This is a genomic window from Streptomyces sp. NBC_00344 (genome assembly GCF_036088315.1).
GTDB lineage: Bacteria > Actinomycetota > Actinomycetes > Streptomycetales > Streptomycetaceae > Streptomyces.
Genome location: NZ_CP107996.1, coordinates 2,545,857 through 2,599,994, shown reverse-complemented (window position 1 = coordinate 2,599,994; position 54,138 = coordinate 2,545,857). Strand labels below are relative to the sequence as shown.

Sequence of the window (54,138 nt, the reverse complement as noted above, 5' to 3'; positions counted from 1 at the left end):
TCGCCGCGTTCGGTGGCCGCTGCGTCAACACCCACCCGGCCCTGCTGCCCGCTTTCCCCGGAGCCCACGGCGTACGCGACGCGCTCGCGTACGGCGCGCGGGTCACCGGCTGCACCGTCCACTTCGTCGACGACGGCGTCGACACCGGACCGATCATCGCGCAGGGCGTGGTCGAGATCCGTGAGCAGGACGACGAAAACGCTCTTCACGAGCGCATCAAGGAAGTCGAGCGAAAGCTGCTCGTCGATGTCGTGGGGCGTCTGTCCCGTGACGGCTACCGCATTGAGGGACGAAAGGTTCAGGTCGGTGCACACCGAGAATACGGACACCGTTAAGCCCATCCGCCGCGCGCTCGTCAGCGTCTACGACAAGTCCGGTCTGGAGGAGCTGGCCCTCGGACTGCACGAGGCGGGCGTCACGCTCGTCTCCACCGGATCCACCGCCGCCAAGATCGCGGCGGCCGGGGTGCCGGTCACCAAGGTCGAGGAGCTCACCGGCTTCCCCGAGTGCCTGGACGGCCGGGTCAAGACGCTGCACCCGCGGGTGCACGCCGGGATCCTCGCCGATCTGCGGCTGGAGGACCACCGTCGGCAGCTCGACGAGCTCGGCGTGGAGCCGTTCGACCTGGTCGTGGTGAACCTGTACCCGTTCACTCAGACCGTCGCATCCGGCGCCACCGACGACGAGTGCGTCGAGCAGATCGACATCGGCGGCCCCTCGATGGTCAGGGCCGCCGCGAAGAACCACCCGTCCGTCGCGGTCGTCACCCACCCGCAGCGGTACGCGGACGTCCTGGAGGCCGTACGGAACGGCGGATTCGACCTGACCGCCCGTAAGCGGCTGGCCGCTGAGGCATTCCGGCACACCGCCGCCTACGACGTGGCGGTGGCCAGCTGGTTCGCGGTCGAGTACGCGGCATCCGACGACAGCGGCTTCCCCGAGTTCCTGGGCGCCACCTATGAGCGCGGGAACGTGCTGCGCTACGGCGAGAACCCGCACCAGGGCGCGGCCCTGTACCTGTCCGGCACCGGCGGTCTCGCGCAGGCCGAGCAGCTGCACGGCAAGGAGATGTCCTACAACAACTACACGGACACCGACGCCGCCCGCCGGGCCGCGTACGACCACGCGGAGCCCTGCGTGGCGATCATCAAGCACGCCAACCCGTGCGGCATCGCGATCGGCGAGGACCTGGCCGAGACGCACCGCAGGGCGCACGCCTGCGACCCGGTCTCCGCCTACGGCGGCGTGATCGCCGTCAACCGCCCGGTCACCGTCGCACTCGCCGAGCAGATCGCGGAGATCTTCACCGAGGTCCTGGTCGCTCCGGACTACGAGGACGGTGCGCTCGAGGCGCTGGCCCGCAAGAAGAACCTGCGGGTGCTGCGCTGCCCCGGTGCCCCTTCGGCGGCGTACGAGGTCAAGCAGATCGACGGCGGTGCCCTGCTCCAGGCCACCGACCAGCTCCAGGCCGGGGGCGACGACCCGGCGAGCTGGACCCTGGCATCGGGCGACGCGCTGGCCGCCGGCGAACTCGCGGAGCTGGCCTTCGCGTGGAAGGCGTGCCGCGCTGTGAAGTCCAACGCGATCCTGCTGGCCAAGGACGGCGCGTCCGTCGGCGTCGGGATGGGCCAGGTCAACCGCGTCGACTCGGCGAAGCTCGCGGTGGAGCGTGCGGGCGAGGAGCGGGCGCGGGGCGCGTACGCCGCGTCCGACGCCTTCTTCCCGTTCCCCGACGGCTTCGAGATCCTGGCGAACGCCGGGGTCAAGGCCGTGGTGCAGCCGGGCGGTTCGATCCGTGACGAGCAGGTCGTGGAGGCCGCGGGCAAGGCAGGCGTGACGATGTACTTCACCGGCACCCGCCACTTCTTCCACTGAGCGTCCCGTACGACCGAGGGCCGTAACTCCGCGCGAACAGCGCGGAGTTACGGCCCTCGGGTGCAACCGGGCGCGGGTCAGCCGACCTTGACGACCACGGTGGAGCAGATCTTGTCCGCGAACGTCTGCTTCTTGGCGTCCCAGGCCGGCCACAGCCAGCCCAGGTAGCAGGCGATGCTGTCCACGAAGTGGGCGAGGTAGCGGACGAACGCCATGCCGAAGCCCAGGGTCTGGCCGTCGGCCTCGCGCAGCAGGCTGATACCGAGGGCCTTCTTGCCGATGAACTGGCCGGTGGTGCCCTCCTTGTAGAGCTTGAAGAGCCCCAGCCCGATGCCGAAGAGGATGCCGACTATGGCGATGGCAGAACCGGCGCCGCCGCCCACGGAGCCGCCGATGCCGACGATGATGCTGTAGGGGACGCCAATGATCAGACCGTCGAGGAGCAGGGCGCCGAACCTCCTCCACCAGCCGGCGAACTCCGGCATGCCGCCGTAGCCGGGCTGCTGCGGGTAGCCGCCGCCGTAGGGCTGGACCGGCGGTGCCTGCGGGTAGCCGTAGCCGGGCTGCGGCGGCATGCCCTGCTGCGGCGGGACGCCCTGTGGCGCCTGCTGCGGGTAGCCGTAGCCGGGCTGCGGCGGCTGCTGGGGCTGACCCTGCGGCTGGCCGTAGGGGTTGTTCGGGTCGCCGAAGCTCATGGCGGTATTTCCTCCGTAGATCGTGCGGGACGACGCGGTACGAGCGGAGGATTGGTGCGAAATGCTGATGTTGCGGTCCTGCCCCCCTGCACTGCCCGCGGCACTGCGGGATCATCGTTCTAAACCGCGCATAAGTTTGTCCAGTCGCCTTCCGTATGCGTTGTGCAAGTGCAACTTGGGCGATCAGGGCACGCCCTGGAAGAATGGGGTGCATGACAGCCCAGATTCTCGATGGCAAGGCCACCGCGGCCGCGATCAAGTCCGATCTGACCGCCCGCGTGGCGGCCCTCAAGGAGAAGGGGATCATCCCCGGTCTCGGCACCCTGCTGGTCGGTGACGACCCGGGCAGCCGGTGGTACGTCAACGGCAAGCACCGCGACTGTGCCGAGGTCGGCATGGGATCCATCCAGCGCGAACTCCCCGGCACTGCCACCCAGGAGGAGATCGAGGCGGTCGTCAGGGAGCTCAACGACGACCCGGAGTGCACCGGATACATCGTCCAGCTGCCGCTGCCCAAGGGCATCGACACCAACCGTGTCCTGGAACTCATGGACCCGGCCAAGGACGCCGACGGCCTGCACCCGACCAGCCTCGGCAAGCTGGTGCTCAACGAGACGGCCCCGCTGCCCTGCACCCCGCAGGGCATCATCCAGCTGCTCCGCCACCACGGTGTGGAGATCAACGGGGCGCATGTCGTGGTCGTGGGCCGCGGCATCACCGTCGGCCGTTCGATCCCGCTGCTGCTGACGCGCAAGTCCGAGAACGCGACGGTCACCCAATGCCACACCGGAACCCGTGACCTGTCCGCGCAGCTCAAGCAGGCGGACATCGTCGTGGCGGCCGCCGGTGTGCCGCACATCATCAAGCCGGAGGACGTCAAGCCGGGGGCGGCTGTTCTGGATGTCGGCGTCAGCAGGGACGAGAACGGCAAGATCGTCGGCGACGTGCACCCCGGAGTCGCCGACGTGGCGGCGTGGATCTCCCCGAACCCCGGCGGAGTGGGCCCGATGACCCGCGCTCAGCTGCTGGTGAACGTGGTGGAGGCGGCTGAGCGCAGTGCCGGCTGACCCCGCCGGGACCGGTCCCGGCGAGTCCGGCGAACCCGGGGCGAAGGGTGTCGTCAGCGCGCCGGGCCCCGAGGGCGAGCCGGTACGCACCAGCCGTCGTTTCCCCAGGGTCACCCGCGACACCGCCCGCCCCGAGGGCGGTGGCCGCGCCGCCGCGGGGGACGCCCCGGCGCCCGCCCGGCAGTGGCCCCTGCTGACGGTGCTGGTCCTGACCGGTGTGGGACTGCTGCTGGTCGCCCTGGACGTCACCCGGGTGGGCCTGCTGGTCATCGGCGCGGCCCTGATGGCAGGCGCGGTGATGCGCTGGTGGGTGCGCTCGGTGGGGATGCTGGCGGTGCGCTCCCGCTTCACCGACATGCTGACCTACGGGGTGCTCGGCGTGGTGATCACCCTGCTCGCGCTGATGGTGCAGCCGAACCCCTGGCTCGAGATCCCGTTCCTGGAGGATCTGGTGCACTTCACCGTGCGGTGACGTCCCGGCGGCCCCCCCGCCGGGCCAGATCGGTTACGTGCGCGGGGACTTGGCGGCCGCGGTGCGGCAAGCATCCGGAAATCACCTGTCGGGCAGACGTGTTGACCCGCCGCGCGTCCCGGACGGCGGGTGCCGGCACCACCCTGCCCGGACGGCGTGGATCGGCGCTCCGAAAAAATAATTGAAAGTCGGGGGAGTGCTCGGCGCATGACGGGGCAGGCGCTCTGCATCCCCCCACGGGTGCTTGCACCCGACGGTGGCCGTCAGCGCCTCACCCCCCCATTGGCGCGGCGGCCACCGTCGTATGCGGGGCGCGCACCGAGTCGCCGGAGCCGCTTGTGTGCGGCGTGCCACACGGGGGCGGGAGCCGGTCGTGCACGGGGTCCGATAGCCTGACGTCGGAAGTCTCTTCACATCAAGATTCAGTTCCGGATGTGAGGTACCGGGATTTCCGCACCAGGGGCAGGGACCCCCACCGCCAGCTGTCTTACGGAGAACGCCATGACCCGCACTCCTGTGAATGTCACCGTCACCGGCGCGGCCGGCCAGATCGGCTACGCGCTGCTCTTCCGCATCGCCTCGGGCCACCTGCTCGGCTCGGACGTGCCGGTCAAACTGCGTCTCCTGGAGATCCCGCAGGGCCTGAAGGCCGCTGAGGGCACCGCGATGGAGCTCGACGACTGCGCCTTCCCGCTGCTGCGGGGCATCGAGATCACCGACGACCCAAACGTCGCCTTCTCCGGCGCCAATGTGGCGCTCCTGGTCGGTGCCCGCCCGCGTACCAAGGGCATGGAGCGCGGTGACCTGCTCGCCGCCAACGGCGGCATCTTCGGCCCGCAGGGCAAGGCCATCAACGACAACGCCGCGGACGACATCAAGGTCCTCGTCGTCGGCAACCCGGCCAACACCAACGCGCTCATCGCGCAGGCATCGGCCCCGGACGTACCGGCCGATCGCTTCACGGCGATGACCCGCCTGGACCACAACCGCGCGATCTCGCAGCTCTCGCAGAAGACCGGCGTCGCGGTCTCCGAGATCCGCCGCCTCACCATCTGGGGCAACCACTCCGCCACGCAGTACCCGGACATCTTCCACGCCGAGGTCGCGGGCAAGAACGCCGCCGAGACCGTCAACGACGAGAAGTGGCTGGCCGACACCTTCATCCCGACCGTCGCCAAGCGCGGTGCGGCGATCATCGAGGCGCGCGGCGCGTCGTCGGCCGCCTCGGCAGCCAACGCGGCCATCGACCACGTGCACACCTGGGTCAACGGCACCGCGGACGGCGACTGGACCTCGATGGGTATCCCGTCGGACGGCTCCTACGGTGTCCCCGAGGGCCTCATCTCCTCCTTCCCGGTCACCACGAAGGACGGCGCGTACGAGATCGTCCAGGGCCTGGAGATCAACGACTTCTCGCGTGCCCGCATCGACGCCTCGGTGCAGGAGCTCAGCGAGGAGCGCGACGCGGTGCGTGAGCTCGGCCTGATCTGAGCCTGCGGTAGCGGCGCACCGACACGACACCGGCCCCCGGCAACCGTCAGGTTGCCGGGGGCATCTGTGCAGGCAGACATGCTGAGCGGCATGGCCACGCAGGGTTCCTGCACCGCATCGCTACGGGGGTAGCCCATGTTCTATGCCGTACCCGCATTCATCGCCATGGTCGCGTTGCTCATCGCCTGCCGCACCGTGATCGCCACACTGCGCCTGCGCGCGGCCTGGCGCAGTGGGCTCACCGCCGAGGCCCGGTGCCTGCGGACGTACACCACGACCAGCCGCGACTCCGACTCGGGCCACCGCACGACGACTCTGCACCACGTGTACGAATTCACCCCGGCGGGCGGGCAGCCCGTCCGGTTCGAGGAGTCCGGCGGCCCCGGTACCCGGCTGGAAGGCGACTTCGTCACCGTCCACTACCCCGCTGACCGGCCGGAACGCGCCACCGCGCTTCCGCCGTCCACAGCGGCCCGCAGCATGCTCGGCGCGCTGTTCGTCATCGTCTTCTGCGCGGTGATGGTGGTGTTCTGCGTGGTGTTCGTGACGACCTACATCAAGGTGTTCGCGTCCTGACGCAGCCGCTCCATCGCCTGTCTCTGCAGGCCCGGGCCGAACGTGACGCGGGTGGCGCCGAGTTCGCCGAGTGTGCGCGGCGAAGGGCCGGACGGCTTCACGATCGCGTTGAGCGGTGCTCCGATCGCGGCCGCAAGTCCGGGGAGCTGCTCCGGCGGGGCCGCGATCGGGTACACGCAGTCGGCCCCCGCGGCGAGATACCGGCGGGCCCGGCCGACGGCCTGCGCCGGATCGCGGACACCGCGGATGTACGTGTCCACCCGGGCGTTGATGAAGAGCCCGCCGCCGGCCGCCACGCGGACCTCCGCAAGCCATGCCGCGTGCCGCTCGGGGTCCTTGAGGGCGCCCGCCGACGAGTCCTCCAGATTGCACCCGACGGCCCCGGTGTCCAGCAACCGGGCCACCAGCTCCTTCGGCGGAAGACCGTAACCGTCCTCGATGTCCGCGGACACGGGGACGTCCACGGCCCGGACGATACGGGCGACCGCGGCGAACATCTCGTCCGGCGGGGTGGAACCGTCCTCGTAGCCCAGGGACGCCGCCACCCCGGCGCTCGGCGTGGCCAGGGCAGGGAAGCCGGCATCGGCGAACACCCGGGCGCTCGCGGCGTCCCAGGGGCCGGGGAGGACCAGCGGGTCGCCGGCGGCGCGGCCGAGGTGCAGACGGCGGAAGTCGGTCATCGCGGTCGCTCAGCTCCGGTGGGCGAAGGCGCCCGGCGTGTAGTGGCCCGGGGCCATCCGGGTGGAGACGGCGAAGCGGTTCCACGCATTGATCACGGTGATCGCGGCGATCAGATGGGCGAGCTCGGTCTCATCGAAGTGCTGGGCCGCCTGCGCGTACACCTCGTCGGGAACGAATCCGTCGGTGATCACCGTGATCGCCTCGGCCAGCGCGATCGCCGCAAGCTCCTTCTCGGTGTAGAAGTGCCTGGACTCCTCCCAGCCGCTGAGCTGCACGATCCGCTCGAACGACTCGCCCGCCGCGAGCGCGTCCTTGGTGTGCATGTCCAGGCAGAACGCACAGTGGTTGAGCTGCGACGCGCGGATCTTCACCAGCTCGAGGGTGGTCGGATCCACGCCCTGGCGGGCCGCGGCGTCCAGCTTCACCATGGCCTTGTAGACCTCGGGGGCCAGCGTGGCCATCTGGAGCCGGGGAGCGTGCTCGGGGGCGTAGTTCGTGTCCTGCTTGGTCTCTGTCGTCATGGCTACGACCCTACGGCCGGTGTGGCGCAGGCGTATGGTCCATTTACATGACGGATTCATGGGCCAATTTCGGCGTAGACCTGCACCTCGATCTGACCGGGCCCGGGCTCCGGGTGGGTCTCACCGACGCGCTTCGCAAGGCGGTGCGCACCGGACGGCTGTCTCCCGGCACCAGGCTGCCGTCCTCCAGGACCCTCGCGGCCGATCTGGGAATGGCCCGCAACACGGTCGCCGACGCGTACGCCGAACTGGTGGCCGAGGGGTGGCTGACCGCGCGGCAGGGTTCGGGCACCCAGGTGGCCCGGAGGGCCGCCCCGCGTGCCGCGAAGAGAGCCGTCACCCCCCGGCGGCCGGTGCGCCTCGGACCCGTCCACAACCTCAATCCGGGAACGCCCGACCTGGCGTCCTTCCCGCGTACGGAGTGGCTCAAGGCGGCCAGAAAGGCGCTGAGCGCCGCACCCCACGAGGCGTTCGGCTACGGCGACCCCCGCGGCAGGATCGAACTGCGGACCGTACTCGCCGAGTACCTGGCCCGGGCCCGGGGCGTGTACGCCGACCCGGACCGGATCGTCGTCTGTTCGGGCTTCGTGCACGGGCTGATGCTGATGGGGAAGGTGCTGCGGTCGAGGCGGGTGCGGGAGGTGGCGGTCGAGTCCTACGGCCTCGATGTGCACTGGGACCTGCTCACCGACGCGGGGCTGCACACCCCCGCACTGCCCTTCGACGAACTGGGCTCGCAGACCGGGGCGCTGGGGCGGGAGGGTGCGGTGCTGATGACACCCGCGCACCAGTTCCCGATCGGTGTACCGCTCAGCCCCGACCGGCGGGCTGCCGCCGTCGACTGGGCGCGCGGTTCGGGAGGGCTGATCCTGGAGGACGACTACGACGGGGAGTTCCGCTACGACCGCCAGCCGGTGGGTGCCCTCCAGGGCCTCGACCCCGAACGGGTCGTGTACTTCGGCACGGCGAGCAAATCCCTGGCCCCCGGCCTGCGGCTGGCCTGGATGGTGGTCCCGCAGGATGCGGTGGGCGAGGTGCTGGACGCGAAGGGGCCGCATGACCTGTCGAGTTCGCCGGACCAGCTGACGCTCGCCGAGTTCATCGCTTCCGGCGCGTACGACCGTCATATCCGCGCGAACAGGCTGCGCTACCGCCGCAGACGCGACCAGCTGGTGGCCGCGCTCGCCGAACGGGCCCCCGACGTCCGGGTGCACGGGATCGCAGCGGGACTGCATGCCGTCCTGGAACTTCCGCCGGGTACCGAGCAGTCTGTGGTGCAGGCGGCCGCATGGCAGGGGCTGGCTCTGGAGGGAGTGTCGCGCTACCGGCACGTGGACGCCCCCGCGGGTCGCGACGCACTGGTCGTCGGTTACGGCACCCCGCCGGACAGTGCCTACGCGGCGGCACTGGACGCCCTGTGCAGGGTGCTGCCGTGACCGGTGGCGGGCCGGTGCGCCCGCACGGCGGCGATGATGCGCGCAGGCAGTGCAGGGGTGATTGAGGAGATCATGTGCACCCGGTTACCCGTGGCTGGTGGCGACATCTAGTCTGTACGCCGACAGTTCCAAGACATGTGCATGTCTGAGACATGTGTACGACGGGGGAGGACAGCGCATGCGCAAAATGAGGTCGGGCGCCGTGGTGCTCGGCGGTATGGGGATGCTGGCGGCAACGCTCACGGCCTGCGGTTCCGACGTGGACAAGCGCTGCGTGGACCCGGACACCTACAAGCAGCTGCCGAAGTACGAGTGCAGCGACAGCAGCGGCCACGGCACCTACTACTACGGCGGCACGTCGAGGCACGGCAAGATCTCCGGCGGCAGCTTCAACAAGTCCTCGGTGCACCGCGGCGGCTTCGGCGGCGGCTTCCACTCCAGCGGCGGCTGAGCAGGGCGTACCCGACACCATGAAGCGCCACACCACAGAACCCCGCCCCGGCTGGCAGCGGACAGTCGAGGAGCAGGGGCTGATATACCCGCTGACCCGCTATCCCGACGGCTCGCTCCGCCCGTACTGGGACGAGAGCGCGTACTACTCGTTCTCGCTTCCCGAGATCGAGGCGCTCGAGGAGGTCGTCGAGGAACTGCATGCCATGTGCCTCGCGGCGGCCGCTCATATCGTCGAGAACAACCGCTTCGCTGAGCTGGGGATCACCGATCCGCGGCTGGCCGGGCTGGTTGGCGAGTCGTGGCGCAGACGCGCCGAACTGCCGTCCGTGTACGCGCGGTTCGACCTCAGGTACGACGGTGACGGCCCCGCGAAGATGCTCGAGTACAACGCCGACACCCCCACCTCACTGGTGGAGGCGGCGAGCCCTCAGTGGTTCTGGATGGAGGACCGCTTCCCCGGTGCGGACCAGTGGAATTCGCTGCACGAGCGCCTGATCGCGGCCTGGAAGCGACAGGCTCCGCTGCTGCCACCGGGGCCGCTGCACTTCGCGCACTCCCACGCCGACGAGCTCGGCGAGGATCTGATGACGGTCGCCTATCTGCGGGAGACCGCCCAGCAGGCCGGAATCGACACCGAGGCACTGACGGTGGAACAGATCGGCTGGGACCCGCTGTCCGGGCGGTTCGTAGACGAACGGATGCGTTTCATCCGCAGCTGCTTCAAGCTCTACCCGTGGGAGTGGCTGACGACCGACAGCTTCGGGCCCCATGTCCTCGACACCCTCGACAACGGTGGCTCCACCGGCTCCACCTGCTGGATCGAGCCGGCCTGGAAGATGCTGCTCTCCAACAAGGCGCTGCTCGCCGTGCTGTGGGAGCTCTACCCGGGACATCCCAACCTGCTGGCCGCCTATCTGGACGGCCCGCGCGAACTCGCCGAGTCGAAGGGGTACGTCTCCAAGCCGCTGCTCGGCAGGGAGGGCGCCGGTGTGCTGCTCCACGAAGCGTGCTCCGGTGCGGCCGGCAGCACTGCGGCGCGGACCGACGAGCTCTGCTGCTACCAGGAGCTGGCCCCGCTGCCCGACTTCGACGGCAACCGTGTGGTGCTCGGTGCGTGGGTGGTCGAGGACGAGGCCGCGGGGCTCGGCATCAGGGAGTCGGCGGGGCCGGTCACGGACGAGTACGCCCGCTTCCTGCCCCACGTCATCCTGTAGCCCGGCGGGCGGGTCCGGCCCGGGCCTGTCCCCGAACCGGAACCGCCCGGTGTCAGGCGCCCAGCACGGTCCTCAGCTGATCGAGGCCCCAGTCCAGGTCCTCCTTGGTGATCACCAGCGGCGGGGCGAGCCGGATGGTGGAGCCGTGGGTGTCCTTGACCAGCACACCGCGGTCCATGAGCTTCTCGGAGATCTCCCGGCCGGTGCCGTGCGACGGCACGATGTCCACCCCGGCCCACAGCCCGCGTCCGCGGACGGCCTCCACCGCGCCACCGCCCACCAGCAGACCCAGCTCATGGTGGAGGTGGTCACCGAGCTCGGCCGCCCGCTGCTGGAACTCACCGGTGCGCAGCATCGCGATGACCTCCAACGCGACAGCGCAGGCAAGCGGGTTGCCGCCGAAGGTCGAGCCGTGCTCACCCGGCTTGAAGACGCCCAGTACGTCGGCCGACGACACCACGGCCGACACCGGTACCACCCCGCCGCCGAGCGCCTTGCCCAGGACGTACATGTCCGGCACGACATCCTCGTGCTCGCAGGCGAACGTCCTGCCGGTCCTGCCGAGACCGGACTGGATCTCGTCGGCGATCATCAGGACGTTCCTGTCCGTGGTGAGTTGCCGTACGCCCGGGAGATAGCCCGCAGGCGGCACCAGCACACCGGCCTCGCCCTGGATGGGTTCGATGAGCACGGCGACGGTGTTCTCGTCGACCGCCGCCTCCAGCGCGGCCAGGTCGCCGTAGGGGACGATCTCGAAGCCCGGCGTGTAGGGGCCGAAGTCCGCGCGTGCCTCGGCATCCGTCGAGAAGCTGACGATGGTGGTGGTCCGGCCGTGGAAGTTGTTCTCCGCCACCACGATCTTCGCCCGGCCGTCCGGAACGCCCTTGACCTGGTAACCCCACTTGCGTGCGGTCTTCACCGCCGTCTCCACCGCTTCCGCCCCGGTGTTCATCGGCAGCACCATCTCCATCCCGCACAGCTCCGCGAGCTGGGTGGAGAACGCGGCGAACCGGTCGTGGTGGAAGGCCCGCGAGGTGAGGGTGACTCGCTCCAGCTGGGCCTTGGCCGCCTCGATCAGACGCCGGTTGCCATGGCCGAAGTTGAGCGCGGAGTAACCGGCGAGCATGTCGAGGAAGCGGCGTCCCTCGACATCGGTCATCCAGGCACCGTCGGCCGATGCGACGACCACGGGGAGTGGATGGTAGTTGTGCGCACTGTGCTCTTCGGCGGAGGCGATCGATGTTTCCGTAACTGACACGGGTTCTCCGTTCCTACGACGTGCGGACCTTGCGGTGTGCGGACCTTGCGACGTGCGGATCGAGCGGCGTGCGGATCGAGCGGTGTGCGGATCGTGCGACTCGTTCGTGCGTGGTGCGGACCGCGTGCCGTGCGAATTCTGCGGCGTACGGGTCAGGGTGCGCCCATTCCTATCGTGGGTCACGTCAAGCACAAACAAACCTTGCCGACCTCAAGCCGGCCGCTAGTGTGGGGGCACGCACGGCGACTGGCGCGCAGGGAAGCGACCCTGGGGAAGCCGTGCGCGGGAGACCACACGTGGTGCCGTCCGCCTGGGCACCGCCGGACCAGGAACCGTGTGGATGCTGCCCGAACCCGCCTCCGGCGGGCCCGAGTCGTCACCCCGGTTCACCGATGTTCGGCCGATCCGGAGACCGCCATGAACACTCACCCCGCCCAGCCCACACCCGCGTACCCCGCCGCCCCGCAGTCCGCCGCTTCGCATCCGGCCCTCGGCGCAACGGACCCCGAGCTGGCCGCACTGGTCGGCGCGGAAGAACTCCTGCAGGCCACCACACTGCGGCTGATCCCCAGCGAGAACTACGTCTCGCAGGCCGTCCTGGAGGCCTCCGGAACCGTCCTGCAGAACAAGTACAGCGAGGGCTATCCGGGCCGCCGCTACTACGAGGGCCAGCAGAACATCGACCAGATCGAGCGGCTCGCCATCTCCCGTGCCAGGTCCCTGTTCGGTGTCGAGCACGCCAACGTCCAGCCCTACTCCGGCTCCCCGGCAAACCTGGCCGTCTATCTCGCCTTCGCCGAACCCGGTGACACGATCATGGGCATGGCCCTCCCGATGGGCGGCCACCTCACCCACGGCTGGGGCGTCTCAGCCACCGGCACATGGTTTCGCGGCGTGCAGTACGGCGTACGTCACGACACCGGGCTGATCGACTTCGACGAGGTACGCGAACTCGCCATCAAGGAACGCCCCAAGGTCATCTTCTGTGGTGGCACCGCCCTTCCCCGCACCATCGATTTCGCGGCTTTCGCCGAGATCGCCCGCGAGACCGGTGCCGTGCTCGCTGCGGATGTCGCCCATATCGCCGGTCTGATCGCAGGCGGCGCCCACCCCTCTCCCGCCCCCTACGCGGACGTGATCTCCACGACCACCCACAAGACCCTGCGCGGCCCGCGGGGCGCGATGCTGATGTGCCGCGAGGAGCACGCCAAGGCCATCGACAAGGCCGTCTTCCCCGGTCTCCAGGGCGGCCCGCACAACCAGACGACGGCTGCCATCGCCGTCGCCCTTCAGGAAGCCGCCCAGCCCGGCTTCCGCGACTACGCACGCGCGGTCGTCACCAACGCCCGTGCCCTCGCCGAGGAGCTGCTGGCGCGCGGCTTCGATCTGGTTTCGGGCGGCACCGACAACCATCTGATCCTTATGGACCTGACCTCACGCAAAGTGCCCGGCAAGGTGGCCGCCAAAGCGCTCGACCGGGCAGGGATCGTCGTGAACCACAACACAGTGCCCTACGACCCGAGGAAGCCCTTCGACCCCTCCGGCATCCGTATCGGCACCCCCTCACTCACCTCGCGCGGTCTCGCTGCACGGCACATGGCGGCGATCGCCGAGTGGATCGACCGGGGCGTCACCGCGGCTCGCACCGGCGACGAGGACGCCCTGGCCGTGGTGCGCTCCGAAGTGGCGGAGTTGATGGCCGCATTCCCGGCACCGGGACTGCCCCTGCCCTAGTACCTCTCAGCAGTTCCTCCCGGCATCCGAGGCCGCCCGGATGCCGGTCGGCTCAGGAATCGAGATCTATCAACTGCCGGCGCGGCTCCGGGAGCTCGTGTCCCCGGCGCCGCCCCAGCAGCGCACCGCCGTATCCGGCAGCCGCACCCACCGCCAGGCCGGGAAGGGCCCACCACCATCCCGCCGTGGTGGGCCGGCCGGTTGCCGCCGCCTCGGCAGGGCCGAGGAGCCTGTGCTTGGCCAGCAGATCGAGGACTTCGGCCGGGACACGGTGCCAGCGGATATCGTCGTCCTTCACGTCGACCGCGGGGTCGGAGCGCACCCAGACCGTGGAGTCGTCCCCCACCATGACCTGATCCTCTCGTTCGATCGCGATATCCCCACCCGGGGCCGCCCGGGTCTGGGGCCAGCCGCCCACGCCGCTCAGTCCCCAGACCACACTGGCCCGCACGTGTGGCGCCGGCCCTGCGGGAGCCCTCTCGGTATCGTTCGATTGGCCTCCCGCCACCGACACCACAGCCGGTGTCCCGAGCGCGGTCGGAACGACCGGAGCGAAGCCTGCCGTGCGACCTGCCGCGGCCGACGTGACCGGGGTGCCGCAGCCCGGCACGGACGCACCGGCCCTGGCTGGTGCCGTGGGGTCGTAGTGCACCGCGACCCCACCGAAGTCGAACCAATCCACGACCGCCGCCCGGACCGGCGGGGTGAGCACCAAAAGGATCAGCAGCCCGGAGAACAGGGCGAGCAGAGCACGCCATCGCCTTCTAGCCCAGGCCCGCGCCCGGCCGACCCGGCCGGGGGTGTCCGCCGTCCTCACCGGGGTGGGCACCGACTCCGCGATGAGCTGCGCGAGCACCCGTTCGGCCATCGAATCCCCGTCGGTGTGCAGGGAGTCCAGCCGGCGCCCCAGCATGCGCAGCTCCTCGGGGAGGCGCTGTTCCCGGTCGGTGTCCCGGTCGGTCATCCGCCCTCACCTCCCTCGCTCGCCTCCGGCGGTGGCAGCAGCCTGCCCAGCTTCTTCAGAGCCCGGTTCAGCCGTGACTTCACGGTGCCCCGCGGCCAGCCCAGCGCCTGCGCCGTCTCCGCCTCGTCCATGTCCAGCAGATAGCGGTAGGTGACGACCAGGCGGTGTTCCGTGCTCAGTCCGTCCAGAGCGGTGAGCAGCTGTGCCCGGCGTTCGTCCTCGACCACGGCCACCGCCGGGTCCGCCGACTCCGGTATCAGTGGCTCTGCCTCCGTCAGCGCCGCCTCACGCCCTGCCGCCGAGCGCAGCCGCACCGTGGAGCGCACTGTGTTCCTGGTCTCGTTCACCACGATGCGCAGCAGCCACGGCCGGAACGGCGCACCCTCCCGGAACCGGCCCAGCGCCCGGTACGCCTTGAAGAAGGCGGACTGCACCACGTCCTCGGCGTCCGCGCCTGCTCCTATGGCCGCCGCCGCGCGCAACGCGATTCCGGTGTACGCACGCACCAGCTCCGCGTATGCGTGGGCGTCCCCGGCCCGCACCCGCGCGATCACCTCGGCATCGTCCGCAGCGACGGCCGGGCCCCCCTCCAGCGTCTTCACGTCTTTCATACACCGCGCGGCAGAGATCGGTTCCGCACCTGAGAGAATGCTGTACATGGCCTCTGAAAGTCCCCGCGTGCTCTCCGGGATCCAGCCCACGTCAGGCTCGTTCCACCTCGGCAACTACCTGGGCGCGGTACGCCAGTGGGTGGCGCTGCAGGAGTCGCACGACGCCTTCTACATGGTGGTCGACCTGCACGCGATCACGGTTCCCCAGGAACCGGCTGAACTGCGGGCCAACACCAGACTCGCCGTCGCTCAGCTGCTGGCTTCCGGCCTCGACCCCGAGCGCTGCACGCTCTTCGTCCAGAGCCAGGTGCCCGAGCACGCCCAGCTCGCCTGGGTCATGAACTGCATCGCCGGCTTCGGCGAGGCCTCACGTATGACGCAGTTCAAGGACAAGTCCGCCAAGCAGGGCGCCGACCGCGCCACCGTCGGTCTCTTCACCTATCCGATCCTCCAGGTCGCCGACATCCTGCTCTACCAGGCCAACCAGGTCCCGGTCGGTGAGGACCAGCGTCAGCACATCGAGCTGACGCGTGACCTCGCGGAGCGGTTCAACAGCAGGTTCGGCGGGACTTTCACGATTCCCGAGCCGTACATCCTGAAGGAGACGGCGAAGATCTACGACCTGCAGGACCCGACCGCCAAGATGAGCAAGTCGGCGGCCTCGCCCAAGGGGCTGATCAGCCTGCTCGACGAGCCGAAGGTCTCGGCGAAGAAGGTGAAGAGCGCGGTCACCGACACGGACACGGTGATCCGTTACGACCCGGTCGCCAAGCCCGGTGTATCGAATCTGCTGACGATCCACTCGACTCTCACCGGTACGGGAATCGCCGACCTCGAGCGGAGTTACGAGGGGAAGATGTACGGCGCGCTCAAGGGCGACCTCGCGGAGATCGTCGCCGACTTCGTGGTGCCCTTCAGGACCCGCACCCAGGAATATCTGGACGACCCCGAAACGCTGGACTCGATCCTGGCCAAGGGCGCGGAGAAGGCCCGCACGGTCGCCGCCGAGACCCTGGCGCAGGCCTACGAACGGGTGGGATTTCTGCCTGCCAAGCACTGACCCGGGCTTGTGACCTTGGACTCTGGTCAGAGGGGCGGATCGCCCGCCACACTGCACATAAGCATCCGACAGCGGAGGAGAACGACGTGGGGACCGTAACGCTCGGCGTTTCGATCGCGGTCCCGGAGCCGTACGGCAGCCTGCTCCAGGAGCAGCGCGCGGGCTTCGGGGATTCTGCCGCGCACGGCATCCCCACGCATGTCACCCTCCTCCCACCGACCGAGGCCGACTCGGAGGCGCTGCCCGCGATCGAGGCCCATCTCGCGTCGGTCGCCGCGAAGAACCGGTCGTTCCCGATGCGGCTGCACGGGACCGGGACGTTCCGTCCGCTGTCGCCGGTCGTCTTCGTCCAGGTGGTGACGGGCGGGTCGGCCTGCTCCTGGCTGCAGCAGCAGATCAGGGAGGCGTCCGGCCCGCTGGTGCGGGACCTGCACTTCCCCTACCACCCGCATGTGACGGTGGCGCACGGCATCCCCGACGAGGCGATGGACCGGGCGCACGAGGCGCTGGCCTCCTTCGAGGCCACCTGGACGTGCGGCTCCTTCGCCCTGTACGAGCAGGGCGAGGACGGTGTGTGGCGGAAACTGCGGGAGTACGCGTTCGGGGGCGGCGGCGGAGTGGTCCCGGGTCCGAGTGTGTCCCGTGAGGCGCCGGCCACCTCCCGGCCGTAGCTCCGCGACCGGAGTCGCCCGGGCGTCTCCGGGGCACCGGCGGCCGACCGTGCCGGAGGCGGCACCGCCGTCCGCCGGCCGGGAAGTAGCCGTCCGGCCCCGCTCACCGGCGCCCCGGCGTCACACCGGCAGGCGGCGGAACAGCGGCCGCGGCGCATGGCGCAGGGCCGACATCACCACCCGCAGCGCGCCGGGCACCCAGACCGTTTCCGAGCGGCGGCGCAGCCCCGTCTCGATCGCCAGCGCCACTGCTTCCGGCGTGGTGGCCAGCGGTGCCTCTGCCAGGCCGGCTGTCATTCTCGAACGTACGAAGCCGGGGCGGACCACCATCACATGCACCCCTGTGCCGTGCAGGGCGTCGCCCAGTCCCTGGGCGAAGGCGTCCAGGCCCGCCTTGCTGGAGCCGTAGATGAAGTTCGCCCGGCGGGCCCGCTCGCCGGCCACGGACGAAAGCACCACCAGCGAGCCGTGGCCCTGGCCCTGCAGGGCCTTCGCGCAGATCAGCCCCGCTGAGACGGCTCCCGTGTAGTTGGTCTGCGCCACCTTGACCGCCGACAGCGGGGCGCTCTCGTCGCCGGCCTGGTCGCCGAGAATGCCGAAGGCCAGCAGCACCATGTCGATGTCGCCCTCGGTGAAGACCTTGCCCAGGCCCTCCTCGTGGGATGCCGGATCCAGGGCGTCGAAGGCGACCGTACGGACGTCCGCGCGCAGTTTCCGCAGCTGTTCCGCCGCCGACTCCAGGGCTGGGGAGGGACGGCCGGCCAGCCAGACCGTCCTGGTGCGGCGTGCCACCAGCCGGCGGGCGGTGGCCAGCGCGATCTCGGAGGTGCCGCCGAGGATCAGCAGGGACTGCGGGGTGCCGAAGGCGTCTTTCATGGGGCTGCTTTCTTACAGGCCGAGGCGGCGGGAGAGGTCTGACGTGAAGACGGCGGACGGGTCGAGTTCCGCGCGCAGGTCGCGGAAGTCCTGGAGACGCGGATACATGGCCGCCAGATGATCCGGGCGCAGCCGGGAGTCCTTCGCCAGATAGACCCGGCCACCGGCCGCCGCCACCTCCTCGTCCAGCTCGTCGAGGAAGGCGCCAAGGCCGTTCAGGCCCGCCGGGATGTCCAGGGCGAGTGTCCAGCCCGGCATCGGGAACGAGAGCCACCCGGGGTCACCCGCGCCGAAGCGTTTGAGGACCGCCAGGAAGGCCGGGCAGCCGCGCCGGGAGATGCGCCTGACGATCCGGCGCAGTGTGTCCTCCTGCCCGTGGCCGACGACGAACTGGTACTGGACGAAGCCTCCGCGCCCGTAGATCCGGTTCCAGTGCGGCACTCCGTCGAGCGGGTGGAAGAAGGTGGACAGACGCTGCAGTTCACCGGTGCGGCTGCGCGGGGCCCTGCGGTACCAGAGTTCGTTGAAGAGCGAGACCGAGGTGCGGCCCAGCAGACCCTCCGGGACGAAGGACGGCGGCGCGGGGAACGTTCCCGGCCGGAAGGACAGCGGGGAGCGCCTGGCGCGCGCCGGGAGGGCGTCCAGCGGGGCGTGCTCGCCCCGGGTGAGCACCGAGCGCCCGGTCGCCGCGCCCCGCGCCAGCAGGTCGATCCAGGCCACCGAGTAGCGGTAGCGGTGGTCGGTGGCGGTCAGCCGGGCCATCAGGTCGTCCAGGTCGGTGGCCCGCTCGGTGTCCACGGACATCAAGGAGGTCTCGACCGGCAGCAGCCGGACCGTCGCCGAGAGGATGACACCGGTCAGTCCCATGCCGCCCGCCGTCGCCTCGAAGAGCACCGTGCCGGGGGTGGTCGTATGGACCGAACCGTCCGCGGTCAGCAGGTCCAGCGACCGGACATGGCGGGAGAAGGAACCGGACACATGGTGGTTCTTGCCGTGGATGTCGGCCCCGATCGCCCCGCCCACTGTGACGTAGCGCGTCCCCGGCGTCACCGGCACGAACCAGCCGAGCGGCAGCAGGACCTCCATCAGCCGGTGCAGGCTGACTCCCGCGTCGCAGACCACCACACCCGCGTCCGCGTCGATGGAGCGGATGCGGTCGAGACCCGTCATGTCGAGCACCGCCCCGCCCGCGTTCTGCGCCGCGTCACCGTAGGCCCGGCCCAGACCGCGGGCGATGGAACCCCTCCTGCCGCAGTTGAGCACCGCGGCCGCCGCCTCCTCGTGGGTGCGCGGACGGACCAGATGCGAGGTGGTGGGGGCGGTGCGCCCCCAGCCCGTCACGGAGCTCAGATGGCCGTCGGATGTGGCGGCTTCGGCAGACATGGACTGACCGTAGCGCCCCTGTACGGGCGGAAATGGGTGATTGAGGGAGTGTCAGGCATGATGACCAGGGATACGGGGCTATGTCATATAAGAGTCTTCTTCTGGCGGCCGCTCCGGCCGGAAGCCTGCACGGAGAAGAGGTGACGGGATGTCCATCGACGCCGACCACAGACTTCTGTCCGCGATGCGTGACTGCGGCACCGATCCGCGCGTGGCCGCCGCCGCCCGTGCGCTGTCCTGGAGCGGTGAGCACGGGGCACTCTGGCTTGCCGCCGGGCTGGTCGGCGCCCTGGCCGACCGGGAGTGCCGCGGCGCCTGGCTGCGGGCCACCGCGCTGATCGGTGCCGCACACCTGGCGAGCATGGGCGTCAAGCGGGTGGTACGCCGCCCGCGCCCCCGTACCCCTGCCGGACCGCCCCTCGTACGGACCGCCGGCCGGCACTCCTTCCCCAGCTCGCACGCCTCGTCCGCGGCGGCCGCCGCCGTGGCCCTGGGCGGACTGCGTCCCGCGGGCCGCCATCTCGTGCCGCCGCTCGCCGCCGCCATGTGCGTATCGCGTCTGGTCGTCGGTGTGCACTACCCGACCGACGTGGCCGCGGGCGCCCTGCTCGGCGGGCTGACCGCCCGGCTCGGCGCGAGGTGGATGCGAGGCGCTCATGCCTGAGAGGCCCATGCCCGAGATGTCCGAGCGGACCCCCGTATTGCTCGGCGAGCCGCCGCGGCCCCCGACGGCCGCCACGGCCGGGCTGCGCGGGGCGCTCCGCCTGCCGCTGGGACTGGTCAGGACCGCTCGCCCCCGCCAGTGGGTCAAGAACGTCCTTGTCGTCGCCGCGCCCGCTGCCGCCGGCCGGCTGATGGCACCCGGCGTCACGGCCCGACTGGCCCTGGTGTTCCTGCTGTTCACGGCCGCGGCGTCCGCCGTGTACCTGGTCAACGACGCCCGGGACGCCGAGGCCGACCGGGCTCACCCGGTCAAATGCCACCGCCCGGTGGCGGCCGGGCTGGTACCGGTTCCCGTCGCCTACCTGACCGGCGTGCTGCTGGGCGTCCTCACCATCGCCACCGCCTTCGTGTACTGCAACACCATGACAGCCGCGCTGCTCGCCGCGTACGTCGCCATGCAGCTCGCCTACTGCATCAGCCTGAAGCATGTCCTCGTCGTCGACCTGGTGGTGGTCACCACCGGCTTCCTGATGCGCGCGATGATCGGGGGGGTGGCGCTGTCCATCCCGCTGTCGCGCTGGTTCCTGATCACTGCCGGCTTCGGCGCGCTGTTCATGGTCTCCGCGAAGCGCTACTCCGAGGCGGTCGAGATGGAGGGCAGCGCGGCGACCCGTGCGCTGCTCTCCGCGTACACCCCCGGCTATCTGCGCTTCGTCTGGCAGCTGGCGGCCGGCGTCGCCGTGCTCGGCTACTGCCTCTGGGCCATGGAGAGCGGCGGCACCCCCGACGGCGGCCTGCTGCCATGGCGTCAGCTGTCGATGATCCCGTTCATCCTCGCCGTACTGCGGTACGCCGTATTCGCCGACCGCGGCAGCGCCGGCGCCCCGGAGGACGTCGTCCTCCGGGATCGCGCACTCGCCGTCATCGGCATCGTGTGGATCGCCATGTACGCACTCGCGGTCATCGATCTGTGAGCGCGTATCGGTGAGTGTGAGCCGCCGTGAGATCACCGGCTTCGCGCTGGCCGGAGCCCTTGCCTACGCCGCCGACCTCGGTCTGTTCGTGGCGCTGCGGGGGAGGGCCGGCTGGGATCCGATCACCGCCAAGGCGGTGTCCTTCCTGGCGGGCTGCACGGTCGCCTATCTGGGCAATGCCTTCGGTACCTACCGCGGCAGGCGGGCCGGATGGCGCGAGTACGCCGTGTTCTTCGGGGTGAACATCGCGGGCGCCCTGGTCCAGCTGCTCTGTCTGGCGGTCTCGCACTACGCACTCGGGCTGACGTCCGCGCGCGCCGACACCGTCTCGGGCGCGGTCGTCGGGATGGCGCTGGCCACGTGTCTGCGCTTCTGGGGGACGAGGACGCTGGTTTTCGGTGGTCAGGGTAAACGAGTGCCATGGACTGGCTGAAGAAGCTCCCCGTTGTCGGCCCCTGGGTGGCCCGCCTGATGGGCACGCACGCCTGGCGTTCGTACGAGACCCTCGATCGCGTGCACTGGACACGGCTCGCCGCCGCGATCACCTTTGTCAGTTTTCTGGCGCTCTTCCCGCTGATCACCGTCGCCGCCGCGATCGGTGCCGCGCTGCTGAGCACCGACCAGGTCCACACCCTCCAGCACAAGCTCGCCGACCAGGTCCCCGGGATCTCCGACCAGCTGGACCTCAACTCCCTGGTCGCCAACGCGGGCACGGTGGGGCTGGTCGCCGGAGCGCTGCTGCTCTTCACCGGGATCGGCTGGGTCGGTTCGATGCGGGACTGCATGCGCGCCGTCTGGGAGCTCGACAACGCAGACGAGGGCAACCCGGTCCTGCGCAAGCTCAAGGACGGCGGCATCCTGCTCGGAATGGGCGGCGCGGTGCTCGCCTCGTTCGGCGCCTCCGCCGTCGGCTCCAGCGCGGTCGGCTGGACGGCCGACCGGATCGGGCTCCAGGACAGCGGCTGGGGCGGAGCACTGCTCCAGGCTGTGGCCTTCGCCCTGGCCGTGCTCGCCGACTTCCTGGTCCTGATGTACGTACTGACCCTGCTCCCGGGCGTGGAGCCGCCCCGCCGCAGGCTGATCACCGCGGGACTGATCGGCGCCTTCGGATTCGAGCTGCTGAAACTGCTGCTCAGCGGCTATATGCGAGGCGTCGCTTCGAAGAGTATGTACGGCGCCTTCGGCGTCCCCATCGCCCTGCTGCTGTGGATCAGTTTCACGGTGAAACTGCTGCTGTACTGCGCGGCCTGGACGGCGACGGGGAGCGCGAAGGGCGAGGAGATCAGTGACGTGGAAAACGTCGTACCAGATCCGGCAGCGGCCACCGACGATTGATCAGATACACCCCTGCGGCCAGCACGGCGAGCGCTCCGGCGGCGATACCGAAGGCGGTCCCCATTCCGCTGGTGCCACCGTCCGTCCTGGTCACCGCCGAGGCCTGCGCGGGTCCCTTCCGGCCGGAGCCCGCCGGGCCCTTCGACGGCTGCTTCACCGGCGTGGCCGACTTCGGGGCGGCCAGCGCACCGACGGGTGTGACCTTGCCCTCGGCTGCGAAGCCCCAGTCGAGCAGACGCGCCGCCTCCTTGTAGACGGCGTGGCTCTCGGTCGAGCCGGGGTTCATGACGGTCACCAGCAGCACATGGCTGCCGCGTTCGGCGACAGCCGTGTAGGTCGCCCCGGCATTGGTGGTGTTGCCGTTCTTGACCCCCGCGATGCCCTTGTACTGGCCGACACCGTCGGCGCCGGTGAGCAGGCGGTTGGTGTTCTGGATCCCGAAGGTCTCGCGCTTCTTGCCCTTCTTCTGCAGGCCGGGGAACTGGGCGCTGGAGGTGGCGCAGTACTCCCGGAAGTCCTTCTTCTGCAGCCCGCTGCGGGCGAAGAGCGTCAGGTCGTACGCGCTGGAGACCTGGCCGGGTTCGTCGTAGCCGTCCGGTGAGACCACATGGGTGTCCCGTGCCTGGAGTTCGCCGGCGTGCCGCTGCATGTCGCTGACGGTCTTGGCCACCCCGCCGTTCATCGCCGCCAGCACGTGCACCGCGTCGTTGCCCGAGCGCAGGAAGACGCCGAGCCAGAGGTCCCGCACCGTGTAGGTCAGATTCTCCTTGACGCCGACCAGGCTGCTGCCTTCGCCCATGCCCGCCAGGTCGGCCGGCGCCACCTTGTGGGTCTCGGTCTTCGGGAAGCGCGGCAGGACCGTGTCGGCGAAGAGCATCTTGAGGGTGGACGCCGGAGGCAGCTTCCAGTGCGCGTTGTGCGCGGCGAGCACATCGCCCGACTCGGCGTCCGCGACGATCCAGGACCGGCCGCTCAACTGCTTCGGCAGCACCGGGGCGGTGGGACCGAGCGCCACCTGGGTCCCCGTCAGCCCGAGCCGGGATCCGCCGACTTTCGACATCGATGCGGGCGGCTTCGGATCGTCCCCGGTGGCGGCCGACGCGGGCACGGCACACAGAGCAGGCAGAAACGCGGCGGCGAGGACCGTCAGGGCGGCCTTTTTTACGGCAGACACGGTGAGGAACGTACAGGGCACCGCGAGCCGGCCGGACACCGCGGTTGTGACCCGCCGCACGGTGCCCTCCACCAGCCCACCCGGGCGGACCCTCCCGGAGCGGGCCGTCGATACTGACCCTATGAAGCTCAGCCGACCCGTCTCCTGGTTCCTGCTCGCGTTCGGGGTGTGGAGCTGGTTCATCTGGATCACTTTCGCCAAAAACCTCTGGAAGGACGGCAGCGGGCTCGCCTTCGACGACGCGGGTCACCCGACTGCCTATTTCTGGGTGCATCTGCTGCTCGCCATCACGTCCTTTCTTCTGGGGACGGCGGTCGGCGTGATCGGGTTCCGCGGAGTGCGTGCCCTTTCGCCTCGGCGCGGCGCGTAATCGGATGATCATCGTCTATGTGCTCGGCGCGATGGCAGTGCTGGCCCTGCTCGCCTGGGTGCACCGGTACCTCTGGCGCCGCCTCGTCCGCGACACCACGGCTCCGGGAGGCGTGGGCAGACGGGTGGGGACGGCGGCGCTGGTCGCACTTCCACTGCTGTCCGTCGCCGCACTGGTGAGCCGGGCCGGGGTGCCGTTCAGGGTGGAGCAAGTGGTCGCCTGGCCGGGGTTCCTGTGGCTGGCGGTGCTGTTGTATCTGACGCCCCTGCTGCTGCTCGGCGAAGCCTTCCGCGCCTGGGCCCTCCGGGGCTCGGCCCCGGCCGGCGTACCGGCGACGGACGAGCCGGACACCGCCGCCGGTGACAACGGGCCGGGACGGCCGGACCCGGCGGCCGGACCCGGCCGGGAGGCTCCGCCGGGCCACGGCCCCCCGGTGCGACCGGAGACGGCGCCCTCGCGGGACACGGCCGCGCTGTCCCGGCGCCGCTTCGTCTCCCGTACCGTGGCCGGCTCCGCCGCGGCGGTCGCGCTCGGCACCGTGGGCTGGGGCACCTACGGCGTCCTCCGGGGGCCGCGCGTCAAACACGTCACCGTGCCGCTGGCCAAACTCCCGCGCTCCGCCCATGGCTTCCGGATCGCCGTGGTCAGCGACATCCACCTGGGCCCGATCCTCGGCCGGCCGTTCGCCCAGCGGGTGGTGGACACGGTCAACGCGACCCAGCCCGATCTGATCGCCGTCGTGGGCGACCTGGTCGACGGCAGTGTGGCCGAGCTCGGCCATGCCGCGGAGCCGCTGGCCCAGCTCAGCGCGAGGCACGGCTCGTTCTTCGTCACCGGCAATCACGAGTACTACTCCGGGGCCGACGCCTGGGTGGCCGAGGTCCGCGAACTGGGGCTGCACCCCCTGGAGAACGACCGGGTGGAGATCGCCGGCTTCGACCTCGCCGGGGTCAACGACGTACAGGGTGAGAGCCAGGGTGAGGGGCCCGACTTCGGCAAGGCGCTCGGTGACCGTGACCGCTCACGGGCCGCCGTACTTCTCGCGCACCAGCCGATCGTGATCCACGACGCCGTCCGGCACGGCGTGGACCTCCAGCTCTCCGGCCACACCCACGGGGGGCAGCTCTTCCCCGGCAACTACATCGCCGAACTGGCCAATCCGACCGTGGCGGGGCTTGAACGCTACGGCGACACCCAGCTGTACGTCTCACGCGGCGCGGGAGCCTGGGGCCCACCGGTCCGGGTCGGGGCGCCCTCCGACATCACCGTGGTCGAGCTGGCGTCGAAACAGGCCTAGCGGAACAGACGCGGACGGAGGGCCCGCCCGCAGACACCGACCCCGTACAACATCCGCTGTAGTGGCCAACCGGTTGGCTTCTCGTGGAGATTTTCTCTTCCACTTGTGAATTTCGTGTGGTTGGGTTAGCGCCGACTTTGGTTTGGCGCGCGACGATCCGCGCGTTCACAGGGTGGGCGAGGGGTACAGCACAATGCGTTCGATCCGCATGCGGATTCTGGCAATTTGCGTCGTTCTGGCGTGTGCCGGCATCGGCGCCTGGCAGTTGTTGCCCGACGACGGCGGGAAGAAGGCGCCGATCATCATCGGGACCACCGATGTCGTCTCCTCGCTGGATCCGGCAGAGGCGTACGACGCGGGCTCCTGGGCTCTCTACAGCAGCCTTTACCAGTCATTGATGACTTTCGACATCGGTTCGGCGCAGCCCGTTCCCGATGCTGCCCAGAACTGCGAATTCACGGACGACGCGCTGCGAACGTTCACCTGCACCATGCGTGACGACCTGACCTTTTCCAACGGTCACCCGGTCACCGCGGTGGATGTCGCGTTCTCGTTCAACCGCGTGCTGCACATGAAGGACGGAAACGGCCCCGCGCCGCTCTTTCCCACGCTCAAGAACGTCGACGCATCGGGTGACAAGGTCACCTTCCATCTGAAGACCCGGGACGCGACCTTCGCTTCGAAGATCGCCACCGGCGGTGGTGCAATCGTCGACCACTCCGAGTACCCGGAGGGCAAGGAGCGCGCCGGCGACTCGGTGGTCGGTTCCGGGCCATACGTGCTCAAGTCCTACAAGGACGGTGTGAGCGCGCTGCTGGAGCCCAACCCGGAATACCGGGGCGCCATCAAGAAGACCGGCGTACCGATCGAGATCCACTACTTCAAGCAGCCGGACCAGCTCGACGCCGCGTGGAAGAGCAAGAAGGTCGATGTCGCGCACCGGGACATGCCGCCGGCGGTGCTGGCCCGGCTGTCACCCAGCGACCCGAACGCACACATCACCGAGGCCACCGGCAGCGAGATCCGCAACCTGGTCTTCAACGTGCGCAAGGGGTCCGCGATGTCGGACACCAAGGTGCGGCGGGCCGCGGCGGCCCTCGTCGACCGTGCGCAGTTGGCCGAGAAGGTCTACAGCGGCACCGTGGAGCCGCTGTACTCGCTGATCCCGCAGGGCTTCACCGGCCACAGCACCGCCTTCTTCGACGCCTATCCGAAGACCGACGTCTCCGAGGCCGGCCAGTTGCTGCAGAGCGCAGGGGTGCGGACTCCGGTGAGCTTCAGCCTGGCGTACTCAAGGACGAGTGTCACCGACGCCGAAGCCGCCCTGCTGAGGCAGCAGTTGGAGAAGGGCGGGCTCTTCAAGGTCAAGCTCATCGGTATGACCGACTGGGAGAAGTTCCAGGACGGGTACAAGGCCGGCAAGTTCGACGCGTACACCGTCGGGTGGATCGCCGACTACCCGGACGCGGACAACTACACCCAGACACTCGTCGGCACCGGCAACAGCCTCTACAACGGCTACAGCAGCAAGCCGATCGACAAGCTGATCAGCCAGACCCAGCAGTACACCGACCGTGCCCGCACCGCCGACGACTTCAAGGCGATGCAGGACGACGTCGCCAGGGACGTGCCGGTGATTCCGCTCTGGCAGCGCAAGGACTACGTGCTGTCCAGCAACGACATCTCGGGTGCCCAGTACCTGTCGGACGGCACGGGTGTGTGGCGCATCTGGGATCTGGGCTGGCTGTAGCGGCTCGGCCCACGCGCCGGCCCCTGTCCGCCCCGGGGGGCGGACGGCCGGCCGGGGGCCCGCCGGCTCAGGACCGTTTGCGGGCCGCTGCCGTCTCCGCCATCCCCGGCAGGAAGTCGGTGAAGAGCTCGTGCACCTCGTGCACCAGCGGCCGCAGCACCCGGAACCGTGCCAGCGCGATACCGCGGGTGGTGAGCCGTGCTCCTCGTCCCGCGAGCCGCCGTGTCCGCTCGCGCCCGGGGGAGCGGTCGAAGACCCAGTAGAGGACCAGGCCCATCTGGGACAGCCACATCAACTCGGGGAGTACGTCCTCCAGGTCAGCGGGGACTTTCGCCTTGGCGCCCGCGAGCACTTCCCGGTGGATGGAGATGGCCGCCTCACGGGCGGGCTGTGACTCGGCGGAGAAGGGGCTGAGCGGGCTCTCGGGATCCGCGGCGTTCTTGAAGAACTGCGCCGCGAACTCGTGGTACGGAGCGGCGATCTCCAGCCAGGCCGTCAGGACCCCGGTGAGCCGGGTCTCGAGATCCGTCTCGTTGTCGAGCACCTCGCGTACCGCCGCCTGGTGTTCGGCGCCGATCCGGTCGTAGAAGCCCTGGACCAAATGTTCCTTGCCGGCGAAGTAGTAGTACGCGTTCCCGACGGAGACGCCTGCCTCCTGGGCGATGGCCCGCATGGTCGTCTTGTCGTAACCGCGCTCCTGGAACAGCCGGAGCGCGGTTTCGAGGATGAGCGTCCGGGTCTGCTCGCTCTTGGCTGCTGTCACGGTGAACGAGCCTAACCGGGGATCTCGCACCGATCACCGCAGGGCGGTGCGGTGACGTCCCGGTACTTCGCCGCCGAGAGCATCGCGACCCGGATGAAGGGCGCCCCGGCCGGGGTGGCGAGCCAGTGGGCCTTGGCCCGGTGCTCCGCAAGCGCCCAGAGGCACACGATCCAGGCAGCCGGGCCACGGTAGATCTGGCCCCGGTCGCCGATGACGGTCATCTCCTCCAGGGTGCCCCGGTGGTCGAGGCCGGGGAACCGCCGCATCGCCTCGGCGGAAGCGGCGGGAATCAGTTCCAGTCGGACGAGTTGGCGCTGCCGCAGAAGCCAGTGCCGCAGATGGACGCAGAGCGGACACTGCGCGTCGTAGAGCACGGTCAGCCCCCGCACCGGAATCCCGCTCATGGCCGCTCAGACTCCCGGGGTCGGGGCGGCCCAGCCCTGCGGCGGCACCGGCGGCGTCTGCTCGCGTTCCATGATTCCGCGCCGGCGGAACTTGTTGAGTGCGTAGACGTTGCCGAGGTGCATCACGCCGAGGACGAGCAGCACCACCCCGAGCTTCTTCGACAGTGCCTCGAAGATGCCCCGGGCGTCGGTGATGGTGGTGTCGTCCTGGAGATACAGCGCGACGAATCCCAGGTTGACCAGGTAGAAGCCCACCACCAGCAGGTGGTTGACGGCGTCGGCGAGCTTCTCGTTCCCGTGCAGTACGTCCGCCAGGAAGACCCGGCCGTTGTTGCTGAGTGTCCGGGCCACCCAGACCGTCAGCGACACGCTGATGGCCAGATAGACGATGTACGCGACAACTGTGAGATCCATGCCCCACTCCCTTGAACGTGTTCAAAAGCTCTTGCTGTGGACTGTAGACCTTCTTTTGAACATGTTCAAGCGGGCTGCCGGAGTGGTGGGCAGCCCGCATCGCTGTGGTGTGGCTTCCTTCTGAGGTCCTGTCAGTCAGGCATGACCGCATGTGCGGCGCGGGCGCTCGGATCCCGGGGCCGGCGCGGTGCACGCCGCCCGGCGGTATCAGGGCGCCGGAGCCGCCCTGGGGGCGGAGGCCTCGGCCCGGGTGGGCGGGCCGGTCCTTCCCGTGCTGCCGGTGAACCGCCGTACGCCCGGGACGGCGGCGGTTCCCAGGCAGGTCAGGGCGACGGCCCCGGCGGCGAAGGCGAGCGGCGTCCCGGGGCCCCAGGCGGAGGCGGCCATCGGGGCCACGGCGTATCCGATCGGCATCGCCGCCAGGGAGAGCAGCCAGTCGTAGGAGTCCACCCGGGCCAGTGCATGCGCCGGTACCGCCGACTGCACCGCGGTCTCCCAGACAGGGCTCAGGAAGCCGAGCCCGGCCAGTGCGAGCCCGTACGCCGCGATGATCAGCGCGACATGTGCGTGCAGGGCCATCAGGCCGAGCGGCACCGCGTACAGCGCGAGGCCCATGTTCGCCACCAGCACCGGCCGCCGGGGCCGGGCCCTGCTCGCCAGCAGGGAGCCCAGAAGGAGCCCGACCGTGCCGGACTGCAGGGTCCAGACCCACACCCACTTCCCGCCGAGTTCATGGACGGCGATCCCCGGGCCGAGGGTCATCAGCACCGCCGCCGCGCCGTTCCAGGTGGAGTGACCGATGAGGCTGGTCCAGTACCAGTCGCGGGAACGGACCTCCGCCCACCCCTCCTTGAGGTCGGACAGGACCGAACTCCGGGGGACCGGAACCCGGGCGACCGTGATCACGGCGAGCAGTGCGGCACTCGCGGCGAAGGTGGCGCCGTCCAGGACGAAAGCCCAGCCTGGGCCGGCGGTGGCGACGAGAAGCCCGCCGAGCGCGGGCCCGCCGAGCCGGGTGGCGCTGCCGGCCACACCCATCAGGGAGTTGGCCCGGAGCAGGTCGCCACCGTCGACGGTGCCGACGACCAGCGGCGACGACGTGGGGATGGCGAAGGCGCCTGCCGCCCCGCCGATGGCCTCGGCGACGGCCAGATGGGCGAGATGCGGCTGACCGCTCAGCAGTTCGGCACCGACGAAGAGCTGGGTGGCGCAGCGTACGAGATCAGTGGTGAGAGCGACCGTGCGGGCGTTGAAGCGGTCGCCGACCACGCCGCCCATCGGCAGCAGAAGCAGCTTGGGGATCATCGCGCAGGCAAGCACCACGGCAAGGGCGGCGGCCGAATCGGTGGCCTGCTGGATGGCGAGCGCGAGGGCGACGGGGATGACCGCGTCACCCGCCATGGACAGGGTGCGTCCGGTGAAGAGCAGCCTGAACGCCCGTCTGCGCAAGGGATGTGAGTGCATGTCGCATAAATTAATTCGGACCTGAAGTATTCGTCAACGAAATATACGGGGCCGAAGGAACGTGGGCAGGTCGGTGGTCGTACGATCCAGCACATGGAGCACCGCGACAAAACCGACCGGCACGTGGCGCAATGGGCGCCCGTGCTCCCCGACCTCGACCCCGACATCGAGGGGGCGGTCACGCGGATGCAGAAGCTGACCCTGCATCTGCGCCGGGTGCGCGAGCAGTCGCTGGTCGAGTTCGAACTCGACCGGCCCGAGTTCGAGACCCTGCACAAACTGGCGGGCCGCGACGGCACGGCCACACCCTCCGAACTCGCCGCGGACCTGGACCTGGCTCCGGCATCGGTCACCGGTCGCCTCGATGTCCTGGAGCGACGAGGCTATGTGCGCCGCACTCAGTCCAGCACGGACCGTCGCCGTGTCGATGTCGAACTGACCCCGGCAGGACGGGAGATGTGGCTGGGCGCGATGGACGTGCTCGGCAACGAGGAGTCCCGGCTGCTCGGCATCCTCGACAGCGGCGAGCGGCGGCACCTCTCCGACCTGCTCCGGCGCATCATGCTGGTCGCCGAGGGCGACGACCGGGCGTAACGCACGTCCGGGCCGTGCCCCCGCCGGTTCCCCGCCCGGTGCGGCGGGGCCACCGGTGGCCCCGGCAGTCGCTGGTGACCGCGGGGGTCGGTCCGGAAAGCCGGTGAACGCCGTTGCTTCACATCCGCACTCACCGGAACCTCATTCGCCACATCAGGGATACCTCGGGCCGGTATATGGTGACGCTCATGGATGACACCGACCGGGAAATCGTCGCGCTGCTCCAGCAGGACGCCACCCGGGCCTACGCGGCGCTCGGCAAGGCCGTCGGCCTCTCCGCGGGCGCGGTCCATGAGCGGGTACGCAAACTGCGCGAGCGCGGCATCATCAGGCGCACCACGATCGAGGTGGACCCGGCTGCCGTCGGGCGCGGTGTGCTGGCGTTCGTCATGATCGAGTCGTCGGTGTGGATGGGTGATTCGGCGGAGGCGTTCGCCGCGATCCCCGAACTCCAGGAGGCGCATGTGATCGCGGGCAGCGCGTCCGTCCTGGTCAAGGTGCGCACCCCGACCACCGAACAACTCCAGGACGTCCTCAGGCGGTTGTACGCGATCCCGGGGGTCAGCGGGACCCAGGCCACGGTCTCGCTCGAGACCTTCTTCGAGCGGGCCGTATCGCCGCTCGGTACCTGAAGGCCCCGCCCCGGCGGCCCAGCGGCCGCCGGGCGCGTGACTACATGGCGCTCAGTGACCGCGCGTAGTTCAGCTGGCCCATCACCTGGTGGAACGTCCCGGGGCCGGTTGCCTGGACCATCGTCGCGTGATGGCGGCCACCGCTGGTCACCGTGACCTGGATGAAGCCGACCGTCTTCTTCTCCTTCATCAGAAGGAAGAACAGGCCCAGCAGACAGAACAGGAAGAACACGATCGCGAGCACGATCGCCACCGGCGGGATCCGCTCCTCGGTGCGGGACATGTCCGTCGCGTTCCACACGGAGCCACGGAGCGGCAGCGTGCCTGCCGGGGTGATGATGCCGTCCTGGACCACGGTGATGTCACCGATGGACACCAGCGGGGCGCCACCGCCCGCCGGGACCGGAAGACCGGCCTGCTGGGGGTAGCCGTAAGCGGGGCCCGGATTCGGATAGCCGTAGGCCGGCGCCCCGTTGGGATAGCCGTAGCCGGGCGCACCCGGCGGATGCTGCGGGCCCCACTGATAGTCCCCGTCCGGCCCGTATGGCTGCATGTCACTCATCGCGCTCCCCGTTCTCCTGCATGCGGCGTCCCGCACTCAACGCCCCGTAAGGCCCACAGGGAGATCCTGGCACAGGAAGACGCATCAGGGCCCCGCTGCCCGGAAGCCGGGAAACGGGGCCCTGATGATGCGCGGCGGCCGGTGAGGCCGGAAGGGTCAGAAGCGGCGGGTGATGAGTGCGCGCTTCACTTCCTGGATCGCCTTGGTGACCTCGATGCCTCGCGGGCAGGCGTCCGTGCAGTTGAACGTGGTGCGGCAACGCCACACGCCGTCCTTGTCGTTGAGGATCTCGAGACGCTGCTCGCCGCCCTCGTCACGCGAGTCGAAGATGAATCGGTGCGCGTTGACGATCGCGGCCGGGCCGAAGTACTGGCCGTCGTTCCAGAAGACCGGGCAGGAGGAGGTGCAGGCCGCACAGAGGATGCACTTCGTCGTGTCGTCGAAACGCTCACGGTCCTCGGCGGACTGCAGACGCTCCCGCGTCGGCTCGTTGCCGCTGGTGATCAGGAACGGCATCACGTCGCGGTACGCCTGGAAGAACGGGTCCATGTCGACCACCAGGTCCTTGAGGACCGTGAGGCCCTTGATGGCCTCGATGGTGATCGGCTTGTCCGGGTTGATGTCCTTGATCAGCGTCTTGCAGGCGAGCCTGTTCTTGCCGTTGATCCGCACCGCGTCGGAGCCGCAGACCCCGTGCGCGCACGAGCGCCGGAAGGTCAGGGTGCCGTCGATCTCCCACTTGATCTTGTGCAGAGCGTCGAGGACACGCTCCTTGGGATCGATCAGGACCTCGAAGTCCTGCCACTGCGACTCGTCCGAGATCTCCGGGTTGAAGCGGCGGATCCGGAAAATGGCCGTGATGAAGGGGGAGTCGGCGAAGCCTGCTTCCGCCTTGCCGGCCGACTCGGCCTTGTCCATGGTCGGTGTAGCCATCAGTACTTACGCTCCATCGGCTGGTAGCGGGTCTGGACGACCGGCTTGTAGTCGAGCCGGATCGACTCGGAGCCGTCGTCGCCCACCTCGCGGTACGCCATGGTGTGGCGCATGAAGTTGACGTCGTCGCGGTTCGGGAAGTCCTCGCGGTAGTGACCGCCGCGGGATTCCTTGCGCGCGAGGGCGGAGGTCGCCATGACCTCGGCGAGGTCGAGCAGGTTGCCCAGCTCGATGGCCTCGAGGAGGTCGGTGTTGAACCGGCGGCCCTTGTCCTGGATGGACACGTTCAGATAGCGCTCGCGCAGCTCGGCGATCTTCTCGACCGCGGTCTTGATCGTCTGCTCGGTGCGGAACACCATCACATTGGCGTCCATGCACTCCTGGAGCTCCAGACGCAGCTCGGAGACCCGCTCGGTGCCCGTGGAGTTGCGCAGCCGCTCGACCTGGGCCTCGACCTGCGACGCCGGGTTCTCGGGAAGCTCGACGAGGTCGTGCTTCGCGGAGTACTCGGCGGCCGCGATGCCCGACCTGCGCCCGAAGACGTTGATGTCGAGCAGCGAGTTGGTGCCCAGGCGGTTGGCTCCGTGCACCGAGACGCAGGCGACCTCACCGGCGGCGTACAGGCCGGGAACGACCGTGGTGTTGTCCGAGAGGACCTCACCCTGGACGTTCGTCGGGATGCCGCCCATGGCGTAGTGCGCGGTGGGCTGGATCGGGATCGGGTCGGTGTACGGCTCGATGCCCAGGTAGGTGCGCGCGAACTCCGTGATGTCCGGGAGCTTGGCGTCCAGCTGCTCCGGCGGGAGGTGCGTGAGGTCGAGGTAGACGTGGTCTCCGGCGGGACCGCAGCCGCGGCCCTCGCGGATCTCCGTGTAGATGGAGCGGGAGACGACGTCACGGGACGCGAGGTCCTTCATGACCGGCGCGTACTTCTCCATGAAGCGCTCGCCGTCCTTGTTGCGGAGGATGCCGCCCTCACCGCGGGCGCCCTCCGTCAGCAGGATGCCCATGCGCCAGATGCCCGTCGGGTGGAACTGGAAGAACTCCATGTCCTCCAGCGGCAGACCCCGGCGGTAGCACGCGGCCTGGCCGTCACCGGTCAGGGTGTGCGCGTTGGACGTCACCTTGAAGAACTTGCCGGTGCCGCCGGACGCGTAGATCACGGACTTCGACTGGAAGACGTGGATCTCGCCGGTAGCCAGCTCGTAGGCGACAACACCGGCGGAGGTCTTGACCCCGTCGACCTCCACAAGGAGCTGGTCGAGGACGTAGAACTCGTTGAAGAACTCGACACCCTCCTTGACGCAGTTCTGGTAGAGGGTCTGGAGGATCATGTGGCCGGTGCGGTCCGCGGCGTAGCACGCACGGCGGACCGGGGCCTCACCGTGGTTGCGCGAGTGGCCGCCGAAACGGCGCTGGTCGATCTCCCCGGCGGGCGTCCGGTTGAACGGCAGGCCCATCTTCTCCAGGTCGAGGACCGCGTCGATGGCCTCCTTCGCCAGGATCTCGGCGGCGTCCTGGTCGACCAGGTAGTCGCCGCCCTTGATCGTGTCGAAGGTGTGCCACTCCCAGTTGTCCTCCTCGACGTTGGCGAGGGCGGCGGCCATGCCGCCCTGGGCAGCGCCGGTGTGGGAGCGGGTCGGGTACAGCTTCGTCAGGACTGCGGTCCGGCTGCGCTTCGTCGACTCGATGGCCGCGCGCATGCCGGCGCCGCCGGCGCCGACGATGACGGTGTCGTACTTGTGGATCTTCATGTGAAAGCGCCTCGGTCCCGGGCTTCTAGCGGATGTTCGGGTCGAAGGTGAAGATCACCAGCGTGCCCAGCAGGATGGTGAACACCGTGGCGGTGTACAGCAGGCCCTTGAGCCACAGGCGCGTGTTGACGCGCTCCGCGTAGTCGTTGATGACGGTGCGGAGGCCGTTCGCGCCGTGGAGCATCGCCAGCCACAGCATCAGCAGGTCCCAGCCCTGCCAGAACGGCGAGGCCCAGCGGCCTGCCACGAAGGCGAAGCCGATCTTGGTCACACCGCCGTCGAGCACCAGCTGGATCAGCAGGTGGCCGAGAACGAGGACGACCAGCACGATGCCGGAGAGGCGCATGAAGAGCCACGCGTACATCTCGAAGTTGCCGCGGGTGGACTTCGGCGTCTTCTTGGTGCGGGCGCGGGGGGCTTCGATGAGCGGGGCCGGGTTGTCGGCGTCGAAGAGCGAAACGCCCTCGACGGGCCCGACAGCGGCAGAGGTCTCAGCAGACATTCAGTCCTCAGCTCCCGAACAGTTCACGTGCGGCGTGCCCGAGCACGGGGTAGATCGCCCCGATCAACAGCAGGACCCAGATGCCCACGACTGACCACAGCATCTGCTTCTGGTAGCGCGGGCCCTTGGACCAGAAGTCCACGGCGATGATGCGCAAACCGTTCAGAGCGTGGAAGAGGATGGCTGCGACAAGGCCGTACTCCAGAACACCGACGATCGGTGTCTTGTACGTGGCGATGACCTTGTCGTAGTCCTCTGGGGAGATACGGACGAGAGCAGTGTCCAGGACGTGTACGAACAGGAAGAAGAAAATGAGGACACCGGTGACTCGATGAGCCACCCAGGACCACATGCCTTCCCGGCCGCGGTACAGCGTTCCAGCCGGCACGGAAAAACCCTCCGGGAGCGGGGATGGGGGTCATGCCGCCAAGGACTGCTCGGGAAGAGCAGCTGTGTCGGTCTGGCCCGGCCGGGTACGGTCCACCGGCCCTGGCCATCGTAGCGACGAGTTGTCGGTTCGCTCGCCCGGGGTCCTTCGGTGTGATCAAACAGGCACGGACGGACTATCCGCACGGCCCGCATCCGCCACAAGACGGGCGATTCGTCCCCGGGCGAGTCGGCGCAGTTCGCCCGCGGCGACCGTGCGTTCCTCGTCAGGTTCGTGTGCGAGCCGCGAGCGGATCCCGGCAAGCACCTGGTCGAGATGTTCGGCGGGGCGGATGTCGTCGAGGCAGATCACGAAGGCGTGGCCGAAGCGGCTCTGGTACGCGGAATGGGCGGCGCGCAGCGCGGTGTGCGCGGTCTGCGGGGTGCGGTGGTGGAGCAGTCCTGCCGCGGTTTCGCCGGCCAGCGCCCGGGTGAGCTCGGTGGGGGAGAGGTCGTAACTCGCCTCGTCGGCCGCCGCGAACAGAGCGGCCAGATCGGGGTAGGGGCGGTGTGCGGCCACGCGTTCGGCCCAGCGCCGGCTTCCGCAGCAGCCGAGCAGTGCGGCCTCGGCGAGATGGGGAGGGGCGCTGTTGAACCGGTCCAGACCGTGCGCGCCGGCGCTGGGCCTGCCCGGTGGCTGCTGGCCGTGCGCCTGACCCAGCGGGGCCAGGCGGGCCGGGCCGCGCGCCGTGTGGTGAAGTGTCGGCGGTCGCGTCGGCGGGCCGGCGTGGGGTTCGCTGGACAGCGTGAGCTCCTCGAACACGACGGGTGGGTCGGGTGTGACGGCAGATGGATGAGCCCCAACGGTATCGGCGCGGAGTGTCCCGTGTCCGACGGATGCACGAATTTCACCCGGAAGGGAGAGTTTCATGGCGTGGGATGGACGATTTGGGCGGAGTTTCGCCCTACCTTCGCTGTAAATGGGAGGTTTCTGACTAATGAGGCAGTTCAACCGATCAGTTGGTGTGGCCGCCGGAGTGGCCGTCACGGCCGCCACCGCAGTGGTACTGGCCTTCGTGGTCTGGCCGGACGACGACACCAGGGGCGGGAACGGACCGGTGAGCACCGGTCCGGTGAATTCCTCTCCCGCTCCCGTGGCCACACGGAACTATCCGGTCTCCGAAGCGCCGCGGACCATCCCGTCGGTCAGGGAGTTCGGTGCGGCGCACGGCCCGGGCTGGCGTCCGGCGTCCGGAGCGCGGGTGCTGGTGGCCCAGGGCAGCAAGGGCCTCACCGACGAGGGGGAACTCCTCTCGCACGAGTTGAAGATGGGCTACGCGTACGGCGGTACGGCGCGAGCGGGCGACATCGAGCTCGCCCTGAAACCGGACAAGAAGGCCGTTCACGAGTCGTACGCCCTCACCACCCGCGACAACCGGGTCAGGATCACAGGTCCGGACAGCGCCGGAGTCTTCTACGGGACGCGCACCCTCCGGCAGTCGGTGCGGGCCGAAGGGAAGCTGCCCGAGGGCGTGGTGCACGACTGGCCGGCCTTTCCGCAGCGTGGATTCAATCTCGACATCGCGCGCAAGCACTACACGGCGGGCTGGATCGAGGACCGGCTGAGGGAGATGGCGGACCTCAAGCTCAACCAGCTGGGGCTGCACTTCTCCGACGACCAGGCCTTCCGCATCGAGTCGGACTCGCACCCCGAGGTGGTCTCGCCCGAGCACCTCACCAAGGCGGAGGTCCGCAAGATCGTTGCTCTCGCCTCCAGCCTGCACATCTCCGTCGTGCCGGAGATCGACTCGCCGGGACATCTGGGAGCGGTGATCAAGGCGCACCCCGATCTCCAGCTGAAGGACGTCAACGGGGCGGCGTCAACCGGCGCCGTCGACGTGTCCAACCCGGCCTCGGCCCGGATCGTCGACGACCTGCTGCGCGAGTACGCCCCGCTCTTCTCGCCCAAGGGTGGTCCCACCGCCTACTGGCACCTGGGAGGCGACGAGTACCGTGCGCTGACCGTGAAGAATCCGGAGGCCTCCTATCCGCAGCTGGCCAAGGAGGCGCACCGGAAGTACGGGGCGAAGGCCACGGTCCAGGACCTGGCGGCGGGCTGGCTGAACGACCGTGCCGCGGTGATGCGCCCGTACGGCAAGAAGCTCAAGGCATGGAACGACGGGTTCTTCCGCGACGGAGTGGTGAAGGCCGACCCGTCCATCGAGGTCGAGTACTGGACCGGCAAGGAGTACGGCGTCCGGCCGCCGGTGGAGTATCTGAGCGCCGGCCGGCACCTGGTGAATCTCAACGACGAGTACCTCTACTACGTACTAGGTGAGCCCAACAACTTCACCTATCCGACGGGCCGACGGATCTACGAGGAGTGGACCCCCCGGGTGGTGCGGGGTACCAAGCCGGTTCCGGCGAAGTACGCCCACCTCATCCAGGGGGCCCGGTTCGCGGTCTGGGGCGACTTCCCGAACGCGCAGACCCCCGCGCAGGTCGCGTCCGGCATCAGGATGCCGCTGGCGGCGACGGCCCAGAAGGTCTGGAACCCGGACAAGCCGAAGCTGACCTGGCAGCAGTTCCGGGCGCTGGCGGCGAAAGTCGGCTGATCCGGCCGGAGGGGCTTGCGCCACGTCGCGGAAGCCCCTCCGCACGTCATTCGGCAGGCGGCAGCGCCCCTTGCGCCTTAGCGTCCAGGGATGGACTTCAATATCAGCGCGGAGGACGAGGCACTTCTCCTGCGTATCCGTGAGCATCTGCACGCAGGCAACCGGCCCCGGGAGGACGAGCTGGTGGCCGAACTCGGCGAGGACGTGCGTGCCCAGGTGCGCAGTCTGGGCAAGCGCGGCTGGCTGGTCGTCAGGCCGGTGCCGGGCGGGCTGGTGTACGTCGAGGGGCTGTCCCCGCTGGCGGAGTCGGCTCTGTCGAACCGGCGGGACGTGGGCGACGAGTAGGGAATGCCGCCCGGATCGTCCCGGGGCCGTGACGCCCGGCCCGGCACCTCGGCGGGTTTCCGCATCACCCGAGTGCACCGGGTCCGCGGGGCATGCTCCGCCTTGCGATGCACCGCGCCGGACGCCGCGGCCCGGTCCGGACTGATCCACCCGGCACACCGGCCCGTGCCCCGAGCGGGTCCGCTGGGCCTCACACCGGCGGCCGCGGCGAACGCGCGCAGGTCTCCCGCTCGTCCGGGTGGCCCGCGATGGCCGCGTGCTCCCCGTGTTCGTACGCACCGGTCTCCCACCCCCCTCTGCGCCGGAACTCCTCCTGGGCAAAGGGAAGCCGGGGGTGCGGGGGCAGGCTCATGGAGCCTTCGATGCGGTACCAGCCCTCCGGCGCACCGGTGGCGCGCTGGTGTCCCTCAGGTCCCGGCGGTCCACGGTGGCCGGCCCATCGGAAGTGATCAGAGCTGATCCCACCAGGAGGCGTCACGTACTGCGATCGGTCACTCGCGGGGAGCGTGTGCGGGCCTCGGTGCGCCGGGTGGTGTGCGCCGGATGATCTGACGTTGCGTGTTTTGTCCGCTTTCTGTAACACGGGAGGGTTTCTCCGGCTTGGGCAGTCCGGGCCGGTCCACAGTGTGGATGTCCGGCACGAAGCCGGGCGTTCATCTGCACCATGCGTCTTCGCCATCCGGCGTGCGCATGCCCTGATCTGGGGGTTTACATGTCGTCTCTGTCTTCGGGCTCCCGTCTCGCCGCAGCGGTACTGTCCGCGGGAGCCCTGCTGGCCGCGGCCTTCCCGGCCGCGGCCTCCGACCATCACCACCCGGCTCCGCGTCACGAGCGGTCCGCGGTCGACCTCGGCGGCGTTCACTTCCGCACCCAGGGCCGCGGTCACCGCGCGGACCTGGGGGCCGAGTGGGTCACCGTCACCAACAAGTCCCGCAAGTCGGTCAATCTGCGGGGGTGGACGCTGAGCGACGCGCAGCACCACACCTACCGGTTCCACTCGCTGTGGCTGGGCGCCCACAAGTCGGTCAAGGTCCGCACCGGTTTCGGGCGTGACAACGCGAGCAACGTGTACCAGGACCGTCGTTCCAGCGTCTGGGACAAGGCCGGGGACAAGGCGACGCTGCGCGATGCGCGCGGCCACGTGGTGGACACCCAGAGCTGGGGCCGTCACCACCGCTGACAGCCGGCGGCCCCGGCCGTCCTCGTTCAGGGAGGACGACCGGGGCCGCCACCCCCCACAGGAGAGGCCCCGGTCGTCGTCCGCGGGAGCCGCGGTACGGGTCCCGTATCTCTCTCAGCGCCGGGCATGCGTTTTCTGTCACACCGCGCAGGGTCAAGAAGTTGTTGCAGGTTGTACAAGTCGTGGACGCGGGGAGGCTTAGGCCGTAGCGTGACGTTTTGCGCACAGTGGCGCGGCAGTGGCGACCAACTGCGAATCGGTGAGCAGGGCAGCGGGGCAGGTTGAGGAAGTGCTGGGGGACGACGCGGAGCTGACCGCCGCGGTGCTCGCGGCACAGGACGGGGACGAGAACGCCTTCCGGACTGTGTACCGCGCTGTGCATCCGCGGCTGTTGGGCTATGTCCGCACACTGGTCGGGGAACCGGATGCCGAGGACGTCGCATCGGAGGCCTGGCTGCAGATCGCACGTGACCTGCAGCGCTTCAGCGGAGACGCGGACCGCTTCCGCGGCTGGGCGGCGCGGATAGCCAGGAACCGCGCGCTGGATCACATACGCATGAGGGGCAGGCGCCCCGCCGCCGGCGGCGACGAGACGGAACTCGCGGGTGAGCCCGGTGAGTGCGACACCGCGGGCGAGGCCATGGAAGCCCTGGCGACCGGCCGGACGATGCGGCTCATCGCACAGCTCCCGCAGGACCAGGCCGAAGCGGTCGTGCTGCGGGTGGTCGTCGGACTCGACGCCAAGACCGCGGCCAGGACGCTGGGCAAGCGCCCGGGCGCCGTACGGACCGCAGCGCACCGCGGTCTGAAGCGGCTCGCGGAACTCCTCGGCCCCGACGCCGGTCCGCACGGGCTCGATGGCGTACCCACGCAGCGCACGGCGCGCGAGGAGGCGGCAACGGCGGTCGGTGTGACGCATTCGCGTCCCTGGACGCAGAAGGACATGTGATGGCCGACGAGCGGTGCGAATGGCTCGACAAGGACACGGCGGACCGATTGTTGCGCGGTGGACCTGTCGGTGCTGTCGACGATCATGCGAGGGCGCAGGCCGCGCGGCTCTACGCCGCGCTGGACGGCGTGGCCCGGCCATCCGTACACCCGGAGAACGCCGAACTCCCCGGCGAGAAAGCGGCGCTCGAGGCGTTCCGGCTGGCCGGGGAGGGCGGCGCGGACGCGGACCCACTCGGTCCTGTCTGGCTGGCAGCCGCACCAGGCGCCGCATCCGCGGCGGGCGGACTCTGGCGCAGACCCGTGCGGTTCGGCCTTGCCGCCGTGGTCGCCGGGTGCGCGCTGAGCGGCGTGGCTGTCGCGGCCGGTACCGGCGTGCTGCCGTCGCCCTTCGGTCAGGACGCACCCGTGCCGGCATCATCGGTGTCGGCCGCCGCCTCACCCCGCACGCTGATCTCCGCATCACCCACCGGCACCGGTACGAGTGCTGCGCCCGGCCCCGGTACCGGAGCCCCGGACGACGGGAACAAGGAACAGCGGACCGGGCAGCCCCCGTCCGGCGACGCGCAGCGCGGCCCTGACCCCGGTCAACGGGGAGCCGGTTCGGCGGACCCGGAGACCGGCGCGGGCCGGGACCGGACGAAGACCCCGGACAAGAACGTCCACGGGACGACGGAGGACGTCTACCGCAGGCTGACCAGTGCCTGCCGTGACTACCGCGCCGGGCGGGTCGACGGGGAGCACCGGCGCATCCTCGAGTCGCAGGCGGACGGCGCGTCGAAGGTCGGGAAGTTCTGCGACCGGATACTCGGCGCCACGGGTGAAGGCGACGACGCCGGCCACCACTTCACGTTCGGCCCCGTTGTGCCCACCGCTTCGACGTCATCTCCCCTGCCCGGTCCTTCGCTCCCGTTGCGGAGCTCCGCAGCTCCGCGGCCCGGTGGCAAGAGCGCCGGGAACGGCCAGGACGGCCGGACCGACCAGTAGGTGTGACACTTTCCGGAGGTACGGCGCAGAAGAAAGTGAGCCGACTGGTCATCGGCCGCGTGTGAGCCGGGGTTCCCCCCGTACCTTCGGCTCCACGCACCCGGCGCGGGTGGGTTACGTTCCCCCGGACCCACCCGCGCCCCCAATCCTCACCCGCACTGCCCGCCGCCCGCGGGCGTCGTTTCCGGGCATCACCAGTACACGACGACCTTGTCGCCGGTTCTCACCTGGGCGAAAAGCGAGGCGATCTTCGCCTCGTCGCGGACGTTGACGCAGCCGTGCGAGGCGCCGTTGTAGCCGCGGGCCGCGAAGTCCGACGAGTAGTGCACCGCCTGGCCGCCGCTGAAGAACATCGCGTACGGCATGGCCGTGTGATAGATCGTCGACACGTGGTGCCTGCTCTTGAAGTCGACGTGGAAGGTGCCTTCCCTGGTCGGGGTGTACTGCGAGCCGAAGCGCACATCCATCGACGAGAGCACCTTGCCGTCGTTGACCCAGCTCAGCGTGCGGCTCGTCTTGCTGATGCACAGGACCCGGCCCGTCATGCAGCGCGCGTCGAGCCTGCCCGGGGTCCGGCCTGCCGCGGTCCCGCTCAGCTCGTCGCCGCTCGGGGTCCGGGTCATGGCCAGCAGTCTCTGCCAGGTCGTGGAGTCGGTCCTGCCGGTGGCCGGCAGGCCGCGCCGGGCCTGGAAGCCCTTGACCGATGCGACGGTCACCGGGCCGTAGGTCCCCGTCGGGGCCCCGTCGAACCAGGCGATCTGCCGCAGCCTCGCCTGCAGTTCGCGTACCTGTATGCCGGTTGCGCCGCTTGCCATCAGGGTCTTCGGCGCGGGTGCGCTCACCGGTCGCTCCGGCGACCTGCGGGTGGGTGACGCGCTCGTGGCCGGTTCCGGCGCCGCGCTGCTCCGGGAGGGGCCCGGCGACGTGGTCGGGGAGTGGGAAGCCGCGGGGCTGCCCCGCTTGGCGTCGTCCGGACCCGCGCTCCCCGTCGTGTGTGCCGAACATCCCGCAGCCACCGCGACCACCGCCGCCGTGGCAAGTGCTCTGCGCATCAAGGTCTTCCGCATCTCGGCCCCCTGCTCTCTCCGGTATGTCCAGGGACTGATTCCCGCGCCCGGCGGTTGCGAAAGCACGGACACGATTGCGGAAAACCTGTGAGCAAGGTCCCAGCGTGTGGGACTCCGCCCACCGCGTGCCCGCCACTACAGTCCGTCGCGAGGACCGGGACTTACCAGTGAGTAGCTTGAGCGGGAGGCACAGCGGATGGCGCACGAATCCGGCGAGGGACGCATCAACGAGAGCGGGCTGCCGATCGAGCCGCTGTACGGTCCCGACGCGCTCGACGGGTGGGACCCGGCCGAGAAGCTGGGCGCACCGGGGGCCTACCCGTTCACCCGGGGGGTCTACCCCTCGATGTACACCGGCAGGCCGTGGACGATGCGCCAGTACGCCGGCTTCGGTACGGCCACCGAGTCCAACGCCCGCTACAAGCAGCTCATCGCCCACGGCACCATGGGCCTCTCGGTCGCCTTCGACCTGCCGACCCAGATGGGACACGACAGTGATGCCGCGATCGCTTCGGGCGAGGTCGGCAAGGTGGGTGTCGCCATCGACTCGATCGACGACATGCGCGTGCTGTTCGGCGGGATTCCGCTCGACAAGGTCTCCACCTCGATGACGATCAACGCCCCGGCCGCGCTGCTCCTGCTGATGTACCAGCTGGTGGGCGAGGAGCAGGGGGTGCCGGCCGACAGGATCACCGGGACGATTCAGAACGATGTACTCAAGGAGTACATCGCGCGCGGAACCTATATCTTTCCGCCCAAACCGTCACTCCGCCTGATCGCGGACATCTTCAAGTACTGCAACGCCGAGATCCCCAGGTGGAACACCATCTCGATCTCCGGCTACCACATGGCCGAAGCAGGCGCCTCGCCGGCGCAGGAGATCGCCTTCACCCTCGCGGACGGCATCGAGTACGTCCGTACCGCGGTCGCGGCTGGCATGGATGTCGACGACTTCGCGCCGCGGCTGTCGTTCTTCTTCGTCTCGCGCACGACGATCCTCGAAGAGGTCGCCAAGTTCCGCGCGGCCCGCAGGATCTGGGCCAGAGTGATGCGTGAGGAGTTCAACGCGAAGAACCCCAAGTCGCTGATGCTGCGCTTCCACACCCAGACCGCGGGTGTCCAGCTCACCGCCCAGCAGCCCGAGGTCAACCTGGTCCGGGTCGCCGTGCAGGGTCTCGCGGCCGTGCTCGGCGGTACCCAGTCACTGCACACGAACTCCTTCGACGAGGCGATCGCCCTGCCGACCGACAAGTCGGCACGCCTCGCGCTGCGCACCCAGCAGGTCCTGGCCTATGAAACGGATGTCACCGCCACCGTCGACCCGTTCGCCGGCTCCTACGTGGTGGAGCGGATGACCGACGAGGTGGAGGAAGCGGCCCTGGCGCTGATGGAGCGGGTGGAGGACCTGGGCGGAGCGGTCAGCGCCATCGAGAACGGCTTCCAGAAGAACGAGATCGAACGCAACGCGTACCGCATCGCCCAGGAGACCGACAGCGGGGAACGCGTCGTCGTCGGCGTCAACCGCTATCAGCTCGACGCCGAGGAGCCGTACGAGCCGCTGCGCGTCGACCCCGCGATCGAGGCACAGCAGGCACAGCGTCTCGCCGCGCTGCGCGCCGGCCGGGACCAGTCGGCGGTCGACGCGGCGCTCGCGGAGATGAAGAGGGCGGCATCGGGCACCGACAACGTCCTCTATCCCATGAAGGACGCCCTCAAGGCGCGGGCCACGGTCGGTGAGGTCTGCAACGCGCTGCGCGAGGTGTGGGGAAACCACGTGCCGACCGACGCGTTCTGAGTGCCCCGGCCGGGGCTGCGGATCCTCCCCGCACTTCCCTGCCCCCTGCCGTCCGGAGGGTTCGCCCGGCAGGGGGAAGCCGCTGGTCCGGGTGTCGTACCCGCGTGCGAGACTCGTTCCATGCTTGGCGTCACTGATCTCCCGACCTATCTCGCCGGCCTGGTGCTGATCATTCTGCTGCCGGGCCCCAATTCGCTGTATGTGCTCTCCGTCGCGGCCCGGCGGGGGGTGCGGACCGGATACACCGCGGCGGCCGGAGTGTTCTGCGGGGACGCCGTGCTGATGACGCTCTCCGCGGCGGGCGTGGCCTCGTTGCTCCAGGCCAACCCGCTGCTGTTCGGCGCGGTGAAGTACGCGGGAGCCGGGTATCTCACCTACCTGGCGTTCGGCATGGTCCGGACGGCCCGCGGACTGTGGGCCGACCGCCGCGAAGGGGCGGCGGAGGCGGCAGGTGATGAGCCGGCCGCCGCTCTGGAACGGCCCTACCGCCGTGCTCTCGTGGTCAGCCTGTTCAACCCGAAGGCGATCCTCTTCTTCATCTCGTTCTTCGTGCAGTTCGTCGACCCGCACTACGCCTACCCGGCGCTTTCCTTCGTGGTGCTCGGTGCGCTGGCCCAGGCGGCGAGCTTCGTCTATCTGACCCTGCTCATATTCGGCGGCACCCGCCTCGCCGCCGCGTTCCGCCGCCGCAGGCGGCTCTCGGCGGGCCTGACCACCGCGGCCGGTGCGCTCTTCCTGGGCTTCGCCGCGAAGCTCTCGCTCAGCAGCGTGTGAGGTAGGCGGCCAGCCCGGTCGTGTCCGCACCCGCCCAGCCGATGTAGCCGTCGGGCCGGACGAGGAAGAGACCCTTGCCGTACGGCTCGTACGCGTCGATGCGCAGGACGTGCACGGCCGCCGCGTCCAGTGGCGGGATGCCGGCGTCCGTTCCCACCGCGAGCAGGGTGAAGTGCGGGCCCCGGAACGTGTCGAAGAGCGTGCCGTCGGCCACGGGACCGTCCGGTGCCCGGTCGCCCGCCGCCAGTTCGCCCGCGGCGCCGACCGAGAGCGGGCCGCCGCGGTATCCGATGCCCAGCTGCTGGGTGGCCGCGCCGCGCTGCTGCTCACCGCGGTGCACACGGGTGGAAAGGCCCAGCATCTGAGCCGCGTTGGGGCGGCGCTCCTCCTCGTACGAGTCGAGGAGGGACACCGGGGCTCCGTCGCGCAGGACCCTGGCAAGCTTCCACCCCAGGTTGTACGCGTCCTGGATGCTGGTGTTGAGGCCCTGGCCGCCGGCCGGTGAATGGACATGTGCGGCATCGCCCGCCAGAAAGACCCGCCCCTCGCGGAACCGGTCGGCCAGCGCCGCGCGCGGGCGGAAGTCCGATGCCCACAGCACGTCGGTGACGTCGTCCGCGGCGAGATGGGTACGGGCGGCGACCAGCGCGCGTACGCCTTCCCGGGAGAGGTCGGGACGCTCACCGCCGGGGAACTGCGCGGCCAGCTGGAAGTCCTCGGTGCCGGGCAGCGGACAGAGCACCAGGAAGCCCGCGTCGGCGGGGAAGACATGCCAGTTCAGCCGGTCGAGAGCCGGCACCCGGACGTCGGCGACCAGCAGGGACGAGGGGTCCAGGGCCTCGCCGGTCATTCCGATGCCGAGCGCGGCACGGACCGTGGAGCGGCCGCCGTCCGCCGCCACGGCATAGCGGGCGCGCACCCGGCCGCCGGCGGAGAGCGTGGCGGTGACCCCGGACCCGTCCTGGCTGATCGATGTCAGCGCGGCACCGAAGGTCACTTCACCGCCCAGTCCGGTCAGCCGCGCGTGCAGGATCTGCTGGGTGCGCCACTGCGGCAGGATGCGCGGCATTCCGGCGTACGGCGCTGCCGGGGTCGCTTCGACCGGTTCGAACATGGTGCGCTCGCCCTGCCGCTCGCCGTTCTGCCAGATCATCTGGACCGGAGCGGGGCCGCTCGCCTCCAGCACGTCTCCGACCACCCCGAGGTCGTCGAAGACCTCCAGGGTGCGCGGCTGGATGCCCTTGCCCCGGGAGCCGGGGAAGAGCCCCCCGGCCTTCTCGGCGACGACCGTACGCACCCCCCGACGGGCCAGATCGACGGCCAGGGCGAGGCCGGTGGGGCCCGCGCCGACGATCAGGACGTCGGTTTCCTTAACATCGTTAAGTTCCATGGTTCCGAGAGTGCCCTTAACGCTGTTAAGTTGTCAAGGTGGGAACAACGAAGATCGACCGGACACGCGTCGCCGCGACCGCGCTGCGGCTGCTGGACGAGGTGGGCCTCGACGGGCTGTCGCTGCGCGCCATCGCCAGGGAACTCGGCGTCAAGGCACCCGCGCTCTACTGGCACTTCAAGGACAAACAGGCGCTGCTCGACGAGATGGCGACGGAGATGTACCGGCGGATGGCCGCAGAGGACCTGCCGGCGACGGACGGCAGCTGGCAGCAGGGGCTGCTGGCCTACAACCGGGCCCTGCGCGCCATGCTGCTGCGCCATCGTGACGGAGCCCGCGTGTACAGCGGCGCCCGCTTCACCGGCACCGAGCACGCAAACTCACTGGAGAGACATCTGAGCGCGATGACCGCCTGCGGATTCGGTCTCGCGCAGGCGGTCGGGGCGGGCACCACGGCATACTCCTACACCGTGGGCTTCGTCATCGAGGAACAGGGTGTCCAGCCGATGCCGGAGGAACGCCGCGAGGGTTACGACATCGAGGAACGCGCCCGCAGGCTGGCCGACTATCCGCTGACAGCGGCGGCGGGCCGGGAGATCTTCACCGACTACGACCGGCGCTTCGAGGAGGGGCTGCGGCTCGTCGTCGCGGGGGTCGAGGCGGTGTACGGCCCGGGAAGCGTCACCGGGAACCCGGAAGGGTGACCCGGGCCAGGCTTCTGCGCAGCAGGGGCGCCAGAGGCTCCTCCACGCAGCGGTTGAGCAGCCGGGCCAGCCCCAGCATCAGGGCGACGGTGAGGATGAGCGTGCCGTACGCGGGGATCCCCAGCTTCCGGTGGAGTACGCCCACCACCACCCATCCCAGGTGTTCGTGCACCAGGTAGAAGGGATAGGTCAGCGCCCCGGCGGCGCTGAGCCAGCGCCAGTGCGCCCAGCGCAGATGCCCCAGGGCGACCAGGCCGACCAGGACGAATCCCAGGGTGACGATCGCGATGATCACTGACGGGTGCCGGTAGGAGAAGAACGCCGGATCGGGCTTGTGCCACAGGCCGTCGACCGCGTAGTGCTGCCCGATCGCCCAGCTGACCCCCACGACCCCCCAGGCGCTCACGTCCCGGCGATCGCGGTGCAGCAGATAGAGGCCTATACCGCCGATGAAGAACGGAGCGTACTGCGGCATCAGCACCATGGCCGGCAGCGGCTCGCCCACCGCGTCGGTGATCGCGGCGGCCAGGGTCCACACCCCGCAGAAGATCAGCACACGCTGCCGGGTCGCGCCGGGCAGGACCACGCAGAGTGCGAAGAGGACGTAGAAGCGCAGCTCGGCCCAGAGCGTCCAGCACACCCCCAGCACCCGCTCGGCCCCGACCGGCTGCTGAAGCATCGTGAGGTTGACCAGCGCATCACTGGGCGAGACCGTGCGGTACGCGACCCAGGGCAGCGCGAACGTCGCGGTGACCAGGATGATGGCCACCCAGTACGCGGGATAGAGCCGGGCGACGCGCGAGGCGAAGAAGGACCGCAGCGGGCGGCCCCAGCCGCTCATGCAGATCACGAAGCCGCTGATGACGAAGAAGATCTGCACCCCGAGGCAGCCATAGGCGAACCATGCGTGCAGGGTGGGGAACTGGTGCCGTGGCGAGCTGCCCCAGGCACGGGTGATGTCCCCGTCCCGGCCCCCGTAGTGGTAGGCCGCGACCATCAGGGCGGCGACCAGCCGCAGCCCGTCGAGCGCCCGCAGCCGCCCGCCGGACCGGGACACGGGCGCCGCTTCCGCCGCAGGGCCGGCGACAGCCGCCGCGGACGCCGGGCCTGCGGCGGCGGCCGGCGCGGACACCGGTACGGAGGTCATCCGATGGCAACTCTCTTGAGTGAGCGTGCCCGCCGGGCCACCCGCCGCACGGTCGCGTTGCGGGGGATGAACGCCAGCTGCGGCGGCACGGCGCCGGGCAGGCCCAGCACGGTCAGCCGGCGCCGCTTGAAGTACCGCCAGGTGCGGCTGTCGAGATGACGGGCGAGAAACGCCTCGGCGGCGGGACGGAGATCGGGCCGCAACTGGGGCTGCATGGCGAAGCCCACGGCCGACACGAGTCCGGACAGATCGGTGACGCGCGGGGCGTCCAGGTCCTCCAGCTGCGGCAGCAGCGCGTCGACGATGGTCACCGGCACGCGATTGCTGTTCTGGTAGGGGGAGAGCCGGTCGAGCAGCAGATCCGTGCCGGTGCGGGCGACCGGGATGGCGTAGAAGGCGCTCGCCGTCAGCAGCGCGGTGGAGAAGCACCCCACCACCAGGGCGGGGCGGACCCGTTCGTAGAGCGTCTCGGCGAGCAACGGCTGCTCCACCACACTCAGTTCGACGCCGAGTTTCGCCGCTTCCTTCTCCAGCAGCCTCGACCAGCGGGCCGGCGCCGTCGGATGCGGCTTGAACACGATCGTGCGGTGACCGCGCTCGACCGCGCCGCGGAGCATCCGCACGTGCAGGTCCTCCTCCTCCTGCGGAGTGAGGATCTCCAGGGCCGAAAGATACTGGCCGAGCAGCAGGGCCGGAGGCTCCGCGCAGTCGGGCAGCCCGGTCGCCGACGACGCCAGTTCACTGAGCACCTTGACGAAGGCGGCGGTGGGGACGATCTCCGGTTCCACCCCGAACTCGGCCAGCAGCAGCGGCTTCAGGCCAGGGACCAGATCCAGATGCAGCAGTGCGCGGACCCGGGTGCCGATCAGCGGATCGATCTTGTTGCGGGTGGGGCCGTACGACATCAGCCCGTCCGCGTACACCGTCACCGGGGCGTCCTGGAAGAGCTGGGCGAGTGCCTGCGCCGGGTTGACCTGGATGGACTCGACCGCCAGCTCGATCCGGTCGTCCCCCAGATCCCACAGCAGCCTCAACTGCCGCTCCCACAGCGGGATGTCGTCGGGCCTCGGGGCCCAGCCGCCCGGGTGGAGCGGGGCGATGGTCTCGTTCCAGGAGAGCACCCCGTCGAACCGTGCGCGCAGCTCACCGAATCCGGGCATCCGGTCGAGCGGGGGAGTGGTCTCCGGAATGCCCGCGTTATTGCTGACCAGCAGGAGCCTGCGGTCGGCAGGTCCGAAACAGCCGCTGTCGATCGCGGCGGCGAGGGTGGCCGCTCCGTAGAGGGTGGAGGCGTAGAAGATCTGCGTCGTACGGGCGGTCCTCACGCGGCGACCTCCGCCGTCGCGGAGACCGGACGGCGGCGCAACCTGCGCAGCCGCGCGGCGCGCGGCGCGTCCATCGAGTCGATGGCGTCGCTCAGCAGATCCTGCGGCATCCGTTTCAGCGCAGCCGCGCTCAGCGTGCGCAATTTACGTGCCACGGCCGGTTCGAACCTTTCGACGGATCCCAGATGATGCGAAATGATGGCGCAATAAGTCCGTACTGCTTTGGGGAGAAGGAGGGCGGCATCGTCGTCCTTCGACGTTTCTTCGATGACCTGGTCGAATGCGCGAATGAAATCCAGCTGGCGCACGTCGCCGATCTGGGTGAGCGATGAGGCGACTCCTCGCCGGTAGAAAACCCCGAGTTGGCTCAGCGCGGCGAACGACCCGGCCTCGCGGTGCAGCCGCCAGATCCAGGGCCGGTCCTCGGCGGTGCGCAGCCCGTGGGTGAAATGCAGCAGCCCCCGGTCCATGAGCCTGCGGTGATACATGCCAGCCCAGGCGTATGCGTAGTCGACCGGGGTGGAGCGGTCGGCGGGCAGAATCACGTCGCGCGGGTTCAGCACCTCCCCGCGCCTTCCGTACGGGACGCGGTGGACCGTACGGGAACTGCCCGTGCACTGCACGTGGTCGGTGCGGACGAAATCGCAGCCCAGCTCCTCGGTCGCGGCCAGCAGCCGCTCGTAGTAGCCGGGAGCCAGCCAGTCGTCGCCGTCGAGGAAGGCGATGTACTGACCGCGGGCCGCATCGAGGCCGGTGTTGCGCGCGGTCGCGAGACCTCCGTTCTGCTGATGTCTGAGCAGGACCGCCCCGGGAAGTTCGCGGGCCGCCCGCTCAAGGATCTCCGGAGTCCCGTCCGTCGAACAGTCGTCGACGAGCAGGAACTCGAAGTCCTCGCGGGCGTTGGCACGCAGGCTTCTTATGGTGTCGGGGGCGTATGTCTGCACGTTGAAAAACGGCACGATGACGGAGAGCTTAACCACCCGGGTGAGGCTAATTTCGTATCCGGCATTTCCTCTGACCTTCGGTGGTACGCCAGGTGAACGCCGTGCGGCGGAATAGTGAACCGGGCCGCGCGCAGGGCTTCATCCCCATCCGTCAGTGTTCTGTTAACCCTTTGTTGCAGCCGAGTTGGGCCGCCGAACGAAATGCCTTTCTACCTTCGTAGCTGTGCCAGTAAGTACCAGCAAGGCTCTTCGCGTAGCCGTGATCGCCGACTCCGACACCCGTTGGAAATGGGGCGCGCTCACCGCACGCCGCCTCTCCGAACGTGACGCCGGCCTCAGCGGCTTTCTGCTGCGGGGGCGGGCCACACCCACCCCCCGCCAGCTCGCCGAGGTCGGGGCCGGAGTGGACCCCGACACCATCCGGGAAGTCACCGGGGCGGAATTCGTCCGGGCGATGGAACAGGACCCCCCCGACGTGGTGGTCCTCGCGCTCGTCGGCGGCGCCGTCCAGGCGATGCTGCACGGGCTGGCGTCGCTCAGCAGGCGACCGGTCGTCGTCACCGGCTACGTCGGAGTGGTCTACGAGAAGCTCGCCGACGGACTGCTGCTGCGCCACGGCGCCGATGTCGTACTCGCCAACTCCCGCCACGACGCGGAACGCTTCCGCGCCGTCTACGAGGGGGTGGGCGCCGACGCGTCGGCGGTGACCGAGACCGCCCTGCCCTTTCTCGGCGGGGCGCCCTATGCCCCGGCGGACGGCCGCGACACGGTGGTCTTCGCCGCCCAGCCCTCCGTCCCCGAGTCGCGCGAAGGGCGCAGCTACCTGCTGCGCCGGCTGGTCGGGCACGCCCGGCTGCATCCGGCCCGCGAGGTGCTGCTGAAGCTCCGCTCCAAGCCGGGCGAGCACACCACGCACATCGAGGAACTGCCCTACCAGAAGATGGCCGAGCGGCTGCCCGGTGGGCTCCCGCCCAACTTCCGCCTGGTGTACGGGCACATGGGTGACGTGCTGGACCGAGCGGATCTGCTGGTCACCGTCTCCTCCACCGCGGCCCTGGAATCGCTGCACCGGAGCATCCCCACCGCGATCCTCACCGACCTCGGGATCAGGGAGGCGCTGGGCAATCACCACTTCATCGGTTCGGGCTGCCTCGCGTCCTGGGACCAGCTCGACGCCGGTGAACGACCCCGCGCCGACCCGCACTGGCTGGCCCGGCAGGGTGTGGCGGCTGGGGGTCCCCCCTCTGGGGGAGGCTCGTACGAGAGCGCCTTCGACGCCGTACGCGCCCGGGTCGGACACCTCCTGGACCGGCCGGGACTCCCGCCCATCGCTCCCTACTACACCCCCGTCACCGCGCCCGGATACCTCCCCGGCATCCTCGCCCGCCACCGCCTCGACGCCGCCCCGGCCACCGAAGTCACCGGTGTCCGGCGGGTGGTGCGCGACGCCGTGCGGGACGCGGCGCGCGGTGCGTACCGCCACGGAGTGCAGCGCGTGGTCCCCGTCATCCGCCGTATGGGAGAACTGTGATGCCCTCCAAGATCCTGGCCGTGATCCCCGCCCGCGGAGGATCCAAGGGCGTACCCGCCAAGAACCTGGCCGCCGTCGGTGGTGTGCCGCTGGTCGTCCGCGCGGTCCGCGCCTGCCTGGGCAGCCGCCTGGTCACGGACGTCGCCGTCTCGACCGACGACGAACGGATCGCGGCCGCGGCACGGGAGGCCGGCGCCGATGTGGTGCTGCGCCCGGCCGGGATCTCCGGCGACACCGCGACCAGCGAGGCCGCGGTGGAGCATGCGCTGCACGCGTATCCCGGCACCGACGTGGTGCTGCTCGTCCAGTGCACCAGCCCCTTCCTCACCAGCCAGGAGATCGACGGGGTGGCGGCCGCGGTCGCCGAGGGCGGCGCGGACACCGCGCACACGGTCGCCCCCTCGCACGGATTCCTCTGGCGGGAGAGCAGGGAGAGCGGCGAGGCCACCGGGGTCAACCACGACAAGTCGCACCGGCCCCGCCGGCAGGACCGCCCCCAGGACTATCTGGAGACCGGCGCGGCCTACGCGATGAACGCCGCGGGCTTCCGGGCCGTCCGGCACCGCTTCTTCGGGGACACCGCGCTGGTCGTCACGGACCCGGCCCGCGTCCTGGAGATCGACGACCCGCACGACCTGGCCCGGGCCCGCGCCCTGGCGCCGCTCCTCGACACCCGGTCGCTCCCGACCCGCGACGATGTCGACGCCGTGGTCCTCGACTTCGACGGAACCCAGACCGACGACCGGGTGCTGATCGACGCCGAAGGCCGCGAGTTCGTCGCCGTGCACCGCGGGGACGGCCTAGGGATCGCGGCCCTCCGTGACACCACGGACCTCAGACTTCTGATCCTCTCCACGGAACAGAACCCGGTCGTCGCCGCACGTGCGCGCAAGCTCCGCATTCCCGTGCTGCACGGCATCGACCGCAAGGACCTCGCACTCAAGCAGTGGTGCGAAGAACAGGGCGTCGCGCCCGAGCGCGTGCTCTACGTCGGCAACGACGTGAACGACCTGCCGTGCTTCGGCCTCGTCGGCTGGCCCGTCGCGGTCGCCCAGGCACACGACGTCGTACGCGGCGCCGCACGCGCGGTCACCACCACCCCCGGCGGCGACGGCGCGATCCGCGAGATCGCCGCCTGGCTCCTGGGCCCCACTCTCAACAAGTAAGGACACTCCCTCATGAGCACCACCCGCCTCCGCACCCTCGGCGCCAAGACCGCGGGCCCCGGCAACCCCGTCTACATCACCGGCGAGATCGGCATCAACCACAACGGTGAACTGGACAACGCCCTCGCCCTGATCGACGTGGCCGCCGAAGCCGGCTGCGACGCGGTCAAGTTCCAGAAGCGCACCCCGGAGATCTGCACCCCGCGCGACCAGTGGGACATCGAGCGCGACACCCCCTGGGGCCGGATGACGTACATCGACTACCGCCACCGTGTGGAGTTCGGTGAGGAGGAGTACCGGGCGATCTCGGACCACTGCGCGCTGCGCGGCATCGACTGGTTCGCCTCCCCGTGGGACACCGAGGCCGTCGCCTTCCTCGAGAAGTTCGACCTCCCGGCGCACAAGGTCGCATCCGCCTCGCTGACCGACGACGAGCTGCTGCGTTCGCTGCGTGCCACCGGCCGTACGGTCATCCTCTCCACCGGCATGTCGACGCCGCGCCAGATCCGCCACGCGGTCGAGGTGCTGGGGAGCGACAACATCCTGCTCTGCCACGCCACTTCGACGTACCCGGCGAAGGCCGAAGAGCTGAACCTCCGGGTCATCAACTCCCTGCAGGGCGAGTACCCGAACGTGCCGATCGGCTACAGCGGCCACGAGACCGGCCTCCAGACGACGCTGGCCGCCGTAGCGCTCGGCGCGTCCTTCGTCGAGCGCCACATCACCCTGGACCGCGCCATGTGGGGCTCCGACCAGGCGGCATCCGTCGAGCCGCAGGGCCTGCAGCGCCTGGTGCGCGACATCCGCACCATCGAGGCCTCCCTCGGTGACGGGGTCAAGAAGGTCTACGACTCCGAGCTGGCCCCGATGAAGAAGCTGCGCCGGGTCGCCGGTGTGGTCGCCGAGGGCGCGGACCGCGAGCCCGCGTCCGTCTGAGGCCCGTCCGTCCGAGGAGAGCCGCCACAGTGAAGAGCGCCCCCGCCACGCTCGCCTTCGTGGAGAGCCCCGTCCAGCTGCTGAACCTGCTGGAGTGGGCCCACACGACGACCATGGACCTGACCGTGGTCGTCCTCTCACCGCTCGACCCCATGTCCCGGGGGCAGCTGCGCCGGATGGCGGAGCTGGCACGGGGCGAGGGCATCACCGTGCGGTGGGAGGAGGCGCGTGGCGGCGTGGCGGCGCCCTTCCACACGATCGGTGGGCTCACACCCCTGCTGCGCCGGGCCCGCCG

General features: G+C 69.8%; 58 protein-coding genes and 1 riboswitch (2 of these 59 running past the window's edge). Of the genes, 33 read left to right on the top strand and 25 right to left on the bottom strand.

From position 1 onward, the window contains the following. Positions 1-335 carry the end of a phosphoribosylglycinamide formyltransferase gene (purN, locus tag OHS16_RS11665; RefSeq protein WP_328537126.1) on the top strand. Its footprint begins 367 nt before the window's first position, so only the last 335 of its 702 coding nucleotides appear in the window; the start codon falls outside the window, past its left edge; the stop codon is at positions 333-335. Then, positions 247-1,875 (top strand): bifunctional phosphoribosylaminoimidazolecarboxamide formyltransferase/IMP cyclohydrolase, encoded by a 1,629-nt coding sequence (purH, locus tag OHS16_RS11660; protein ID WP_328537125.1) that lies wholly within the window; start codon positions 247-249, stop codon positions 1,873-1,875. Before purN ends, purH begins: the two co-directional genes overlap by 89 nt. Positions 1,876-1,952: 77 nt before the next feature. Here purH and OHS16_RS11655 read toward each other — a convergent pair whose 3' ends face one another. Further along, the gene (locus tag OHS16_RS11655; protein ID WP_328537124.1) at positions 1,953-2,570 is read right to left on the bottom strand and encodes an RDD family protein; all 618 of its coding nucleotides are present in this window, start codon (positions 2,568-2,570) and stop codon (positions 1,953-1,955) included. Between the two features lie 212 nt (positions 2,571-2,782). Here OHS16_RS11655 and OHS16_RS11650 point away from each other — a divergent pair, with 212 nt between their 5' ends. The 4 genes from OHS16_RS11650 (at position 2,783) to OHS16_RS11635 (ending at position 6,176) form a co-directional block, all read left to right on the top strand. Next, positions 2,783-3,637: a bifunctional methylenetetrahydrofolate dehydrogenase/methenyltetrahydrofolate cyclohydrolase gene (locus OHS16_RS11650; RefSeq protein WP_328537123.1), complete on the top strand. Its 855-nt coding sequence runs from the start codon at positions 2,783-2,785 to the stop codon at positions 3,635-3,637. Further along, positions 3,627-4,109, top strand: coding sequence for a DUF3017 domain-containing protein (locus tag OHS16_RS11645; RefSeq protein ID WP_328537122.1), 483 nt, complete (start codon positions 3,627-3,629; stop codon positions 4,107-4,109). Before OHS16_RS11650 ends, OHS16_RS11645 begins: the two co-directional genes overlap by 11 nt. 501 nt (positions 4,110-4,610) lie before the next feature. Further along, complete coding sequence (locus OHS16_RS11640) at positions 4,611-5,600, top strand: malate dehydrogenase (RefSeq protein WP_328537121.1); 990 nt, start codon at positions 4,611-4,613, stop codon at positions 5,598-5,600. 135 nt (positions 5,601-5,735) lie between these two features. Next, complete coding sequence (locus OHS16_RS11635; protein ID WP_328537120.1) at positions 5,736-6,176, top strand: DUF3592 domain-containing protein; 441 nt, start codon at positions 5,736-5,738, stop codon at positions 6,174-6,176. Here OHS16_RS11635 and OHS16_RS11630 read toward each other — a convergent pair. Together OHS16_RS11630 and OHS16_RS11625 are read right to left on the bottom strand one after the other, a co-directional pair. Continuing rightward, positions 6,152-6,856 carry an isocitrate lyase/PEP mutase family protein gene (locus OHS16_RS11630; protein ID WP_328537119.1) on the bottom strand — a complete coding sequence of 235 codons (705 nt, stop codon included), beginning with the start codon at positions 6,854-6,856 and terminating at the stop codon, positions 6,152-6,154. The genes OHS16_RS11635 and OHS16_RS11630 overlap by 25 nt on opposite strands. A 9-nt stretch (positions 6,857-6,865) precedes the next feature. Further along, positions 6,866-7,378, bottom strand: a complete 513-nt coding sequence (locus tag OHS16_RS11625) for a carboxymuconolactone decarboxylase family protein (RefSeq protein WP_328537118.1) — start codon at positions 7,376-7,378, stop codon at positions 6,866-6,868. Positions 7,379-7,425: 47 nt separating this feature from the next. Here OHS16_RS11625 and pdxR point away from each other — a divergent pair, with 47 nt between their 5' ends. The 3 genes from pdxR to OHS16_RS11610 all read left to right on the top strand — a co-directional run bounded on the left by pdxR (position 7,426) and on the right by OHS16_RS11610 (position 10,481). Next, complete coding sequence (gene pdxR, locus OHS16_RS11620; protein ID WP_328537117.1) at positions 7,426-8,814, top strand: MocR-like pyridoxine biosynthesis transcription factor PdxR; 1,389 nt, start codon at positions 7,426-7,428, stop codon at positions 8,812-8,814. 178 nt (positions 8,815-8,992) lie between these two features. Further along, positions 8,993-9,265, top strand: coding sequence for a hypothetical protein (locus tag OHS16_RS11615; protein ID WP_328537116.1), 273 nt, complete (start codon positions 8,993-8,995; stop codon positions 9,263-9,265). Positions 9,266-9,284: 19 nt separating this feature from the next. Beyond that, entirely contained in the window at positions 9,285-10,481 is a 1,197-nt protein-coding gene (locus OHS16_RS11610; protein WP_328537115.1) for a glutathionylspermidine synthase family protein, read from the top strand. Between the two features lie 52 nt (positions 10,482-10,533). On the opposite strand, the gene rocD is transcribed toward OHS16_RS11610, so the two are convergent. After that, on the bottom strand, positions 10,534-11,739 hold the full coding sequence (rocD, locus tag OHS16_RS11605) for an ornithine--oxo-acid transaminase (RefSeq protein WP_328537114.1): 1,206 nt from the start codon (positions 11,737-11,739) through the stop codon (positions 10,534-10,536). Positions 11,740-11,971: 232 nt separating this feature from the next. Continuing rightward, a riboswitch (ZMP/ZTP riboswitch) is annotated at positions 11,972-12,062 on the top strand. 94 nt (positions 12,063-12,156) lie between these two features. On the opposite strand from rocD, the gene glyA reads away from it, so the two are divergent. Beyond that, on the top strand, positions 12,157-13,473 hold the full coding sequence (gene glyA, locus OHS16_RS11600) for a serine hydroxymethyltransferase (RefSeq protein ID WP_328537113.1): 1,317 nt from the start codon (positions 12,157-12,159) through the stop codon (positions 13,471-13,473). Between the two features lie 52 nt (positions 13,474-13,525). Here the strand turns inward: glyA and OHS16_RS11595 are convergent, their stop codons facing one another. Continuing rightward, entirely contained in the window at positions 13,526-14,437 is a 912-nt protein-coding gene (locus OHS16_RS11595) for a hypothetical protein (protein WP_328537112.1), read from the bottom strand. Continuing rightward, positions 14,434-15,048: an RNA polymerase sigma factor gene (locus OHS16_RS11590; protein ID WP_328537111.1), complete on the bottom strand. Its 615-nt coding sequence runs from the start codon at positions 15,046-15,048 to the stop codon at positions 14,434-14,436. Before OHS16_RS11590 ends, OHS16_RS11595 begins: the two co-directional genes overlap by 4 nt. Positions 15,049-15,094: 46 nt before the next feature. Here OHS16_RS11590 and trpS point away from each other — a divergent pair, with 46 nt between their 5' ends. Beyond that, positions 15,095-16,108 carry a tryptophan--tRNA ligase gene (gene trpS / locus OHS16_RS11585; protein ID WP_328537110.1) on the top strand — a complete coding sequence of 338 codons (1,014 nt, stop codon included), beginning with the start codon at positions 15,095-15,097 and terminating at the stop codon, positions 16,106-16,108. 86 nt (positions 16,109-16,194) lie between these two features. Continuing rightward, positions 16,195-16,779 (top strand): 2'-5' RNA ligase family protein, encoded by a 585-nt coding sequence (locus OHS16_RS11580; protein WP_328537109.1) that lies wholly within the window; start codon positions 16,195-16,197, stop codon positions 16,777-16,779. 120 nt (positions 16,780-16,899) lie between these two features. On the opposite strand, the gene OHS16_RS11575 is transcribed toward OHS16_RS11580, so the two are convergent. Continuing rightward, positions 16,900-17,655, bottom strand: coding sequence for a decaprenylphospho-beta-D-erythro-pentofuranosid-2-ulose 2-reductase (locus OHS16_RS11575; RefSeq protein WP_328537108.1), 756 nt, complete (start codon positions 17,653-17,655; stop codon positions 16,900-16,902). Positions 17,656-17,667: 12 nt separating this feature from the next. Then, on the bottom strand, positions 17,668-19,038 hold the full coding sequence (locus OHS16_RS11570) for an FAD-binding oxidoreductase (RefSeq protein WP_328537107.1): 1,371 nt from the start codon (positions 19,036-19,038) through the stop codon (positions 17,668-17,670). A 148-nt stretch (positions 19,039-19,186) separates the two neighbouring features. Between OHS16_RS11570 and OHS16_RS11565 the strand changes: the two genes are divergently transcribed. The 4 genes from OHS16_RS11565 to OHS16_RS11550 are packed head-to-tail and all read left to right on the top strand — an operon-like array spanning position 19,187 to position 22,010. Beyond that, positions 19,187-19,702: a phosphatase PAP2 family protein gene (locus tag OHS16_RS11565; RefSeq protein ID WP_328537106.1), complete on the top strand. Its 516-nt coding sequence runs from the start codon at positions 19,187-19,189 to the stop codon at positions 19,700-19,702. 16 nt (positions 19,703-19,718) lie between these two features. Continuing rightward, the gene (locus tag OHS16_RS11560) at positions 19,719-20,675 is read left to right on the top strand and encodes a decaprenyl-phosphate phosphoribosyltransferase (protein WP_443042760.1); all 957 of its coding nucleotides are present in this window, start codon (positions 19,719-19,721) and stop codon (positions 20,673-20,675) included. 10 nt (positions 20,676-20,685) lie between these two features. Next, entirely contained in the window at positions 20,686-21,108 is a 423-nt protein-coding gene (locus OHS16_RS11555; protein ID WP_328537104.1) for a GtrA family protein, read from the top strand. Then, positions 21,096-22,010 carry a YihY/virulence factor BrkB family protein gene (locus tag OHS16_RS11550; RefSeq protein WP_328537103.1) on the top strand — a complete coding sequence of 305 codons (915 nt, stop codon included), beginning with the start codon at positions 21,096-21,098 and terminating at the stop codon, positions 22,008-22,010. The genes OHS16_RS11555 and OHS16_RS11550 overlap by 13 nt, the downstream gene beginning before the upstream one ends. Here the strand turns inward: OHS16_RS11550 and OHS16_RS11545 are convergent. Continuing rightward, positions 21,958-23,184, bottom strand: a complete 1,227-nt coding sequence (locus OHS16_RS11545) for a D-alanyl-D-alanine carboxypeptidase family protein (protein WP_328537102.1) — start codon at positions 23,182-23,184, stop codon at positions 21,958-21,960. The two genes, OHS16_RS11550 and OHS16_RS11545, sit on opposite strands and share 53 nt — an antisense overlap. A 121-nt stretch (positions 23,185-23,305) precedes the next feature. On the opposite strand from OHS16_RS11545, the gene OHS16_RS11540 reads away from it, so the two are divergent. The 3 genes from OHS16_RS11540 (at position 23,306) to OHS16_RS11530 (ending at position 26,601) form a co-directional block, all read left to right on the top strand. Beyond that, the gene (locus OHS16_RS11540) at positions 23,306-23,554 is read left to right on the top strand and encodes an SCO4848 family membrane protein (RefSeq protein WP_328537101.1); all 249 of its coding nucleotides are present in this window, start codon (positions 23,306-23,308) and stop codon (positions 23,552-23,554) included. 4 nt (positions 23,555-23,558) lie between these two features. Further along, positions 23,559-24,851 carry a metallophosphoesterase gene (locus OHS16_RS11535; RefSeq protein WP_328540808.1) on the top strand — a complete coding sequence of 431 codons (1,293 nt, stop codon included), beginning with the start codon at positions 23,559-23,561 and terminating at the stop codon, positions 24,849-24,851. A gap of 193 nt (positions 24,852-25,044) precedes the next feature. Continuing rightward, positions 25,045-26,601 (top strand): ABC transporter substrate-binding protein, encoded by a 1,557-nt coding sequence (locus OHS16_RS11530; protein ID WP_328537100.1) that lies wholly within the window; start codon positions 25,045-25,047, stop codon positions 26,599-26,601. A gap of 67 nt (positions 26,602-26,668) precedes the next feature. Here OHS16_RS11530 and OHS16_RS11525 read toward each other — a convergent pair whose 3' ends face one another. From OHS16_RS11525 to OHS16_RS11510, 4 genes are all read right to left on the bottom strand, one after another. Next, positions 26,669-27,364, bottom strand: coding sequence for a TetR/AcrR family transcriptional regulator (locus OHS16_RS11525; protein ID WP_328537099.1), 696 nt, complete (start codon positions 27,362-27,364; stop codon positions 26,669-26,671). Positions 27,365-27,375: 11 nt separating this feature from the next. Then, positions 27,376-27,768: a thiol-disulfide oxidoreductase DCC family protein gene (locus tag OHS16_RS11520; RefSeq protein ID WP_328537098.1), complete on the bottom strand. Its 393-nt coding sequence runs from the start codon at positions 27,766-27,768 to the stop codon at positions 27,376-27,378. Positions 27,769-27,774: 6 nt separating this feature from the next. Further along, complete coding sequence (locus tag OHS16_RS11515) at positions 27,775-28,182, bottom strand: hypothetical protein (RefSeq protein ID WP_328537097.1); 408 nt, start codon at positions 28,180-28,182, stop codon at positions 27,775-27,777. Positions 28,183-28,389: 207 nt separating this feature from the next. Then, positions 28,390-29,646, bottom strand: a complete 1,257-nt coding sequence (locus OHS16_RS11510; protein ID WP_328537096.1) for an MFS transporter — start codon at positions 29,644-29,646, stop codon at positions 28,390-28,392. A 93-nt stretch (positions 29,647-29,739) separates the two neighbouring features. Here OHS16_RS11510 and OHS16_RS11505 point away from each other — a divergent pair, with 93 nt between their 5' ends. Beyond that, entirely contained in the window at positions 29,740-30,240 is a 501-nt protein-coding gene (locus OHS16_RS11505) for a MarR family winged helix-turn-helix transcriptional regulator (RefSeq protein ID WP_328537095.1), read from the top strand. Positions 30,241-30,428: 188 nt separating this feature from the next. Then, a complete protein-coding gene (locus OHS16_RS11500; protein WP_328537094.1) occupies positions 30,429-30,872 on the top strand; it encodes an Lrp/AsnC family transcriptional regulator in 444 nt (147 codons plus the stop codon). 40 nt (positions 30,873-30,912) lie between these two features. On the opposite strand, the gene OHS16_RS11495 is transcribed toward OHS16_RS11500, so the two are convergent. The 6 genes from OHS16_RS11495 to OHS16_RS11470 all read right to left on the bottom strand — a co-directional run bounded on the left by OHS16_RS11495 (position 30,913) and on the right by OHS16_RS11470 (position 35,812). Further along, on the bottom strand, positions 30,913-31,434 hold the full coding sequence (locus OHS16_RS11495) for a hypothetical protein (protein ID WP_328537093.1): 522 nt from the start codon (positions 31,432-31,434) through the stop codon (positions 30,913-30,915). A gap of 156 nt (positions 31,435-31,590) precedes the next feature. Continuing rightward, positions 31,591-32,367, bottom strand: coding sequence for a succinate dehydrogenase iron-sulfur subunit (locus OHS16_RS11490; RefSeq protein ID WP_328537092.1), 777 nt, complete (start codon positions 32,365-32,367; stop codon positions 31,591-31,593). Continuing rightward, complete coding sequence (gene sdhA, locus OHS16_RS11485; protein ID WP_328537091.1) at positions 32,367-34,121, bottom strand: succinate dehydrogenase flavoprotein subunit; 1,755 nt, start codon at positions 34,119-34,121, stop codon at positions 32,367-32,369. Before sdhA ends, OHS16_RS11490 begins: the two co-directional genes overlap by 1 nt. A gap of 25 nt (positions 34,122-34,146) precedes the next feature. Further along, positions 34,147-34,623 carry a succinate dehydrogenase hydrophobic membrane anchor subunit gene (locus tag OHS16_RS11480; protein WP_328537090.1) on the bottom strand — a complete coding sequence of 159 codons (477 nt, stop codon included), beginning with the start codon at positions 34,621-34,623 and terminating at the stop codon, positions 34,147-34,149. A gap of 7 nt (positions 34,624-34,630) precedes the next feature. Further along, entirely contained in the window at positions 34,631-35,011 is a 381-nt protein-coding gene (gene sdhC, locus OHS16_RS11475) for a succinate dehydrogenase, cytochrome b556 subunit (protein WP_328537089.1), read from the bottom strand. Positions 35,012-35,167: 156 nt separating this feature from the next. After that, positions 35,168-35,812 carry a 2-oxo-4-hydroxy-4-carboxy-5-ureidoimidazoline decarboxylase gene (locus tag OHS16_RS11470; protein ID WP_443042598.1) on the bottom strand — a complete coding sequence of 215 codons (645 nt, stop codon included), beginning with the start codon at positions 35,810-35,812 and terminating at the stop codon, positions 35,168-35,170. Between the two features lie 175 nt (positions 35,813-35,987). Between OHS16_RS11470 and OHS16_RS11465 the strand changes: the two genes are divergently transcribed. Continuing rightward, the gene (locus OHS16_RS11465; protein ID WP_328537088.1) at positions 35,988-37,604 is read left to right on the top strand and encodes a beta-N-acetylhexosaminidase; all 1,617 of its coding nucleotides are present in this window, start codon (positions 35,988-35,990) and stop codon (positions 37,602-37,604) included. A 90-nt stretch (positions 37,605-37,694) separates the two neighbouring features. Then, positions 37,695-37,949, top strand: coding sequence for a hypothetical protein (locus OHS16_RS11460; protein ID WP_328537087.1), 255 nt, complete (start codon positions 37,695-37,697; stop codon positions 37,947-37,949). Between the two features lie 190 nt (positions 37,950-38,139). On the opposite strand, the gene OHS16_RS11455 is transcribed toward OHS16_RS11460, so the two are convergent. After that, a complete protein-coding gene (locus OHS16_RS11455) occupies positions 38,140-38,301 on the bottom strand; it encodes a hypothetical protein (RefSeq protein WP_328537086.1) in 162 nt (53 codons plus the stop codon). Positions 38,302-38,661: 360 nt separating this feature from the next. Here OHS16_RS11455 and OHS16_RS11450 point away from each other — a divergent pair, with 360 nt between their 5' ends. From OHS16_RS11450 to OHS16_RS11440, 3 genes are all read left to right on the top strand, one after another. Beyond that, entirely contained in the window at positions 38,662-39,129 is a 468-nt protein-coding gene (locus OHS16_RS11450; protein WP_328537085.1) for a lamin tail domain-containing protein, read from the top strand. Positions 39,130-39,418: 289 nt separating this feature from the next. Then, entirely contained in the window at positions 39,419-40,078 is a 660-nt protein-coding gene (locus OHS16_RS11445; protein ID WP_328540806.1) for an RNA polymerase sigma factor, read from the top strand. Continuing rightward, positions 40,078-41,064, top strand: coding sequence for a hypothetical protein (locus tag OHS16_RS11440; protein WP_328537084.1), 987 nt, complete (start codon positions 40,078-40,080; stop codon positions 41,062-41,064). Before OHS16_RS11445 ends, OHS16_RS11440 begins: the two co-directional genes overlap by 1 nt. Before the next feature lie 191 nt (positions 41,065-41,255). On the opposite strand, the gene OHS16_RS11435 is transcribed toward OHS16_RS11440, so the two are convergent. Then, positions 41,256-42,131: a L,D-transpeptidase family protein gene (locus tag OHS16_RS11435; RefSeq protein ID WP_328537083.1), complete on the bottom strand. Its 876-nt coding sequence runs from the start codon at positions 42,129-42,131 to the stop codon at positions 41,256-41,258. A gap of 196 nt (positions 42,132-42,327) precedes the next feature. On the opposite strand from OHS16_RS11435, the gene OHS16_RS11430 reads away from it, so the two are divergent. Both OHS16_RS11430 and leuE read left to right on the top strand, forming a co-directional pair. After that, complete coding sequence (locus OHS16_RS11430; RefSeq protein WP_328537082.1) at positions 42,328-43,926, top strand: acyl-CoA mutase large subunit family protein; 1,599 nt, start codon at positions 42,328-42,330, stop codon at positions 43,924-43,926. 120 nt (positions 43,927-44,046) lie between these two features. Continuing rightward, a complete protein-coding gene (gene leuE / locus OHS16_RS11425) occupies positions 44,047-44,700 on the top strand; it encodes a leucine efflux protein LeuE (protein ID WP_328537081.1) in 654 nt (217 codons plus the stop codon). On the opposite strand, the gene OHS16_RS11420 is transcribed toward leuE, so the two are convergent. Further along, positions 44,687-46,090, bottom strand: a complete 1,404-nt coding sequence (locus tag OHS16_RS11420) for an FAD-dependent monooxygenase (RefSeq protein ID WP_328537080.1) — start codon at positions 46,088-46,090, stop codon at positions 44,687-44,689. The two genes, leuE and OHS16_RS11420, sit on opposite strands and share 14 nt — an antisense overlap. Before the next feature lie 38 nt (positions 46,091-46,128). Here OHS16_RS11420 and OHS16_RS11415 point away from each other — a divergent pair, with 38 nt between their 5' ends. Next, entirely contained in the window at positions 46,129-46,794 is a 666-nt protein-coding gene (locus OHS16_RS11415; protein ID WP_328537079.1) for a TetR/AcrR family transcriptional regulator C-terminal domain-containing protein, read from the top strand. Here the strand turns inward: OHS16_RS11415 and OHS16_RS11410 are convergent. The 3 genes from OHS16_RS11410 to OHS16_RS11400 are packed head-to-tail and all read right to left on the bottom strand — an operon-like array spanning position 46,772 to position 50,246. After that, positions 46,772-47,941: an acyltransferase family protein gene (locus OHS16_RS11410; protein WP_328537078.1), complete on the bottom strand. Its 1,170-nt coding sequence runs from the start codon at positions 47,939-47,941 to the stop codon at positions 46,772-46,774. The two genes, OHS16_RS11415 and OHS16_RS11410, sit on opposite strands and share 23 nt — an antisense overlap. Next, complete coding sequence (locus OHS16_RS11405; protein WP_328537077.1) at positions 47,938-49,266, bottom strand: alpha-2,8-polysialyltransferase family protein; 1,329 nt, start codon at positions 49,264-49,266, stop codon at positions 47,938-47,940. Before OHS16_RS11405 ends, OHS16_RS11410 begins: the two co-directional genes overlap by 4 nt. Further along, positions 49,263-50,246 carry a glycosyltransferase family 2 protein gene (locus OHS16_RS11400; protein WP_328537076.1) on the bottom strand — a complete coding sequence of 328 codons (984 nt, stop codon included), beginning with the start codon at positions 50,244-50,246 and terminating at the stop codon, positions 49,263-49,265. Before OHS16_RS11400 ends, OHS16_RS11405 begins: the two co-directional genes overlap by 4 nt. Positions 50,247-50,394: 148 nt before the next feature. Between OHS16_RS11400 and OHS16_RS11395 the strand changes: the two genes are divergently transcribed. The 4 genes in view from OHS16_RS11395 to OHS16_RS11380 are tightly spaced (at most 29 nt apart) and all read left to right on the top strand, a layout consistent with a single transcriptional unit that may run on beyond the window. Beyond that, on the top strand, positions 50,395-51,741 hold the full coding sequence (locus OHS16_RS11395) for a DUF6716 putative glycosyltransferase (RefSeq protein ID WP_443042596.1): 1,347 nt from the start codon (positions 50,395-50,397) through the stop codon (positions 51,739-51,741). Next, complete coding sequence (locus OHS16_RS11390) at positions 51,741-52,907, top strand: acylneuraminate cytidylyltransferase (protein ID WP_328537074.1); 1,167 nt, start codon at positions 51,741-51,743, stop codon at positions 52,905-52,907. Before OHS16_RS11395 ends, OHS16_RS11390 begins: the two co-directional genes overlap by 1 nt. 12 nt (positions 52,908-52,919) lie before the next feature. Next, positions 52,920-53,843: an N-acetylneuraminate synthase family protein gene (locus OHS16_RS11385; RefSeq protein ID WP_328537073.1), complete on the top strand. Its 924-nt coding sequence runs from the start codon at positions 52,920-52,922 to the stop codon at positions 53,841-53,843. Positions 53,844-53,872: 29 nt separating this feature from the next. Continuing rightward, a protein-coding gene (locus OHS16_RS11380; RefSeq protein ID WP_328537072.1) for a hypothetical protein crosses the window boundary here: on the top strand, positions 53,873-54,138 show its 5' portion. Its footprint extends 790 nt past the window's final position; the window shows 266 of its 1,056 coding nt (coding positions 1-266); the start codon lies at positions 53,873-53,875; its stop codon lies off the right edge, out of view.

What these genes read in the sequence shown, in the direction of transcription:
- purH (WP_328537125.1), top strand. Translation starts at nt 247, where the DNA reads ATGTCGTGGGGCGTCTGTCCCGTGACGGCTACCGCATTGAGGGACGAA.
- OHS16_RS11655 (WP_328537124.1), bottom strand. Translation starts at nt 2,570, where the DNA reads ATGAGCTTCGGCGACCCGAACAACCCCTACGGCCAGCCGCAGGGTCAG.
- OHS16_RS11650 (WP_328537123.1), top strand. Translation starts at nt 2,783, where the DNA reads ATGACAGCCCAGATTCTCGATGGCAAGGCCACCGCGGCCGCGATCAAG.
- OHS16_RS11640 (WP_328537121.1), top strand. Translation starts at nt 4,611, where the DNA reads ATGACCCGCACTCCTGTGAATGTCACCGTCACCGGCGCGGCCGGCCAG.
- OHS16_RS11635 (WP_328537120.1), top strand. Translation starts at nt 5,736, where the DNA reads ATGTTCTATGCCGTACCCGCATTCATCGCCATGGTCGCGTTGCTCATC.
- OHS16_RS11630 (WP_328537119.1), bottom strand. Translation starts at nt 6,856, where the DNA reads ATGACCGACTTCCGCCGTCTGCACCTCGGCCGCGCCGCCGGCGACCCG.
- OHS16_RS11625 (WP_328537118.1), bottom strand. Translation starts at nt 7,378, where the DNA reads ATGACGACAGAGACCAAGCAGGACACGAACTACGCCCCCGAGCACGCT.
- pdxR (WP_328537117.1), top strand. Translation starts at nt 7,426, where the DNA reads ATGACGGATTCATGGGCCAATTTCGGCGTAGACCTGCACCTCGATCTG.
- OHS16_RS11615 (WP_328537116.1), top strand. Translation starts at nt 8,993, where the DNA reads ATGCGCAAAATGAGGTCGGGCGCCGTGGTGCTCGGCGGTATGGGGATG.
- OHS16_RS11610 (WP_328537115.1), top strand. Translation starts at nt 9,285, where the DNA reads ATGAAGCGCCACACCACAGAACCCCGCCCCGGCTGGCAGCGGACAGTC.
- glyA (WP_328537113.1), top strand. Translation starts at nt 12,157, where the DNA reads ATGAACACTCACCCCGCCCAGCCCACACCCGCGTACCCCGCCGCCCCG.
- OHS16_RS11595 (WP_328537112.1), bottom strand. Translation starts at nt 14,437, where the DNA reads ATGACCGACCGGGACACCGACCGGGAACAGCGCCTCCCCGAGGAGCTG.
- OHS16_RS11590 (WP_328537111.1), bottom strand. Translation starts at nt 15,048, where the DNA reads ATGAAAGACGTGAAGACGCTGGAGGGGGGCCCGGCCGTCGCTGCGGAC.
- trpS (WP_328537110.1), top strand. Translation starts at nt 15,095, where the DNA reads ATGGCCTCTGAAAGTCCCCGCGTGCTCTCCGGGATCCAGCCCACGTCA.
- OHS16_RS11575 (WP_328537108.1), bottom strand. Translation starts at nt 17,655, where the DNA reads ATGAAAGACGCCTTCGGCACCCCGCAGTCCCTGCTGATCCTCGGCGGC.
- OHS16_RS11570 (WP_328537107.1), bottom strand. Translation starts at nt 19,038, where the DNA reads ATGTCTGCCGAAGCCGCCACATCCGACGGCCATCTGAGCTCCGTGACG.
- OHS16_RS11565 (WP_328537106.1), top strand. Translation starts at nt 19,187, where the DNA reads ATGTCCATCGACGCCGACCACAGACTTCTGTCCGCGATGCGTGACTGC.
- OHS16_RS11560 (WP_443042760.1), top strand. Translation starts at nt 19,719, where the DNA reads ATGTCCGAGCGGACCCCCGTATTGCTCGGCGAGCCGCCGCGGCCCCCG.
- OHS16_RS11550 (WP_328537103.1), top strand. Translation starts at nt 21,096, where the DNA reads ATGGACTGGCTGAAGAAGCTCCCCGTTGTCGGCCCCTGGGTGGCCCGC.
- OHS16_RS11540 (WP_328537101.1), top strand. Translation starts at nt 23,306, where the DNA reads ATGAAGCTCAGCCGACCCGTCTCCTGGTTCCTGCTCGCGTTCGGGGTG.
- OHS16_RS11535 (WP_328540808.1), top strand. Translation starts at nt 23,559, where the DNA reads ATGATCATCGTCTATGTGCTCGGCGCGATGGCAGTGCTGGCCCTGCTC.
- OHS16_RS11530 (WP_328537100.1), top strand. Translation starts at nt 25,045, where the DNA reads ATGCGTTCGATCCGCATGCGGATTCTGGCAATTTGCGTCGTTCTGGCG.
- OHS16_RS11520 (WP_328537098.1), bottom strand. Translation starts at nt 27,768, where the DNA reads ATGAGCGGGATTCCGGTGCGGGGGCTGACCGTGCTCTACGACGCGCAG.
- OHS16_RS11515 (WP_328537097.1), bottom strand. Translation starts at nt 28,182, where the DNA reads ATGGATCTCACAGTTGTCGCGTACATCGTCTATCTGGCCATCAGCGTG.
- OHS16_RS11510 (WP_328537096.1), bottom strand. Translation starts at nt 29,646, where the DNA reads ATGCACTCACATCCCTTGCGCAGACGGGCGTTCAGGCTGCTCTTCACC.
- OHS16_RS11505 (WP_328537095.1), top strand. Translation starts at nt 29,740, where the DNA reads ATGGAGCACCGCGACAAAACCGACCGGCACGTGGCGCAATGGGCGCCC.
- OHS16_RS11500 (WP_328537094.1), top strand. Translation starts at nt 30,429, where the DNA reads ATGGATGACACCGACCGGGAAATCGTCGCGCTGCTCCAGCAGGACGCC.
- OHS16_RS11495 (WP_328537093.1), bottom strand. Translation starts at nt 31,434, where the DNA reads ATGAGTGACATGCAGCCATACGGGCCGGACGGGGACTATCAGTGGGGC.
- OHS16_RS11490 (WP_328537092.1), bottom strand. Translation starts at nt 32,367, where the DNA reads ATGGCTACACCGACCATGGACAAGGCCGAGTCGGCCGGCAAGGCGGAA.
- sdhA (WP_328537091.1), bottom strand. Translation starts at nt 34,121, where the DNA reads ATGAAGATCCACAAGTACGACACCGTCATCGTCGGCGCCGGCGGCGCC.
- OHS16_RS11480 (WP_328537090.1), bottom strand. Translation starts at nt 34,623, where the DNA reads ATGTCTGCTGAGACCTCTGCCGCTGTCGGGCCCGTCGAGGGCGTTTCG.
- OHS16_RS11465 (WP_328537088.1), top strand. Translation starts at nt 35,988, where the DNA reads ATGAGGCAGTTCAACCGATCAGTTGGTGTGGCCGCCGGAGTGGCCGTC.
- OHS16_RS11460 (WP_328537087.1), top strand. Translation starts at nt 37,695, where the DNA reads ATGGACTTCAATATCAGCGCGGAGGACGAGGCACTTCTCCTGCGTATC.
- OHS16_RS11455 (WP_328537086.1), bottom strand. Translation starts at nt 38,301, where the DNA reads ATGAGCCTGCCCCCGCACCCCCGGCTTCCCTTTGCCCAGGAGGAGTTC.
- OHS16_RS11450 (WP_328537085.1), top strand. Translation starts at nt 38,662, where the DNA reads ATGTCGTCTCTGTCTTCGGGCTCCCGTCTCGCCGCAGCGGTACTGTCC.
- OHS16_RS11440 (WP_328537084.1), top strand. Translation starts at nt 40,078, where the DNA reads ATGGCCGACGAGCGGTGCGAATGGCTCGACAAGGACACGGCGGACCGA.
- OHS16_RS11435 (WP_328537083.1), bottom strand. Translation starts at nt 42,131, where the DNA reads ATGCGGAAGACCTTGATGCGCAGAGCACTTGCCACGGCGGCGGTGGTC.
- OHS16_RS11430 (WP_328537082.1), top strand. Translation starts at nt 42,328, where the DNA reads ATGGCGCACGAATCCGGCGAGGGACGCATCAACGAGAGCGGGCTGCCG.
- leuE (WP_328537081.1), top strand. Translation starts at nt 44,047, where the DNA reads ATGCTTGGCGTCACTGATCTCCCGACCTATCTCGCCGGCCTGGTGCTG.
- OHS16_RS11420 (WP_328537080.1), bottom strand. Translation starts at nt 46,090, where the DNA reads ATGGAACTTAACGATGTTAAGGAAACCGACGTCCTGATCGTCGGCGCG.
- OHS16_RS11410 (WP_328537078.1), bottom strand. Translation starts at nt 47,941, where the DNA reads ATGACCTCCGTACCGGTGTCCGCGCCGGCCGCCGCCGCAGGCCCGGCG.
- OHS16_RS11390 (WP_328537074.1), top strand. Translation starts at nt 51,741, where the DNA reads ATGCCCTCCAAGATCCTGGCCGTGATCCCCGCCCGCGGAGGATCCAAG.
- OHS16_RS11385 (WP_328537073.1), top strand. Translation starts at nt 52,920, where the DNA reads ATGAGCACCACCCGCCTCCGCACCCTCGGCGCCAAGACCGCGGGCCCC.